We start from the raw sequence: 57,671 nt of genomic DNA, 5'->3' as shown, positions 1-57,671 counted from the left end.
AACCGCCAAATTATATGTACTCGTAGTTTTTCCAACTCCTCCTTTATAATTTCCAAAAAAAATTTTTTTAGCCATAACATTATTCTTCAACTTTTTAAGCATTATATTTCCTCCTTTATTACAATAACAACATTAAAATACTTTATATTTTTTATATGTAAATATATTTATCTCACAAATTACTTTCTAAATTAGCTACAACTCAAACAAATTTAAAATATTTTTAATATAATAATTAACTGCATCGTAATTATCTATGTCCTTGTTTAAATAATTTCCAAATGATTGAAGCATTTGATTTATAGCTATTTGATAATTATAATATTTTTTAGCTGTTTTTTCGTGTATATCCGAATCTTCTCCTGAATCAATTTTAAATCCGACTACTTTCATATATCTCTCAAGGCTTGGTTCAAAAATCGGGAATTGTTTATTATTTATTGTATTTAAAAGAATTGACATACTTATATATTTAAATCCATGAAAAGTTAATAATTCTTTATAAATTCCAGTTAATTCAAAGTCTTGTTTTTCTTCTTTAATATTTTGAAATTCTTTAACTTTTCGCAATAATTCTCTTAATTTTATATACTCTTGAAGCGTTTTATTTCCTATGTAATTATTCGTAGTGTTGTCCTCATTTTGAGAATCTTTGATTTTAAATTTAGGTATTACAGATTTAATAGCTGAATCAAATCCATTCATATTTTCTTCATCTAACGTATCCATATCTAAATATTTATAAAGTTTTTCCTTATTCTCATCCTTTTTCCTTATCCAATTATTATATTTTTCAATATGGTTATATTCCCCATTATTATCTTCCTCTGATATACCTCCAATATATACTTTTAACAACCTTTTCTTTAGATTATCTAACTTTTCCAATATCTTTTTACTTTTAAAAAATTGGTCAGATACAGATGTTGTAACATTATAATTTATATGAAACCTGGCGTACCATTTTTTTTCTATATCTAAGCCTAGTTCATTCAAGAATCTAATATTATTTTTATTATCTATCAAATAAGCATCTTCCATTTTTATGTTTGAAACCTCAATATTATAGTAGTAATTAGGTAGTAATTGTATCAAAATATTTTCTTCTAACGACAAAGAAAAAGTTTTTGTTTCTGCTTCAAGAAACTTGTCCACCGAGAAAGCATCTAAATCAATTTCTGATTTTTCATTTTTATAATATTCAAAATAACATGTTTCATTGACTGAATGTTCAAAAAAAGCAAGTAATTTTATAAATATATTTCTATTTATCTGCACATATTCAACACTTCCATTTTCAAATTTAAACTTCATCTTAATATCGCGTCTCGTTAGAGTTTCACCAGTAAAATATATATTTTCACCTAACTTGGATAGCTTTTCATTAATCTGCTTAACTTTACTTACACTTGGTGGTTTACTCTCATTACCTGGATAATCCCAAGATTCCTTACATGAGCATACTGCTTTTTTAAATTTATCCCCTAAGATTGTATTCATAAAGTTCTCACTAGATGCTGTATCACTTGCATGATGCCCAATTTTCCAAAAAATCGTCCTTGTTAAGTCTATTTTTTCTTCTTTACACTTCTCTAATATTATATTCTCGTTTTCCACTGTAGCATCACCCATAAATAACAAATGATATTCATCAATAATTACATCAATTACTATTGAATTAGCATTTAAATCAATTGTATTATACCTATGAAAACTAGAAGAATCAGGATACAATATTTTTATATACTTATCAAAAATTTCTTCTATTCTTAAAAGAACCTCTTTATCTATTTGTTCACAATGAATCATATTATCTTTATCCACTGATATATTAGTTAATTGTTGAATCTTTTTTAAATTGGTTTTACTTATGTTATTATCGTCTGGTGTCCAATAGAATACTCCTTTTATACCTAGTTCTGTAGTACCTATCAACTGTAATATTCCACCTATATGATCCCCGTGTGCATGAGTTAGAAATACATAATCTATATTTCTTCCCTCCGATAGTAATTTCTTCTTGACATCTAATAATTTATTACAATGACCAGTATCTATAATTATTTGAATATCATTAGGAAGCTTAATATAAATACAGTCTCCAAATCCTACTCCAAAGCATATTATTTCTACTTCTTTACTCATTTTTTCCTCCATATATAATTATTATACTGCAATCTTTTCCAATTTATCCTCATACATCCTAAAACTTTTAGATATTTTACTATGTATTAAATCAAGTTAATCTTTTAACTTATCGCTACTTATTTAAATATAAATCTGCTATTTTTATAACTTTTAAAAATTTCATTATTAATTACCAATACAATAGGGGTCTTTTCCAACTTAAAATCATACGGATTCATATTCATTTGATATAAAGAAATTCTCTTTTCTTCACATATATTTATTAAATCTATTCTATCTCTATCAATTATTTTACATCCCATGTATATGGCTGCTGGCTTGGGAACTTTCTTTAATACAAAAGATTCTTTATCATCAAAGGCATTAGTAATCATTCTCCATTCACATTCATACTTCCAATCAATATATTTAGTTGTGAAAGCCTTCATCACTGATTCTTTAGTAATTTTCTCTTTAATTATAGGAAACTTCTCACTATAAACGATTGGATATAACTCATTAAATATCGATATATCAACTATCTCTTTGAGCATTGTATTTTTATATTGTTCATTTAGTTTATCAAAATCATATTCTATGCAGATACCTTTATGATAATTAGCATAATGGCTCCACATTAATATTGAATCATTTCTTTCTGAAAAACAACATATTCGAACGCTCCCTGATAACTTTTGAAAATTCTTCAAAAGTTTTTCTTTAAAATTTTCAGCTATATTATCAACATAATTAGGATCAACATATTTAAATCCCACCGTTTCGCTAAGTTCTTTAAATATTAAATTTTCATTATGAATTGAATCTTTAACTATATCTATTGGGGATTTATCAAATTCCATATTTGCCAAACTATCATACGGATCATTGAAATTTAATGGACTTTGGAATGTTAATACACTTTCTTTTAAATTTTTAATAGCATAATCTAAAGATAAATATTTATATAGATTCTTGGGTTTATATTTTAATAACAAAGCGTTGGCTTCTTTACGTTTTTTTTCTTGGCTTAATAAACAATCATTATAATCCTGTTTCCATTTAAAATTGTCATCCAAAGTATTAACTTCAATATTATTTTCCTTGCAAAAATGTAACTCTTTTTTGTGTTTATTTATTTTCCATTTCTCTTTTTTAAATTGTTGTGCTTTGTTTCTTCCATTACTGTACTTTCCCATTATACATAATCTCCTTATGATAACTTCTATAAATATTACGTATATAAGAAATGATGCCTTAATTAAAAGTGTAATTTGCTATAATAATCTCTCTATTATTTTCCCATAAATTGTAGCAAAAGTCTTCCTAAAAATGTATAAAATATTCACATTAATGAATTTACTATATGAAACTTCCTATATTTTCCCAAAATTAAAGATAGTAAACATGAACTTACTCGCATTTACTACCTTACTAATTTGCTTATATTGATGATCTTATGCAGTTGCTATTTCATTCTCAACAATACTAGTATAATTAAAAATAAAATATTCTACTACTTAATCCGAAATCCACTCTTATCAACTCCAAATCCATCAGGTGTAACACAATCAAAATACATTTTCCCATCCTCATCAAAAGCATAACACCCACAATCAATCCACTTCCATAAAGGTTTATCCATACTTCCCCTTATCATCTTGCACTTTTCATCTAAGTAATACCAGACATTATTATTTACATCTTTATACCAGCAATTCTGCAAAGCATATCCCTTATCATCAAAAATATACCACTCTCCATTAATCTCCTGCCAGCCATCTTTTGATGTAAAATAACATTTATTATTGACACTCATACAATAAAACCATCCAATATGATTTTGATTCCAACCCACTTTCCATTCCTCAGAACTAGAACTATTAACTCCAATTAATCCACAAACAATAGCCCTTGCAATAACTTCTGGATCATAGACATCTGCATCATCACTATCAGCAAACAAACACTCAACCAATATTGCTGGCATAACAGTTTTATTTAAAACAATAAGGCTTCTTGTTTTTACACCTCTATTAGTTAGATTTAAGCTACCTGCCAAAGCATTACTAACTTTTACAGCATACTGGTTAGCCACTTCTGATTGACCAGTAACCAATACTTCTGGACCAGTTCCTCCCCCTGCATTAATATGAATCTCCAAATACAATTCTACCTCTAATGATTTTGCGATTTCATTAGCTTCATTTGTTCTTTCATAACAATCTTCACAATTATAGCTATTGCCCTTATCTATTCTAAGTAAATTAACTCCATGCCCTTTATACTGCAAATACTGTGATACTAAAACTCCTATAGTTCTTGTACAATTGCTCTCATTTAACCTATCAATAACTCCACATCCAGTGTTACCACTTGCAGTATGACCTACTGCTATTATAAAATTACTCATTTTTACATATCATCTCCTTAATCTTTTATTTTTTTATATTTACATCTAAGTTATATGTATTTCAGCCATATATACTATATATAGAGACAAATTCAACAACAAACACAATATATGTAATTTTATCACTTTAATTCATGACTCTTGATTCAAAAAGGAGGTTTATATGGATTTTAATTATATTGAAGCTTTAGTTACCAGATGTAAAAATAATGATGAAGCAGCAAAAGAAAAATTATCTGAAGAATTTAGGCCATTAATTTATAATATTTCTAAAAGAACTTTCATTGATGGGTTTAACTCACATGATATTATTCAGGAATGTTATCAATCTCTTTTTAAGTCTGTATCCATGTACAATTTAGAAAAGCATAGATTCGTTGCCTATGCTACTAATGCTATTAAAAATAATATGAGTTATTTAATCAAAAGAATTAAAACTAGAAGATCTACTGAAGGTAATGATGCATTAAGCTTACATGATAATGTTGAAAATAATTTTCCTGACTTTGAAATCTCAACTGAAACTTCATTATGTGAAATGTGTGACTATGAAGATTTAAAATTAGCTCTTAAGAATTTAACTGAAGAGGAAAAAGAACTTATAGATTTTGTATTCTATAGAAATTACACTATAAAGGAATATGCTTATATAAAAAATATGTGCTACTCTACTGCTATTCTAAAAAAGAAAACTATTTTAATAAAAATCCTAAATAATATTTCATTGTATCATTAAACATAAAAAATCAACAGCTCCAAGGTTCAATGTATCCTTGGAGCCGTTATATTTATTATAATGATATCAATATTTCATTTTCCTACTCAAAATTAAAATTATTCACAACCTCTGTAGTTTTATCCACATAATTGTCAACAACTTGATCAATTCCATCACAGATGTACTTCAAACTGCACCCTTCACATTTATTAAGTATTCCTTCCTCTAACAAAGAACATTTTGAATCATAATCAAAAGTAGAATTTCTAATAGCAAGGGCTATTTGTTTCTTATCAAATACTTCTCCTTCTTCTGATTTAATTTTAATTTCATCCTTAACCATATCACAACACACTCCACAATTTATTTTCAGCTTCAAAAAATTTATCCGCTACTATTATGGATATATGGTTTGTTATCTACAATAACATTAAAATAAATACTATTTTTTATACAAACATCCTTTTAGCCCTCACTTTTTAAGCATATTCTGAAGAATATATATTCTTCTATGGTAATATTCTAAAGAATAAATATGGTGAAGAATATTACCATATTAGAATATTCTCCATTTTTACATATATCCTAAGTAAGAATACACGTAAAGGAGATTTCTTATGTCTAAAAGAAAACAAAATGAACCACCTAAAAGCGATTTTGCTCCTGATGAAAATGAAGAAATACTAGGCTTTACATCTGAACCAATTACATCTGGTCCATGTATTTCATCTTTTTCCTTTGATGATGATGTAGTGGCAGAAAATATTAATGTTACTAATGCTAATAATGATTCCTCTCTTAAACTTAATAATACTACTCACAATGTTTCATCTAATAATACAGCTACATCTGAAAATGGCACTATTGCATTTAATAATAAGATCCTTGCAGATAACAGAAAAGCTTCTGTAGCAAATGGTATGGCTCCACCTATTAATGGTGAATTCCTAGATACTAAAAGAACATATATGCTTAGAGCCTCTACTGTTAGGAAAATCAACGAACTTAAAAGCATACATCCTGATTTAAATACTTATGTAAGTACAATAGTAGATTTAGCTATAGCTCACTATTATAATTACATAGTCAATGAAGGCGGAAATCAATAATATATTTTATAGCTATTATTTATAATAAATTTTATTAGCTACAATCGAATTGTTTATGTACATTCATATATCCATTAAGAGGAGGTGGATATATATGCAAGTAACTGATTTAATTACATTGGTAACTAACAATGGCTTTGCTATAGCTGTAGCCGCATATTTGCTAATACGCTTAGAAAAACAAATTGCTAACTTATCATCATCAATTAATAAGTTAAATACTATAATATCAGCTAAACTTGGAGTAGCTATTGATACCGATGGTTCTAATGATGATTCTCATAAGGTAGCTTGAGAAAAAGGCAATAAACATGCACAATGTTTATTGCCTTTAAACTTATTTATATTTTGAATTTGCTATTTAAATTTTTAATATGAAACCACTCAATTAATCAGACAAATTAAAATTTGTTAATGGTATGTAGTTTTTTACAAATACCACCCATGTTCACGATGAAAAGCAGGTCCTTGTGGCTTTTTCCCTGCCCAATCTCTTTCGCTTTTAACCTTATCAAATAAATCTAAAATATTCTGAAACTTAATTTTCAAAGAATCATCATATTTAGGAGAGCAAAACTTCTGTCGTACTATTTCTCTTTCAGTTTCCCACTGACTATCCGTTAATTTTTTTATCCATGCAAGACTATATTCATGAGGTTCTTTATTGATAAATCCTTTATACATCCCATATCCGCCTACTACTAAACCGCTTAAACAAAACATCAATTTTTTCTTTGCTTTTTTATCCATATAAATTTCCTCCATAAATTCCAATTTATAATACTTAACATTAAATTGGAATACACCTACTTTATTTCTAATTCAAATTTCGCATCATTTTCATTTATCCATGGAACAATTGTTTCTAGAATGGCATAGATAATTTCTGAAGGTTTTTCATCTAATTTCATAATAATACGTATATTATCTTTTTGAGCCATAGGAAAATCTTTTTTAAATTCATCACTTTTTATAAATACTAGATAGTTTTCTATCTTATCTAAAAGTAAAGTCTGAGTCTCTACTGAATCATCTAGTGAACCAGAAGATATAATACATAAATCAACTCCTCCATCATTTCTTTCTCCTAAAATATCCAGTTTATTTGCATCAAAAATCATTTTATCCCCCTTAAAATTGGAATTTACAAAGACGATCTAATTCAATAATTATGAGAATAAAAATCTAGAATCGGTACTCCTTTAGATATCAAATAATTTCCTATACCACTTTCTATATCTGATCTATATAATCCATCTTTAATATTCTTCAATGGAAAAATTAATACCTCACTATCATCCCATTCTAGACCTAAAGATTGATTGATCAAACCTGCCGTAGTATTGTTTTTAGCATAATCAGAAAAATATATATCACAACCTGTTCCGATAACACTTATATAGTTTTCAGTTGTAAATTTTATCCAAACAATATCTTCTTTACTTTCTTTATTTATTTTGGAATAGTCTATTCTTCGCTTTTCTCTTTTCTTGGGTTTAATAGCTGGGTCAAAAGCTATTTCCATATCCATAGAATATAGGAAATCCTTAACATACTTTATAATGTCGTCTCTCTTAACTACAGGCAACTGATATTGTTCTTTAGCCTTTTCAATTCTAAAGTTTAATTTTCCATTTAAATTATCATTAGATACAGTTCTATTTTTTATTGAAGGCATAATCCACTTCAAGTATTCTTTATTATCCATAATATATTAATACTCCTACACAAATTATAATTTTTCTGCTAATTATATAAATCCCCTTTGTTTTACAGACAAATACTATTCTGCAACATATTATACATATATTATAACTGTAATTACAATTTTTTCATATATATCAATTACTATCAACTACAAAACCATATAAAAAAATTTAATGTTTTCTGCTACCACTTAGCTCTAAATTTACTTCTAAGCTTAATGGCCAGAAAGAAACAATCCGCAACACATTAAAGCTCCGCTTCAAGCTATTGCATTGTTACTTTCTTCTGATGTTATTTTAAAGTGTGGCTAGTGATTTCAAGGCTTCACCTTCAAGTCAAAGGAAGTAATAAACAAGCTTATAAACTCATTCATAATATTTATAGATAAGTATGTTGATATAGCATAGATTAAACTAAATGTGTACACTTTAAAGCTTGCCTATTACCCTAAATTATAACTCGCTTACGCTCAAACAAATGAAGAGAAGTACAAGCTGCATATAGCTTTTATTGATTATTTATTTGTATATTCATTAAGTATCTATAAACGATAGTGATAGGTATACAGCTTGCACTTCTCCTTAATCCGATGGCCTGCGGCAGCAAGGAATAAATATATAGGAGCACTGCGTGCTCCTTGTGGCTGCGCCACTCCATTAGTTTTTGGTATCTTACTACATATAGTATTTAAGCTAGATATTTATATATTAGAATGATTATATTTTTATATTAGAGTATGTATAGTTGTTATAGTTATATATATTCCTATATACGCATTTTTTAAAGGACAAATTCTTTTATTAGATAATCATTTGGGCGCCTTAATCCACCACCCAAAAAAGGACAGGTCATCAGCTAGAGCTTCTAGGCGCCTAAAAGTCTCCTCCACAGTCGGAGCCTTTTATTCACCAAGAATCTCTACGCATTAGACTAGTCCTTTGTTTGGGTTCCCGGTGGGGCGCATTGGGAAATCTAAAACTAAAGTATATTGGCCAGACGAGCTGGCAAAAGATTGGGGGGCTTGGACATGCCATCACCAATACTAAGGTATGTTTAAGAAAGGTGATGGCAATTCCATTTTGTACAGGCTTGGTACTTCATGTAACAAAGGTATATTGTGTAACGAACGCTTTAATGTCCAATAACTAAAAATAATAAAAGATGTTTTATGGAAATTATTTTTAGTTATTCGGCATTAAAGCTGTTGTATTATTTAAATATAGAGAAAATATAAAATAAAGCCTGCACAAAAACGTCCCCCTGGTGAAACTTTAGAGAATACTTTTAACTAGGTTTTTTCATAGCTTATGGTATATTTATTTAAAAATCTAGTAAAGATACGCTTCGCTTTTGATCTTGACTATATTTTTAAATAAATATGTGTAGTCACTATGAAAAAATCTATGTCTTAGTATGCTGCTCAGTGGGACAAGCTTTTCTAAAGTTTGGCAATATATCCTGGTCAGAAGCTTGTCCCGTTTAGATTTGAGATAGCTGCTGACACCTCATTGCTTGTCCATATTATAGCGTTTATTCCTGGGGGATTTTCTCCCCTTATGTAATTAGAATGGTAATTCATCAGAGCCAACGCATTTAAGTACATTTTCATGCTCTGTAGCTATTTGTTTATAATATTCTTCTTGAGATCTTTTAAACTGCTCCTCCATTTCAGCCTCCCAATCCATAAAATAGCTATCATCTCTTTTACTTCTAACTGATTTCCAAAACTCATAATCTTTATCATCAACACTATAAATTCCTTTTCTTGCTATACTCTTTTGAAAACTTAATTTCAACCCATAAAGACTTAATCTAGCGCCATCATACTCAATAATTATTGAGCCATCTTTTAACCTATAAGCTGTTTCAGAAAATCTGAATTCCTCAAGTTCACTCAAATATTTGTACTCTGCTATTAATGTTTTTGCCTCATATTTTCTCTTATCCAATTTCAATACCACCTTTTCTTTTTTTGCTCTCCCTCCCCTATTTATATTCTGCCCACTTATAGAAATTTAATACATTTTTATGTACAAAAAAGTACCCTTTTAGGTACCTTAAATTTATCATTTTATTCTCCTATACACATTTTCATAAATGACCTTATAGTTTTACTTACATCTTTTCCGTTTCTATAACAATACTCCTCAAACTTATTATATAATGCCATATCGCATTCTAAATGAACTTGCTTTGTTGGTGGTTTTTTAATCTTTTCTTTTTTCCTTTCTTCCATGGATTTCCCACTCCTTCCTAGTAAATTATTCTGTCCAACACATAACTTTCCTATACATTTTTTGTACAAAATTTATTTCATTTTTGTACAAGCAATACAGAATATTTGTTCGCATAATTGGGAATAATTATAATATAAAGTTAAGAAAGGATTTTACATATATGAGATACTTTTCATTCATTAGATGGCTTACAGTCAAAGAAGGATTTAATTCATTTGCACACTATAAAGGATGGCTAGATATTATATCTCAAAAATCTAAAGAAGATGCCGAAAAAACTGATTTGTTTTATCACGAAAAATATGAATATTGGCAAAAACACCTGAAAACTGAATGGGATTAGAGGCATCTTGTCACGAGTCCCAAGTAAAAATACATATGAAAGGATTTGTTATAATGACCTTTGCAACCTGGTTAAAAAAAGAAGAAGGATTTACCTCAAAATCACAATATGATTGCCTTTTAAATACCCTACCTTATGAAGCAAGAAGAAAAGTAAGCCTATATTATAAAGAGAAATATAAATACTTTATTACCACTAACCCAAAACAACTTGAACTTGAGCTAAAATAATCCTGAAGAGGTCCACCTCTTCAGGATCACTTTACATACTTAATTCTAGTAATAAATCAAAAATCAATTATACTAAAATATAATAATAGTCTAAACTAAAAACAAAACTTAAAGCATTGAAAACCTACAGAATCAACTACCAAAATTATAGGACAAGCCTCTGTTGTTTTTTGGGCAAATACTTAAACTCCATAGAAAATAAATATTGTACAGGGGTGAGCGCAGCGAATTCCCCTTTACAATATTTATTTTCTATTAGTATAATTGCTCTCCCAAAAAACATTATTTTAAACATGCTCTATTATTAAAACCATAAAATTAACCTTATCTTTATTTTTCTATAAACTTAAATTTTATAATTTCTTTAGTAATAGAGCTTGTTTAAAATTTCATTATTGGTATTAACTATACCTTAAATCTAGCATACCATAAATAAAAAAGAATGATCTACTAGGGTGTATAGACCATTCTAAATACTGGTTATCATTTATTTAATAAGGGGTAAATAATGTTTTACTATCTTATACATTTATAATATAGTATTAATATGTCAATGATGTGACAAGCTATAATTTCCTTTATCTGCACCTAATTTAATACTTTATGTACCAACATATTTCATTTAAAATAAATCTATGAGTTTAATGAATCTTAGAATATAGTTACTTTTTAGGTGCAAACGAATTAATTATACTCCATATTTTTTGTGGATTTTTCGTCACATTTTTACTTCCACATTCACCACAGGCATTTCTAAAATCATAATAGTTTCTCTGATAACACTCTTCACAAATTGGATGCTTTAAAAATGACATATTTAATACATTTACAGCAACGTCCCATGTAGAGCCATCAAAATGAATAAAATCCTCTTCTTTCAGAAGAGATTGTCCACTATGTCTATCTCTTTTGTTATCAATACCATACGGTTCCAAAAATTCACCAATAGCTTTTTGAGCTTTTTTTATGCACTCTTTATCATCTAAAAGTTTTAATTCTTCTTCTCTTTTGTTTTTTTCAATTTCATTTACTTCAAATTTATATTTTTTATATTTTTCATGAATTGATTTATTTTCTTCATCTATTCTCTTGGTTTCTAATTCTTTTTCTCTTATAATTTCATCTAATTTAGCTATAGTCTCATATTTTTCTTTAAGAATCTGAGTAGAATTAACCAAAAAACCAGCTTCATTTAATTTTTTTTCGAGTTCTATATATTGCTCATTTAAAGAATTGATTTTTTCTTGGATAACTCTTTGTTCTTCTTTTAGCCTATCATTAGCTTCAATACATTTTTCTTCAGCGTATTTTCGTACTGCAATCTTATCTTCGATAAATTTAATTTGATTTAATACACTCTCTAAGTTTGTATTTTCTTTTTGTATTTTTTCATTAATTTCGTTTAAAACTTTCCTTTTCTTATTAATCTCACTTTCAACTTCAATCATTTCAGGAGAGTTTTTTAAAGACAATTTTTCTTTTATTATTCTACCTTGCTCTTTAATATCTTCACTCAAATTAAGTTTTCCATATTTTAATTTATCAACTGTTAATAAGCCACTTCTTTGTAAATTCCCTTGTATTAATCTCGAACTATATCTATCTGCTAACCATAAATATTTCTCTACATAGTCTTTGTAAATGTCATTACTTATGATCCTTCTATCATAAAATTCAGCATCATGAAGAACTACTCCATCTGCACGGCTTGAACCTGTGACAATATAAAAATTATCAGGAAAATCATTTACTAAATCAGATAAAATGTTATTTTCGTCATTTTTACCACTTTGTTTTAAATCATAATAAATAGAAGCATCAAACACACAATAAAATTCATCATCATTATCAATTATTGCTTCAATAATTGATAATAGCGGTTTTATTGATATTTCCTTTGGAACCATTTGTGAATACCACCAACATACATTAGTTCCATCAATAGTAATTTTCTCCATACTCAACATCCCCTTTGTTTTTATTTATTACTCAGTTATAAAGTACACAAGACTAATATTTCTCCAATACAATTTATATTTGTGTAATGATGCTATTTATTAATAAACCTTATGAGTTAATCCTTGTAATATTACTAATGAAATATCTATCCCCAAATTTTTTAAAATTCCGCAAACTTCTTCTAATGTATTTACTTCTGCTATTTTTCTTCCCATCGTTTCCGAACCTTGACTTACTGAATAGTGTTTACTCAACGAATCACTGTAACCATATCTATTCTTAACATCCTCTTCAGTTTTTTTAGCTACATCTAATATATCATCACGTATTTCTTCTAAATTCTTCTGTTGCGTTCTAATACTCTCATTATATATATAATCTTCTTCCTTTTCTTTTTGCAGTTCATCTCGTATCTCTTTTAAGTTCTTATTTACTTTATCTGTTATCTCATTAAGACCTCTTAATTCCTTTTCAAGACTCTCTCTAAAAAGATAATATGAATCTCTTCCAATTATTTGTATATCATCATTATTTGTGATATCTGGATTTACTTTTACTTTAAACGAATTAACTATTACATGATATTTTTCTGATACTGTACGTTTTAGATAATCTGCTATTATGACTCTATATCCAATACAATAATTTACGTTTCCATCTCTCGTTACTGAATTTATTTTTACTAATTCACTCGAATATGGCAATAGTACAATATAATCATTACTTTGATATTTTTCTTCTAACATGTCATTTTCTCTCACATAATTTTCTTCCATTTATACCACTCCTTGTTTATAATTTCTATTCTAAATATAGAATATACCCATTTTGCTTTTAATTCAATATAGTTTATGTTATTTTTTTTTAAATTTATTTATTTCTCTTTATATTTATCTATTTTCATTATTGTTTCTTTTTCTTGTCTAAATACACATCTAAACTCACAACTCGAAAAAAAGATAACATATATAAGCCTTGTTTCTTCATAAAACTATTGGATAAAACAAAAATGCGGGTGACTGGGGGCGTTCTTGTGCAAGTTTGCCTGTCCCATCAAAGTGTGAGCTGGATTGGAGCGACGGTGTGTCTTTTAGCTAAAAATACCATCATCTTTTAATAATTCAAAGGTATTTTTAGCTATAGGACACATCGAGCGGAAAGCCAAGCGAGCCTTTGATTGGACTAGCAAACTTGTACAAGATGGATCTGCCATCTTGATGGCAAGTCCAAGCCTCCACGCCCGCAAACCGTCCGCTGAAAGCCCCCAAATCAACCACAAAACTATGACGAGTGAAACGAACGAACCACTACGACACGAAGTCTGCGCCCCACCGGGAACCCAAACAATGGACTAATTCGTACAGATTCTTATATTGTAAAAGGCTTGAGCTTGCCAAAAGACTTTTTCAATATTAGAAGCTGTAGCTGTATGACCCGTCCATTTTTTGGTGGTATATAAGGCACCCAAACATTTATCAATGAAAGAATCCTATCCTATTAAGAATACATATATACCATTACTGTATATAGTCATATATAAGACATTAATATAATAAAGAAATATGCATATGCACCTAAAGATAATAAGATTGGAGCACCAGCTAAAGCTTTGTTCGAGCGCAGCGAGTTATAATTTTGTAATAGGCATAGCCTATTACTTCCTTGCTGCCGGCAGGCTACAACAATCTTGATGTACTAGCGGTTTCTATATACTAAATACTTTAGAATAAATCTTTATGCCCACTAGAAACTAGCATTCCTTATTAAACATAGAAACAATAATCTTAGGCTTTAAGGCGCAGCCTTGAAGTCACTAGCTGCACTTAAATAAATTGCATAAGAAAGTAACAATGTAATAGCTTGTTGAAGCGGAGCTTCATGGTATTACGAATTGTTTCTTTCTGAAGTTAGAATTATGAAGTAAACTTAAAGCATCCACCTTGAAGAGAGAAACATTAACTTTTCCGTACAATTCTCTAATTTCACTAAAGACTCTTATCTGAAAATGCAGCATTATCTCCATTAACACAATACACCAGAAACCATCGTAACACCTTCCTCTTCATCTTCATCAAGAAACCTTAATACAGCAAAGAAGGCATGTACATTTAGCTAAATAACGTTTCCCGAAGTGTACCAACTGAAATTAAGGAATAAACCTTCATTTCTCAAAATCTTTATAACCACAAAAAGACCATAAAAATTCATGGCCTTCAATATTTTAGCTTGGACATTCTCGGGACAACGGGTTATTCTAGCGAAGTGTACTTGCCTTCTTGCGCTCCATCGGGTACCCAAACAAAGGACTAGTCTAATGCGTAGAGATTCTTAGTGAATAAAAGGCTTGAGCTTGCCGAAAGACTTTTAGGCACTTAGAAGCTCTAGCTGTATGACCTGTCTCTTTTTTGGGTGATGGATAAAGCGCCCAGATAATTATTCAATAAAGTAATATGTCCTTTAGAAAATACGTATATAGTAATAACCAATGTATATATAGCAATAGGTATTTATAGTCAATTGGATGTATATTAATATAGAACTACTTACTTACGTAGAAAAATAACAAAAAACTATGTATTGGTGGAGCCACAAAGGAGCACGCAGTGCTCCTTAATAAATTTATTCCTTGCTGCCGGCAGGCCACAAAAACAATAAGAAGTGCAAGCTATAAGACGATACTTTCAGTTAATTTATACTAGATGAATAGATCTTATAAAAAATGCTTAAATATCTTTTTATAGCTTGTACTTCTTTTCATTTGTTTGAGCGTAAGCGAGTTAAAATCAAGGTAATAGGCTAGCTTTAATGATATAACTTGCAGCTGCATCTATACAATCTCAACATACTTTTATATAAATATTGCAGGAACAATAATAAGCTTGTCTATTACTTCCTTTGACTTGAAGGCAAAGCCTTGAAGTCACTTAGCTGAATTTAAAATAAGCAGAGAAGAAAGTAACAATGCAATAGATTTAAGCGGAGCTTTAATGTGTTGCATATTGTTTCTTTCTGGCCCTTGAGTTTTGAAGTAAATTTAAAGTAAAGTTGTAGCAGAAAACATTAACTTCCTTTTATATTTTCTAATTCTAAAATTCGCTCTTATGCATTCAATAATTATCTTCCAAGATTCAACAATATATTCCAATGATGTTATAGTATATACGTATTTAGGCCTGGACATATTGCTTTCCAATTCCAATCTAGTAACTTCTAGGTATATGAATAACTAGAAGTTAGATTTTATTCAAATTTACTCGATTTACTATATAATATTCAGTATCATTAATAAATATAAAATATTTAACTATGAAATTACCTACTACTTTTATGTGCTTCAATATTCTCAGTTTCTTTTTTTTCTACATAATTATTAAATTCATTAGTACTTGTACAACTACTTAAATATTCATCTTTGACCATGATATTTAATAATTCCATTACTACGACCTTTAATATGATTATATCTTTAGCATCACAAATAGCATACTCTGTATAATAATCAATTTTGCCATGCATTAAGTCATTTCTTATTCTTGAATAAATATCAATCATTATATCGCTAATCTTCTTAGTTTTTTTAACTTCAGATGTTATACGTTTAGGTAACTGCTCTAAAATTTCTTTTTTTTCTATTACATTAAATATTATTCTTAATTTTCTTCCTATGTCAGTACTTTCTATTTTTTGACTATTATCTCCTCTAAATATATAGTTTAATATTATTGCCCATTTAAGTACTCTTTCTCTTGAATAACATTCATTAAAATTGCTGTATATAACCTCCAACACTTTACAAATTTTCTTTTCATATTCATTTTTTTCTTTGAGTGGTTTGTTTAATATCTTAATAACATTAGGTATATTGGTAATATCAAAATTACTTGTTGTCGCAATTAACATTTCATCAACAGTGTTAGGATATATCTCAGACTTGTTATCGTGAATTGCCATATATGGATTTAATCCTTCATCAACTTCATGTATTCCTTTGTTACTAATAACAATTCTTTTTTCACAATCAACATTTGTTGTTTTATTAAATATACTGAGGTATATACCACCAATAGTCTGCTTCAACAATTGCAATGCTAATGAATTATTACCATCTCTACAAAGACCTTTATAATTACCATATCTCTTTAAGTCTACAACGGCAAATGTACTTACTAATTTAAAATTTTTATTAAATTCGTGATTAATTGCTAAGCTACTATCAATAACATTTTTAACTAAATACTCTTTATCAACAAAATCAATAAGTCCTATTGTTACAATACTATTTATAGCAATTTTCAATCCTGTAATAGGAAATATAAATTTATTTTTGTCTATTGCTCTATGTGCATATTGTAAAATAGGTCCCCTTGGTACACCAAAAAACATATTTTCATCTCCTTAATCAATTGCTTATTTTATGTATCGAGATACATATATAAAACATCTATCTAACTCTCCATTATTAGCCTAATGGGCATATATAATAGTAAGTTTTTCAATAAATAAATTAAAAGTGTTATCTAAGATTAGGTTTTAACTTTTCTATTCCTATTTTGCTCTCAAGTAGGAACTCTCTTGTTCACACATTTCTGCTTTATGCGTATACATATCGTAACATTTAAATTATTTCTAACTTTTAAGAAATAAACTTTTTATTTATAATATTACAAATGAATTACAAACTTATCCTTATCTCCGTTACAGATACATTTATTTCTTTCCTCAAACTTATCAGCTCTAATAATCTCAAATCCATCATATTCTAACTTTTCTAGATGATTTAAGTAAGGATGTTTAAATTTATTAACTTCACTTACAGGAATCATTGCAACTGATTCATTTTTTACTTTAGGCTTAAATATTGGTGTCCCTACATCTGCACCATGATGTGGTACTTGCAAATAATCAAAATTTCTCGTTGTAAGCTTACAAGGCATTTTAAAATAATCTACATCTCCAGTTAATAATAAATTTTTATCTCTAATAGTCAATTCCACTACTAAACCTATGTTATTTTGTTTAGTACTATGCCCGTTTGTAGCAGTTCCTTTTCCTTTATATATATTAATATATTTATTACAATAAACAATATTATCATTATATTTATCACTAATTAAATATAATGTTTTATTATATTTTACTACCCCTATATTCTTCATCTCTTCTCTTAAACTTAAATATTTACTAAGACGCAGCGCTGAATCTGAATTACTATTAAGATTATTAATATCTGGGGCAATCCAGATTCTATCATATATTTCTGGGTTACAATAAACTATTCCCAGTATATGGTCAGTATCCCAATGTGATAAAATAATTGCTTTTGGTTTATTATTGTAGTACCTTTTATATGAACCATCTACCTCAAAGTTAATACTTTTATCTTTTTCTCCACTTACTGAGAATCCTATATCATAAAATACTCCAAAATTTCGATTAAAATTAATATACGAGCATAATCCTTGACCGACATAATACATTGTATATTTAATTTTATTTATTTTTTTAGGACAATATCTATTCATCATATTCTCTAATACTTTTTTATCTTTTACATCATCAGTAATTACATTATTTTTAGTATTAAAAATATGTCTATTCTTTTTATCAATCACATCTGATTTATATTTTGCATCTATATCATTATCAACTATATTTATAATAGCATTCTTTACCTTAATTGGACTTGCACTAAATAAAACATTTCCCGCAATAATATCATTTCTTTGTTTATTTATATCTTTATTACATATAAGCTTAAGTGGCCAATATCCACTATACAAGTCATCCCACCACTCGTTTATATCATCTAAATTTTTATATGTATCTTCTAAGTTTATATAAATATCCTCTAAGTTTTCATGTAAGTCATATATTAATTGCATATAATTTATGCCTATAAGCTTAAATAGAAATGTTCTTGTACAGTACTTTAAAATGCACAGGTATTTCCAAAAAATATCATTATCAGTAATGGTCACAGTTAATTCATAAAAATATGGTTTGAATTTATCAAATGTTTGCTTTAGCAAACTCATGTGTTTACTAATATTATATGTCTCAATATTAAAAACCCAATTTGTACTATTTTCTAAATTATATTTTTTTGATATTCTTTTTATATTCTCACTAGATTCATCTTGCATGTTATTAAAGTAATTTATAATATTATTCAACAATCCTTCTTTTCCATAAATATCTTCATCAAATTCTAACATTTCATCATTTGTCAAAGTAATATTAACAATTACATTCTTTTCTTCTTTATTTACATTTATATTCGTTATCTTTCCATATACTAATTTATCGTCTTTAGGAAATGGATTAAATAATTTATAAAGATCCAAATTAAATTCCTCCTTTAATGAAATTAGGTGATATTATTAACTAAAACTTAGATACAAAATCACATATAAATACATCCTATATCATCCTTAATTTTAATTTAAACTACATTTTAGTTATTAACTATATTCTACTAGTAGACTTGATAAGTTCACATTATAGACATTATAGGAATGAACACGTATCACTATCTATTAGACTATATAATCCATTATAATCCAATTTTTTCACACATGGAATAATTATCTACTTCTATAAAAAAATAAATGTAACAACACTAATTATGCTGCTACATTCTAAATACCTAATTATTTTCTTTCTTGACCATATTATTAATCTTTATCTTCTCTAATTCTTCACTAAGAATTATGTATTTTTTACAATACTTTATAACTCCTAATACGTAAATAATTGTTGCTGCTAATAGAATTACACATCCTGCTAATAATCCTAGTGCTAAATTGTACAAATTATTTATTATATCAACCATAAAATCCTCCTAAATTCTTTCTATCTTAATAATTGCATAATTTATACAAGCTTAATCATTTAAAGTAATTTTACCTTTCTTACATTCTTATAATAAAAGGCCGTTTCTTTACCATCCCACTTAACATTTAATGTTTCTCCATTATTATAAATCCTAACAACATTACCTATTGCTTTTATCCCCTGGTATTCAATAGCAACTTCATCATCAACTTTAAATTCTATGCTTGCTATATCACTTGGTTCTTTTATATTATTGTTATCATTTATATAACCTTTCTGCAAATTAACTTCCATATTAAAAATCTCATTTTCATGATACCTTGGCTTTTGCTCATACTCTAATACCCATCCCTTAGGATTTATTACTATAGTTTTTTCTCCAGGTATTATTAAATTAGCATCACATTTTCTTTTTATATATTGCTTAGGCTTAAGATCTTCAAGCTTTAGTTTTTGTATTTCATTTATTTCCTTGTCAACATTCACAATAAGTATTTCTTCTCCAGGCATGATTTCAACATTACTAGAAAGATTAAATTCATTTATTCCCTTAGAATTAAAGTATAAAGTTTTATCATCCAATTCAACTAATAATGCCCCACTAAGTGTTTTTACTATTCTTCTGCAGCTATGTGAATATAATTTTATGATATTATCAAACTTATCTATTTCTTTATTTTCCTTTTCAATAATAATTTCCTTTGGTTTTATAATCTCTATAGTAGGCAAATCAAATATACTAATTTGTCCTTCAATAAAACATTCACTTTTCATATTCATCCTTTCAATATCGTCAATCTGTTTTAGTTCTTTTGTTCATAAAAAAACAAATAATTTTCATCTATTTATGTAATATTAATCATTTATCCATATATCCTTTATGAAAACAAAATGAAGGAGGTAAAACACATGGCTGTAACTAAATCAATTGAAACCGCATCCCTAAGCATCGAGGTTCAAAGTGGGACTGATAAGGCCGGGGACGCAATCTACAGTAAGAAGACTTTTTCTGGTGTAAAAACAGATGCTGCTCCTCAAAATGTCTATGATGTTGCTGAAGCAATAAAAGACGTTATGGAAGCTAAGACTAGAGATTACTTTATTAATGAATCTTCTACTTTAGCAAATGCTTAGGATCATGATCTTATGTAAATTTTTAAGATTGGGGGAAAAGTAAATGGAATATACTTTAGCTATGACTTTTTTAACTGAAGCTGGCTTAAAAACTACTTTAAGCGTTAGCGGTGTTAAATCTACTCTTACTAAAGATGAAGTCAACGCACTTATGGAAACTATAATTTCCAAGAATATTTTCAAAACTAATTCTGGCGATTTAGTTAAAAAATCTGGTGCTCAGTTGACTCAAAGACAAGTTACTAAGTTTGAGGTGGCTTAGTCTTTTAATAAAAATGGAGGTTTGTCCTGATTGAAAGGGTAAATCTCCATTTTTTTATATACCATCCTCATAAGATATATAATTCATTGTTCTCTAATTTTTCTCATTATAAAATCTATCCCTTTTTGAAATACCATTGTTTTTATATTAATTTTAGTCTCACCACTAGGTACTGAGTATTTCTGCTCCAATACTCTAAAGTATCCTAAATCTACATACTGCTGATAAGGAATATTATTTTTGTCTAAAACCTTCTTTTCTCGAAGCAAAGAGAATAAACTATTTCTTCCCATTCCCTTAATTCCAAGAACCTTTGCAACATGTCCCATTTCAATACTATCCTTGGATCCTGCAACATCATCGTAAAATTGTCCTTTAGGTTCTAGTAACTTTACTTTCTTTTCAGCTTCAAGCCTTGCTTTTCTTTCTTCTTTTAACTTAGTAGCTGCAGCAATAAGTAAATCTGGATTATCTAATAATTCATCTGTTGCATACATTCCTGTTTTCCTTATACAAGGTAATACCTCATCAAAAATCCATGCTTCAAATTTCTCTGCACCTGGTAATTCAGATTTCGCAGCTAGACGAAAAATATCACCTTCAGGTATTAAACTCATTTCTACAATTTGGATAGCATCAGTTCCATCTCTCCTCTTTCCAGTTACTACCCCTACTCCGTGTTTCACGGCTCCCCTGCAATGCCTTGAAATTGCATCATTAGGCTTTTTATATCCTAATGCTCTTGCTATATCAATTCCAACTGCATAATCCTTGTTATTAACCTTCACCCATCTTATTTCTCCAAATCTTGCATCTTTAAAAATTCTTAAACCACCCATTTCTCTTATCTCCTTTCCTAAGAATTTTATTTTTTTAATACTTAATCAATAATACAAATATTCAATTTTTCATATAACTTATTTAATAACCCTTAGATTTGGCTTATTAGTTTCTTTTTTATAATCCTCACTAAACTCATTAATAAAATAATCAAAGTTACATTTAACATAAAGCAAACCTTTTCTTTCATTCCAGCTTAAGGCATATATTTTATTTATTCTGATTTCAGTATCTTGATTATATATAGTCCATCCATCTCTCCACATACCAACTGGTGGAATATCACTATATAGATTAAAAGGTATACTTTGATCTATATTTCTTATACAGCCTTTTTCATCTATGATAAAGTAGAGACAGCCATCTTCATTCCTATTAACGCTTTTACCCTGGCATTCCCCACCATGATTATGACACCTGCTACAATATGCACATTCCAGGCGGTTAGGTAAATTTTTCGGCCTGTCCATTTTAATCCTGCCTTAAAGCCTTTCTACAGCCACTACAAACAGGCAAATTATTAAATTCACTTACATCTTTATCGCTTCCACAAAATATGCAACCCTTACTATATTTCTTCAACACTATACCATTATTAACCTTAACTATTTCAATTGGATCTCCTTCATTAATATCAAGTACTTTTCTCATTTCCTTTGGTATTACAACTCTTCCTAATGGATCAACATTTCTTATAATTCCTTCTGTTTTCATTTAAATAACTTCCTTTCTGATATAGATTAATTTATTAATAACTTATAGCTTACTTAAGTCTATAGTTATTCCTAATATCCTTCTCAATTTCAACAACATAATCTTTTGACATTTCATATATTCTTGAGGCAACCCCTTCATCAAAAGCAAGTAATCTATCAATAGAAAATTCACTGCTTACTATAATAGGCAGAAAATTAAGATACCTGTAATTAATGATTTCAAACATAATATTCACATCTGTTTCATTAATTTTTCCCTTGAAGAGGTCATCAATAAGCAGGACCTCACATAACTGATACTTTGAAATGGTCCTGGTATAATATTCTTCATCAATCATATTTTGTTTTATCTTTGTGATTACATCTCTATAAGGCATGTACACTACTTTAATGTGTTGTTTTAAAAAATTTAATGCAACAGCAATGCTACAATGCGTTTTACCGCTCCCAACCTGGCCACACAATAAAATACTATTACGTCTATTATTTCTTATTTCATCAAAATCAGTGCAATAAGCTGCCGCAGTATCCTTCATCCTTTGAGAAGCTTTATTCCAAACTTCAAAACTAGAAAACGTAAGTTTACTTTGTTCAACATTTATTCCTGAATACTTCCACTCATTCTTTAGTTTTTCTATTTTCCTGCATTCACAGGCTATAGCAAGAGGCTGCATATGCTCCTGCGGTACTAATATCCATCCAGTATCGCAACATTTATCGCATTTATATGAGGTTTGCTTCAATCCTCTTTCTTTCAGCTTCTGTAAGTTTTCGTGGTTCCTTTGGCTTGAATCCTGCAAATTCATTTTTATCTGCTGTGATACTCTTTCCATTGCTTCTAAAGCCATCTCTATTCACCTCTACATTATCTTCCGGATATCCATCTCTTCTCCAATTTTTCAATACTCCTATTGCATATTTTATGTCAGGACAATTTCTTTGAAACCCAATATCCATAGCCATCTTAACCCATTTTTCTCCGTAAATATCAATAGCTGATGCAAGTACAACATAATCACACCCTCCTGGTTTTCCTGTTATTTTTTCATGATAATGCATAAGCTCCATTGCTTTAAGATTTATATTTATATCCTTCCCTTCTTCTGATTCACTTTTAGTATTATTATGTTGCTCAAAACGACTAAACTGACTTACTTCTTCATCACAAGCTAAATTTTTATTATTTACACCATTAGTTAAGCTTTTATTATTTAAATCAAAAATACTCTTTGTACGTTCTGTATTTTTATCTTTATCTATTTCTTTTTTCTCTTTCTTAATCTTTTTCTTATTCTCTATCTCTTTCTTATTCTGTTCCGTTACTGTAACGTTATTTTTATTTTGCATAACGTTACTAATATTTTTATTGACAATACAATTATTATCAGCAGTTTTTATAATGCTATTACTGATATCTTTATTAATATTAGTAATTTCTGTACTAATATTATTGCCTTCTTCACTAGTTTCTATATTTTCTAATGGTTTATTTTTATCTAGATCTTTATTTTCCCCTGAAACATCATTACCTTTTGAATCTTTCTTTTCTTCTAAATCCTTAGTTTCTTCTAGTTCCTCATTTTCATCCAAAGTTATGCTTTCTTCTAAAACTTCGCTTTCATAACTTTCTTGAGCATCACTTTTACTACCCTTCTTCTCCTGCTTTTTCTTTTCTCTATGATTCTCAGCCCTTTTTCTATTTTGCTCACGGACTCTTTCCATTCCCTCAATATTTTGATACTTGTCCCAGTTTATAATTCTGATTACTTTATCAGGCGCTATTTCAATCATGCCAAATCTAGATAAAACTTTTAATGCAAGTTTAATGGCATCTATTGGTCTGGAAAATAATATAGCTAACATCTTTGCAGTAAGAGGCTTTCCCTCTGATAAAAAAATCTCTCCATTAGCATTGATCTTTCCACCTAGTAAGAGTATTCTTATCCATACATAATGAATTGTATCCCTATCAGGCATTGCATCTATTAACTTCATTTTTTCATCATCAGGCATGCACGTAGCTAATTTAATCCATTTAATATCTGCCATTGTTCTCACATTCCTTTACATAAAATTTTCTAAACCTTTCAAGTCCATCCCAGCATGGACTTATTCCAATTGAGGTACATACATAGATATAACATTTGAAGATTTTGAAATTCACGTTTCTCCCTCATTTATAATTCCTATGATTTTATTAAAATTCCCTTATGCTCTTGATCCCTTTTACCATTTTCAAAATCGTAATAAATACACTCTTCAACTTGTTTAACAGGAAAATTTTCTCCTAGCATTGGGGTACATACTTTCGTATCCCTTGGATAGTTTTTTAATATTTCAATTAAATCATTAGCTGTTAAACCTTCTAATTTTCTAATCACTCTAAATCCCTTCTTTCTAAATTTGTTAACAATGCACATGGACATCATTTTGTTTTAATATGCGTAAATATAAACACTTCAAATTCTTTTATATTCACACTGCTTATCAATCCAGCTTTGTAACTTTTCTTTATTTATAAAAATTCTTTTTCCAACCTTAAAACAAGGAAAGTCCTTTCTCCTTAATAAATTGTCATACATCATACTCCTGCTGCATCCAAGAACTTTTATACATTCCACTGGTGTTATTACCATTTTAGTTACGTTTTCCTCCATACCCTGTCATCCCCCACATTTATTTAATTAATGTTAAATACATACTCAACCTTTTCATCTAAAGCATTAGCAATACCCTTCATTATCTCCAAACTTGGGTTACTTCTTTTTCCTTTAGCTAAAAGATATACATATTGAGCTGATACTTTTGCATCTTTTGCTATGTCATTGTAGCTTAGAGCTTTTCTTTTTCTTAGCTTGTCAATTTTATTCATGGATTATCTCCTTCCAAATATTAACTTGTTGTTTATATCATAATTGAACTCTAAGTTAATTATAAAGTTTCATATGAACTTAAAGTTAACCTAATTTCACCTTAATTTACATTCAATCCTTATTTTTCTAATTATCTCTCATTTTTTGGAAGTTTATTATTGCTAAATATTAACTGTAAGTTTATAATGAGTATAAACAATTAGTTCAAGAGGTGTTTAAAGTGTTATCTAATAATATTAAGAAATTAATGAGTATTAATAAAATTACAGCTAAAAAACTGGCAGAAATAGTGGGTGTAAGTCCAACGCATATTAGCTATATATTAAATAATAAAAGGGAACCAAGTATTGAATTATTAGGAAAAATAGCTAATGCTCTAGGTGTATCCATTGATGAAATCTTTCAAGATAAAGCTTCAACGGAGCCAAGCTCTTTATCAGAAATTTCCTTGAATAATGAAAAGCAAAAACAAATTAATACTGTTGCTGCTCATTTAGAAGAAAAGAGCCTAACTCCTCAAAAATTAAAATTGCTAAATGACTACATTGATATATTGTTTAATGAGGAATTTTAAAATTTAAAATCTTAATTTTTAATGAAATACTGCAAAGCTACTTTATTTAATTGAATTAAATTTAATAATAAGGGATGATAGAATGACTTATGAGGATTTATTAATTGAAGCTGAAGAAAGAGGCATTAAGGTTAAAGAAAAGCATATGTATGCAAATTTAAAAGGGGTATACAAAAATAATAAAATTCTAATTAATCTTAAAGCAACTACTGATGTAGAGAAAAGATGTATTCTAAGTGAAGAAATTGGACATCATGAAACTTCCTCTGGGAATCTTTTAAATACCAATGAAATAACAAATAGAAAACAAGAAATTAGAGCTCGTAGATGGGGATATGAGCATACTGTTAAAATAGAAGATTTAATTAAAGCTTATGAATATGGTGCAGTCACTTCATTTGAAATTGCCGAATATATAAATGTTACTGAACAACATTTAATAAACGCTATTAGCAATTATAGGAAGCGCTATGGAATTTTCACCGAATCAGAAAACCATTTCATTTATTTTGAACCATATCTTAAAATCGAAAGAAAAGATAGCTTGTTTGATTACTTAATCATTTGTTAATATAACCTATTGAAAATTTCCATAAATTTATAATAAATTATAACTAGTTGTGTAAACTATATTTAACTCAATACTAATGTTTTTAAAAGGAGTTAATATTATGGCAAAAACAATATACAAAAAGAAAATTAAAAATGGAAAAGAATATTATTTTTATAGAATGAGGCATAAAAATTTAGTTACACCAAAGGACTTATATGCCTTAACTGTTAAAGATCTTGATGAAAAAATTAAAAATCTTCTGACTGATCTTGATTACAACATAATAGATACCAAAGAATCTTTTGAAACTTTCTTTATTAATTGGCTTTTTGAAGTGAGATTTTTAACTTTAAAACCATCTACAAAGGAAAGGTATGAAAGTGTTTATAGGAACTATATAAAAAATAGTCCTCTTTCAAATATCAAAATTAAAGATATAGCTTTAGCAGATGTTCAAGGTTATTATAATAAATTAGTTAAAGACGGCCACTCTGTAAATTGTTTAAAAATGATTAACAAGTTAATATCTCCATGTATCAGATATGCTTTTAATAATAGTATACTAATTAGAGATTTCACTGGTGCGATTGTTCTTCCTAAAGAAAGTGAAGAAACCAAGCTAAATAAGGCTAATAAAGTTCAACCATTTACATTAGATGAACAAAAAAGATTTGTAAAAGCAATTAAAAATCATGAATTAGAGATATTATTTATTACTGCTCTCAATAGTGGTCTAAGGCAAGGTGAATTACTTGCACTTACCTGGAATGATATTAATTTTGATAGGCATTATATTGATGTTAACAAGAACGCTAAATATGTGGCTAACGTCTCTTCTGAGGGCCGTGAACATTCTAAGATGATAATATACAAACGCCAAAGACAATTAAGAGTACTAGAAAGGTCTCTATACCTCCTAGCTTAACAGAACAACTAAAAATATATAGATTTAAACAATTAGAACAAAAATCCCTACTTGCAAATTTATATCAAGATAATAATCTCGTATTTTGCACAAAGTTTGGAAAATATTTAGATAGTGGTAATATCAGAAAAAGATTCAATAAAGTAATTAATTCTATTAATGATAATGAAACAGATCAATATAGAAAAATTGCTCCTAGAAAATTTCATGATCTTCGCCATACATACGCCACGAGGCTTTTTGAGCTTGGTGAAAAACCTAAGACAGTACAAGAATTACTTGGCCATAGTGATACATCCGTTACTCTTGGAACCTATACTCATGTATTAGAAAGTATGAAAGTAATAGCAGCATCAAAATTAGATGATTTATTTATGTCAATGCAGACTGATTAAAGGCTGTATTTTTTATAACGATTTTATAAGGGGCAAAAAAGGGGGCAAAATCAAAATACCAACAATTTAGTTTTACACTAAACTGTTGGTATCACTCATTTCATGGTGCACTTGGTGAGATTCGAACTCACGACTTCTGGATTCGAAGTCCAACGCTCTATCCAACTGAACTACAAGTGCATATTAATTTTTATATAAATAAAAACAACTGAAATCAGTTGTTTTTTGGAGCGGGTAGTGGGAATCGAACCCACCTTTCCAGCTTGGAAGGCTGGAGTATTACCGATATACGATACCCGCATATTTATTTATTTTTATATAAATGGAGCGGAAAACGGGATTCGAACCCGCAGCCTCCACCTTGGCAAGGTGGCACTCTACCGTTGAGTCATTTCCGCTCATTTGGTGCAGATGAAGAGAGTCGAACTCTTACACCGTTAGGCGCTAGATCCTAAGTCTAGTGCGTCTGCCAATTCCGCCACACCTGCATAAGTTTTTTTATAAATTTGGTGGCTCACCCGGGAATCGAACCCGGGACACCATGATTAAAAGTCATGTGCTCTACCGACTGAGCTAGTGAACCAAAATAATGGCAGGGATAGCAGGATTTGAACCTACGAATAATGGAGTCAAAGTCCATTGCCTTACCGCTTGGCGATATCCCTGTAATGGAATGAACTACATGTTATCCCAAATTTTTAAGTAAATAATAAGTTTACTATTGGTGCGTCATCAGGGATTCGAACCCTGGACACCCTGATTAAGAGTCAGGTGCTCTACCAACTGAGCTAATCACGCATAATTGGAGCGGGTAGTGGGAATCGAACCCACCTTTCCAGCTTGGAAGGCTGGAGTATTACCGATATACGATACCCGCATATTCATTTATTCTTATATAAATGGAGCGGAAAACGGGATTCGAACCCGCAGCCTCCACCTTGGCAAGGTGGCACTCTACCGTTGAGTCATTTCCGCTCATTTGGTGCAGATGAAGAGAGTCGAACTCTTACACCGTTAGGCGCTAGATCCTAAGTCTAGTGCGTCTGCCAATTCCGCCACACCTGCATAAATTTTTATGAATTTGGTGGCTCACCCGGGAATCGAACCCGGGACACCATGATTAAAAGTCATGTGCTCTACCGACTGAGCTAGTGAACCAAAATAATGGCAGGGATAGCAGGATTTGAACCTACGAATAATGGAGTCAAAGTCCATTGCCTTACCGCTTGGCGATATCCCTGTATGGGGTGAACGATGGGACTCGAACCCACGACAACCAGTGCCACAAACTGGCGCTCTACCAACTGAACTACGTTCACCATAATGGTGCGTTTTAAGGGATTCGAACCCCTGGCCCACGCCTTAGAAGGGCGTTGCTCTATCCAGCTGAGCTAAAAACGCATATCTTTTATTATGTTACAAATATTAAATTTGTATGGAGCGGGTAGTGGGAATCGAACCCACCTTTCCAGCTTGGAAGGCTGGAGTATTACCGATATACGATACCCGCATATTTATTTTTTAAATGGTCGGGGTGACAGGGATTGAACCTGCGACCTCATGGTCCCAAACCACGCGCGCTCCCATCTGCGCCACACCCCGATTTAATGGTGCGTTTTAAGGGATTCGAACCCCTGGCCCACGCCTTAGAAGGGCGTTGCTCTATCCAGCTGAGCTAAAAACGCATATTTAATTGCTTTTCAGACTTTTTCATTTTACTCTATTCAAGCAATCTTGTCAAGAACTTTTTCTTCGGAACGTTTTTTATTTTACATGTTCCTTCAAACTTTGTCAAGGCTTTTTTTAACCACTTTGATTAATATCATAATTTTTAATGGAGCGGGTAGTGGGAATCGAACCCACCTTTCCAGCTTGGAAGGCTGGAGTATTACCGATATACGATACCCGCAAATATTAATCTTTAAATGGTCGGGGTGACAGGGATTGAACCTGCGACCTCATGGTCCCAAACCACGCGCGCTCCCATCTGCGCCACACCCCGAGAATCTTAACTAGTTTTTCAACTTGTCACTCATCTCTCAGCGACAATGATTATTCTACAATATCAAATCTGTTTCGTCAATACCTTTTTTATAATTTTTCATAATAAATTTAAATATTTAATCATTATTCCCTAATTTCTTTTAAATATGCATCTACTTCCCCATTATTATCGATGTTTATAAAACCTATACATCTCCCTTTAAATTTAGGTAATGATATACTTCCTGGATTCATTAATATCATATCATCTTCTTTCTCTACTAATTGCTGATGTGTATGACCGAATAACACAATGTCAGCATTTAATTCTCTTCCCCTATAATAGATATTATTCATAGAACTCTTTACCCCATATAGGTCACCATGTGTAAAAAATATCTTTTTTCCATTCACTTCTATAACAGATTCCTTTGGATACTTAGTTGAATAATCGCAATTACCTGCAACAACATATACTTTTCCTTTAAAAGTATTTTCCAATAATTCTGCATCATCAATGTTATCTCCTAAATGTATCAAAATATCGGCATCCTTTATTAGCCTCTTAGCCAAATTAATATATTTAGTCATCCTATGTGTATCACTTACAACTGCAATTAACATAATTTAATTTCTCCTCCTGCATTATTATTTATTTAACTCTTATATAGTAAAGAGCCTATTTACCTGGAATAACTTTCTAATAAATTAATTTATTAATTACCTTTTTTAATTCCTTTAATGCCTTTCCTCTGTGACTTATTTCATTTTTCTCCTCTGAAGTTAACTCTGCAAAAGTTTTATCTAATGGCTCGTAGAAAAATAATGGATCATATCCAAATCCCCCATCTCCATGTAGTTCTTCTATAATATATCCTTCTACTTCACCTGTAACTTTAAAATACTCCCCCTTATCTGTAAACATAGCTAATTGACAAATAAACTTAGCTCCTCTATTGCTTTTTAAAACTCCTTTTAACTTGTTTAAAAGCTTTTCATTATTTTTTGAATCATTTCCATGTTCCCCTGCATATCTAGCAGAATAAATTCCAGGCTCCCCATTTAAGTAATTTACTTCTAATCCCGAATCATCTGCTAATACAATAAAATTACTATCTTTTCTTTCCAACAGATATTCATATATTTCCTTTGCTTTCTTTTTTGCATTCTCTTCAAATGTTTTTCCATCTTCAACTACATCTATGTTTATACGCTCATCTTCCAATGATCTAACTTCTATATCTATCTCTTTTAATATTTCTTTCATTTCTTTAATCTTTTTCTTATTATTACTAGCTAATATTAATTTTTTCATTCTATATCTCCTTTTGCTCATTTACAATAAAAATTTCAAATTTCATAATTACTCTATAAAGTGCTTTAAACCCACTGGTTCTTTTGCTTTTCTATCACTAATAATATTATCACTTTTTCATTTTTAAGTAACCTAATTAACACTATATATTCCTAAATAACCTTTATATGATTCCAACTAATTTACTTGAAACACATTAATCTTTTAGCATTCTTACTATATATTAAATAATTCATCTCTTTTAGGTGCTTCAACCTCTATTTCAATATCATCATCTATTAATAATGCTCCACTCTCACATATCTTTCCTATTATACTAGCCTCAATTCCACTTTCATTTAGAAGTTTTATAAGCCCTCCACCATTTTTAGTAGTAATAAGCATACTCCCAGATGATATGAGCCTAAGTGGATCTATTTTGAATTCTTCGCAAACCTTTTTAGTTATATCCAACATTGGTATTTTCTCTTTAAATATTTTAAAGCCTTTATTTGATGCCATAGCAACCTCAAAAAGTCCTCCAAGTAGTCCTCCTTCTGTTATATCATGCATTGAATTAACGCCAAATTCTCCGCCTATTTTTCCTTCTCTAAGAACACTTAGCTTATTGATTAAATTACTTCCAAATTCTATCTCTTCTTTTGATAAAATTTTCTCGATTCTTGCTTTATGGTCATTTATTAAGATATATGTGCCCTCTAACCCTAATGTTTTAGTTACTATTATGTCATCTCCTAATTGCGCTCCTGCAGTTTTTACAGATTTACCTTTTAAATTCTTTCCTATCACTGTTACGGATATAACCATCTTATTTACTGCACTTGTTACTTCTGTATGTCCTCCTATAATCTCTACATTAATCTTAGCTGCTTCTTCATTAATTTCCTTCATGATTTCGTTTATCTCTTGTAATGTTGATGATGTTGGCGCCAATATTGTAACTAAAATACCTATAGGCTCTCCACCTGCTGATGCTATATCATTACAATTAATATGTACTGCTAGTTTCCCAACATTCTCACTTGCTCCTGTTATCGGATCTGTAGAAAATATTCCTTCATATTCTCCAAAATCAATAATAGAGCAATCTTCTCCAACATCATTTCTAATTTTTACCTCCTTTCTCTTAATTGTTTTATTATTTAATATGATATTTCTCAAATCCTCGAAATCTAATTTTCCTTCCTTCATTATAAAAAATCTCCTTTTATTTTTATTTTATGTACTTTTTGTTTACAAATTTCATATTAATGAATAAGATGAGAATTTTATGAGAGGTGTTATACATTGAGATATATAGGACCATTTTTTAGGATGAACAGTCTTTCCCAAAAAGAAATTAGTGGTCAACTTTTTTACTTATCCAAAGAATCAATAAAGACTTTGGTTCTAAACTCTAAATGCGGAATTTTAGCTCAAACTAGAGCTTCAAAAAAATCTCCTATAGAAGATATTAGCATATTAAATAATTTTTCTCCACTATTATGCTTATATAGAAAAGCTTCACCGTTATTTATTCATAGTAAAAGCAGCCCTAGTTTTGATGAGGCAAGTTTTAAAAAGGAAATAAGCCCTTCTACTAGTGCTCTTATGACTTTATGTTTACTTGAATTAAGCGAATATTATTCACATTATAGTGATGGAAAAAGAAATATAGTATCTCTTGAGAAACCATTTAAATTCCTTGCTAGAGAGCAGTTACAATTCTATTCTGAAAACTTACGAAATAATGAAGGCTTATTTGTAGATAAAAAAAATATATCTGATGGAAATTCTAAGGGATTTTCTTTAATAGATAAAGATGATAAATTTAAATTTTCAGATCAAGCTTTTATGATGGCTGCTTACTTACTATACTCACATTATAATGATAGTGATGAACTTAGCAAAGATTATGCTGCATTTTCAAACGAAATTCTAGATATGTTTAAAACTTATAATTCTGTATTATATGATTTATCGTTTAGTGAATGTATACAAATTTTTCTCGCTCTAAATATTCATTATAAATATTCGTGCTCACAAAATGCGAAAGAATTAATTTTAGACTTGGGTGACTTTTTGATTTCTAAATTTCAAGAAAAAGATTACTATATTGATTCTATAGATGATTGTGCATTATTTTCTATCTGTCTAATGGAAGCTTATAAACATACAGAAATAATTTCTTTTAAAGAATTCTCTAAAGAGATTACTGAAAAACTGATTAGTTTATATGATACAGATAAAAATATATTTATAAAATTGTCTGATAAGAAAGATAGTAAATACTCTTGCATTGAAATTAATCTATATCTTTTATGTTTACTTATGTATTCATTTCAAGAAGACAGGATTTCAGAACTACGACCTATTATTTCTGGTCTTTATAGAAAATTCTTCGTAAACGGCGGACTTTTAACGAGTTGGCCTGAAGCTCCAACCTTAGATGAGGTAGAACGATATAAGAAATTAAGCCTACGTTCTAATGATATGTTAGATGAAATATATTTTAGAATGCCAGTATTACCTACTCCTAAAAGCACAGGTTTAGCTCCTGTATTTGTTAAGAGCTTAAGTTATTCAAAGAAAAAAGATTCATTAAATACTAAGAGGACTTCTTTTGATAGTAGCAAAAATATGTTTAACTTTTTTATGATTATCTACCTTCTTAAAGATATGGTTGAAGACTTTATGGAATTTATCCCACCATTAGGATTAGAAAGACTCTCTGATTTAGATAACTCTGTTGACGCAAATACTGATTCTTCAACAACTGACACAAAAGAAGATAACTCTAAAAATCCATTACTACATCTAGTCCAGAGAGTAATGTAAGTAACTTAAAGACACAATTAAACTTATCAAAATCAGAAGACCCTGTTAACTTTAAACAACCTGTACTTAATAGTTTTAATACTTTCAAAAAAAATACTAATATAGCTTCATTAAACAATGATAGTACGACTAAAATTAATCATTCTTCTAAAAATAAAAAACTAAAGAAAAATAAAGCACAACATCCACACAGTAAGAAAAAGTTTTAAGATTCATAGATATGGATATTACAAAAAACTATCCTTATATGTAAATCAAAATATAAGATTTACATATAAGGATAGTTATAATACGTTGTATTGAAAACATATGCTCTAGACAATTATTAATCTTAGCCATAAGACTATTCCTATTGGATTGTAGCAAAATTTATATTACCATTTCCATCTAATTTTAGATCTGATATCTTATCAGAAATTGCTATATTTTCATTATAAAACACCAACGGAAGAATATCGTAGTTATCAAATAGATTTTCTTCTAAGTTTGAATAATCTCCACTATTCTTAGTGCTTAATAACTTTTCCAACAATTTATTCTGGTCTTCAGTTAGATATTTTTTAAAGTTATTATAAAAATCTGTTTTGTCAGATGAATTGGCATTATTATTAACCAAAATCATATCGTATCTTTTTTTCAATTCTTCATCTTCGAATTCTTCTTTTACTAAACTATATTTTATTGTTATATTTGTATTATTTTTAAACCAGTCTTCGATTGTTCTACATAAGATTCTATTCTCATCAGTATCTTCACATAGTAATGTTAATATCTTAGGTTTGTTCCATTCACCTTCTTTATTGCTAATAACTTTCCTTGCTTGCAATTTTGTTAGGTCCTGTTTATCCTCCCTAAAAAAACTTCCCTCTGCAAGTTCAAATTCTTTATTATTTGAATTTTGATACGATTCTGTAGCTTTACATACATCATTATAAATATCTCTTCTTCCTTGAAGAGGAATAGAGTTACTTTTACTGTTAATGACTAAATATGTTCCTTTTGTTTCTGGAAGTGTTATTAATTTTTTCTGCTCTGATAATTTATTAAGTTCACTTTCTGGTGGATTTATTACAATATCCCTTTCTTTGACTTCATATGATGCCATAGATGTTTCTACACTATCATCATTTAATATTTTAATAGTATCTATACCACTTTTATTATTATTCTCATTTCTTTTTAAGACAACCTGATCTTTGTTAAATGAATCAATCTTATAATCACCAGAGTAAATTAGTGTACTATAACTATTTTTCATATTACGCCACATTATTAAATATTTTCTTAGTGTATACTGTGGTTTGGTCAATTCACTTAAGAAATTATCATCCGCTTTATTCAATCTAATGATAACAGAATTCTCATTTCCTTTTATTGCAACTCCAGTTTCATATACAACTTTCCCATCTCTGAATTCTTTTGCTCCATAAACATTAAGCAATGCCTGTATATTTTCTTCATCTTCTTCTTTAAGTAGCTCTTTAAAAAAAGTTGCTATATCATTTGGAGTTATTTTACTTCCGTCACTCCAAAAAATATCATCTCTAATTTTAAACTCATATTGAATGCCATCCTTGCTTTTTGTAATTTCACTTGCCAAAGATGGTACTATTTTATTATCCATATCTTTAGAAACCAGCCCTTTGCTTACTGCACATATAATATCCTCATGGCGTTTAGATAAATTAGTAACCTTTTCTAAGTCTTCTGGAATCTCATTTATACCATAACTTATTGTTTCTTGCGAATCATCAGTAGATAAATTGTTACTTTCTTTGTTCACAAACCCTAAACAAAATAATATTATAAAACTTAACATAATTGCATAGAAAAAAATTCTTTTCATAATTACACCCTTTGCCTTAATTTATATTAAGAATTATTCCCACAATTTACTTTGCCTAATCAAAAAACTGACTCAAATATTTTTAAATAACTTCGAGTCAGTTTCTTAATTAAAAACTTCTGCCGCAAATCAACAGCTGCTAAGTTCGTTTTAATCAATATTTTATTACTTAATTAAATTTATCATAAAGAAAATTAAAGATATTGATATTAAAAAACTTAAGATACAATATACTATTCTCTTTTTTCCTGTCTCGTTAATAAGAAACCTAATTGCTAAGATTGCCATAGTGATACAGACTCCAAGTTGTATCGGTAAGTATGAATTAAAAATCTGGCCAACATAATAAAATTGATATGTTGTCAAAAAAGTACAAATTATTAAGATGCTTGTTATAAAAGCTGATATAAATTCAAGCAAATTTATTAATTTTTTCATACTCTACCTCCTTAGCATTTCTTCAAACTCATCTTCTGAAAGGATCTTTACTCCTAATTCCTCTGCTTTAGTTAATTTGGATCCTGCAGCTTCCCCTGCTATTACATAATCCGTTTTTTTACTAACACTTCCTGCAACCTTTGCTCCTAAGCTTTCAAGTTTATCTTTTATCTCAGTTCTAGAATAATTCTTAAGTGAACCAGTTGCAACAACAGTCTTTCCTTCAAAAGCACTTGCTATTACTTCTTTTTCTTCATATTTAGGACTAACACCTAAAGCTAATAATTCTTCAATTGTTTGTAAGACCTTTTCCTCTTTAAAGAAAGACATAACCCCTTGAGCAACTATATCTCCGACATCCTGAACTCCAACAAGTTCTTCAAAGGTTGCATTTTTCAAGCCTTCTATAGATTTAAATCTGCTAACTAAATCTTTTGCAGTCTTTACTCCTACATTTGGAATTCCTAAAGCATATATAAATGCGTATAACTCACAATCTTTACTTTTTTCGATAGCTTCCAGAAGATTTTGTGCTTTCTTAGCTGCAAACTTTTCTAATCCTATTAAATCCTCTTCTTTCAGTTTATACAAATCAGAAATAGATTTAATATTAAGTTTTTCAAATAATTGTTCCGCTGTTCTTTCTGAAAAACCAGCTATATTCATTGCTTCTCTTGAAGCATAATGAACTATAGTTTTAACTAATTGAGGCTTACAAGATAGCGTGTTTTCACAAAAATAATGAGCCCCATTTAACACTAAATGACTGCCACAAGCAGGACAAACTTCTGGAACTGTTATTTCCTCTGAACCTTCTAAAGATTCTGGTACTATCCCCATTATCTCTGGTATAACATCGTTACTTCTTCGCACAAATACTTCTGCACCAATTCTAACACCTTTTCTCGCAATATCATCCATATTATTTAAAGTCGCTCTTTTAACAGTAACGCCTGCAAGTTCCACTTGCTCTAATATTGCTGTTGGCCCAACTCTACCACTTCTTCCAACATTCCATTCAACATCTAAAAGTTTAGTTGTTGCTTCTTGGGCTTCAAATTTAAATGCAATCGCCCATTTAGGGAACTTTACTGTATATCCTATCAATTCTCTTGTTCTAATATCATCTATTGCAATTACTAATCCATCTATATCATAATTTAAATCAAATCTAATATCTCTTACATAATTTATCTCTTTCTCAATTTCTTCTATAGACGTACATACCCTTATATAATCATCAACAGGGAGCCCTTGCTGTTTTATAAACTCCATCATTTCCATATAAGTTTTAAATGGAGTTCCTTCTTTATAGCCTACATCATAAAAGAAAGCCGAAAGATTCCTTCGTGCAGTTTCCTTTACATTTAAGTTTCTTAAAGCACCTGCAGCCCCATTTCTTAAGTTCTTTAGTGGTGTATCAGAAGTCTCATTATATTTATTAAACGCTTCTTGCGTCATAATAGCTTCTCCATGAACTTCTAAAATATCATTGCTATTAATTTTAAGTGGAATTGATTTTATTGTTTTGACCTGTGCTGTAACTTCTTCACCGACACTTCCTGTTCCTCTTGTTGCAGCTATTTCAAGTATACCTTCAGTATTATATGTTAAGTTAATTGTTAACCCATCGAATTTCTTTGTAACAACATACTTTAGATCAGGCAGATTTTCTCCTCTACCCCGAGCCTCTTCTACAAACTTAACATTTCTATTATGCCAATCTATAATTTCTTGCAAACTTTGCGCTTTATCTAAGCTCCAAAGCCTTGCTTTATGTGTATACTTCCTAAATCCTTCTAGCACTACATCCCCAACTCTTAATGTAGGCGAATAAGGAAGTACATATCCCGTTTCTCTTTCTAGTTCTTGAAGTTCGTAGTATTTTTCATCATAGTCCTTGTCGCTTACAGATGGACTATCTAAAGAATAATATTCATATGAATATCTATTTAACTTTTCAACAAGTTCTTTTATTCTTTCAATCTTATCCATATTGGCCTCCAAATCTCCACTAAATCATTTTAAGTTTTGCAAAAGATAATAATAATGACTTAACCCCTTGTTTATCGAACGCAACCGTTAATTTCTTATCGTTACCTGAATCCTGGATAGCCACAATTGTTCCTTTTCCAAACTTTTCATGAATTACTTTTCTTCCAAGGGTTGCTTCACTAACAGATATATATTCTTTAGCCATTTCATTCATAGTACTTCTATCAATTACATTATTAATACCGCCATTATTAAGAGTATATGCTCTATTGCCTGTAACACTATTTCTTAAACTGTGTGGATTAGTGTAGGAATTACTTTGCATAAGCTTTTCCCTGCTTTTAGCACTTTCCTTTTTAACTCCAACATATTCTTTTAAGTCTGGCTTTATTTCATTAATAAAGTCAGATTGAGGATATGCTACTGTTTTACCAAATACTCTCCTAACCTCTGCCGAAGTCATAAACAATGTCTGTTTTGCTCTAGTTATACCAACATAACATAATCTTCTTGACTCTTCCATCTCTGATTCTTTTTCAAATGACGCATTCCCTGGAAAAATACCATTTTCCATACCAACCATAAATACAACGGGGAACTCCAACCCCTTTGCACTATGGATTGTCATTAATACTACTGCATCATCTTCCTCTTCAATCTTATCCGTATCCTGAACTAGAGAAACTCTCTCTAAATAAGCAGATAACGATTTGTCTTCATTGTTCTTTTCAAAATCAGCTGCATCTGAAACAAGCTCTTTTAAATTTTCAATTCTACTCTTGTCTTCAATTTCATTTGATTCCTGTAATTGTTTTAGATATCCAGTATCTTTTAATATTGATTCAATAAGTACTGAAACAGGGACTGTCTCACTGAGTTCCATGAAATTTTCCATGAGCGCAACAAAAGGTTCAATTGTTGAAACATTTCTTGACGTTAATGTTGGAATGCTCCTTACTTCAGCTAATGCGTCCCATAAATCAAACTCAAAGCTGCTTGCAAATTCTTGAACCTTTGCAACAGTTGCATCACCAATGCTCCTCTTAGGTACATTTATTATTCTTCTAATGCTAATATCATCTTGAGGATTAACAATAACTTTTAAATATGCTAATACATCTTTTATCTCTTTTCTGTCATAGAATCTTGTGCCTCCTACTATTTTATAAGGGACTCCCTTCCTTCTAAAACTTTCTTCAAAAATTCTCGACTGAGCATTTGTTCTGTATAGTATAGCAAAGTCATTGTAATTTTTATCTTCTTTATTCTTTATATCTAAGATTTGTTTACTAACAAAATCTCCTTCATCACTATCAGCATAGGCCCTATATATTTTGATTTTATTTCCTGGTTCTTGTTCAGTCCTTAATACTTTGCTTTTTCTATTTGCATTATTAACAATTACCACATTAGCTGCGCTTAGTATATTTCCTTTTGATCTATAATTTTGTTCTAGCTTAATTACTTTAGCTCCCGGATAATCTTTTTCAAAATCCAGTATATTTTGAATATCCGCGCCTCTCCACTGGTAAATACACTGATCGTCATCTCCAACAACACATATGTTCTTATATTTTGAAGCAAGTAATTTAACCAACTCATATTGAGCGCCATTAGTATCCTGATACTCATCAACCATTATATATTTAAATTTATTTTGGTAAAACTCCAATACTTCAGGGTTATTTTTGAAAAGCTCAACTGTTTTGAAAATTAAATCATCAAAATCCAACGCGTTGTTTTCTTTTAATCTCTTTTGGTACATTTCATAAACATCTGCAATTTTCTTTTCCCTAAAGTTAGCTTCATTTTCTAACATAAAGCTTCTAACACTTTGCATTCTATCTTTAGCTTTTCCTATCTTCCCCATTATCTCTTGTTCTGTTATATCTTTATCATTAATATTAAGTGTTTTCATGCACTCTTTAACTAATGTCTTTTGATCTGAGCTATCGTATATAGTAAAGCTACTCTTGTAGCCTATCTTATCTATCTCTCTTCTTAGTATCCTAACACAAGTTGAATGGAAAGTGGATATCCACATATTTTCTGCTCTTTCACCAATAAGTGCCTTAACTCTATCCTTCATTTCCTTTGCTGCCTTATTTGTAAAAGTAATAGCTAATATACTATAAGGTGCAATATCTAAATCTTCAATCATGTGTGCCATTCTATGTGTCAAAACTCTTGTTTTACCTGAACCAGCTCCAGCTAAAATAAGTACCTGCCCATCAATTGTAGTTGCCCCTTCATATTGTTCTTTATTAAGTAATGATTTTAAATCCATTTACTTATTCCTCCTTTCCCAATCCTTAAATATTATACCATATGTGCTTATGTTTAAATCATTAACCTAACTAAAATATTATTTTAATTGCCTATATTTAAACTTATATTCTCGGTTAGTCTATATCTACTTAGCCAAATTATAAATTTTTAGGAACAAAAGGGAGTGTCGCAAAATGATTAAATTTTAATCAGGAGCGATGCTCCTTTTCGGTTTAAGCCAGCAAATCTCCAAATATTTGAAATACAATATTAATTATTTAAAGAATTCTGATTTTTAAGCACACTAAAATAAGCCTAGTTAATTTATTCCATAATTAGGCAGTAGGTTTCAATTCATGAAGATGATTCTGAGTTTTTTCATTTTGTATTTTTGAATGTAATTTGTTAATATTATAACCAAAACAAAGCAAAATAAATTCAGTTTGAACGCTATTTTTTCCACGTGTTAAAAATCTATTGAATTCATAATCACTTTTTAGAACTCCAAATGCTCCTTCGACCTGAATAGATCTATTCATTCTTAATTTAGTTCCAAATTCAGTTGTAATATTTTTATAGGATATTTCACGCTTTTCCACAAAAGTTTTTGAAACCTGCATTTTTCTATTTCCTTTTGCTTTTGTGCATTTTACTTTGTAATCGCAATTATCACAGTTTTCGCATTCATACACAGTTACTTCTGATTTGTATCCACTTGCGGATTTTCTATAAATAATAGAGGTAGGTATTAATTTTCTATTGTTATGACAAATATAAAAATCCGATTCAGCATCATATTTCATATTTTCGCGCTTACTTATATCATTTTTAAAACTTCTTTTTTTCCACTTCTCATAAGTTTGTGGTTTTATATAAGGAGTTTGCTTATTTGATTCTAAGAATAAATAGTTTTCTTCGCTTTCATAACCTGAGTCTGCAATTATATTAAGATATTTACGACCGATTTTTTCTTTCATATTATTAAGCATAGGTATTAATGTTGCTATATCATTTCTATCATCAAATATTCCGACGCCGGTTACGTATTCACTTTCAACTGCGATTTGCACATTATATGCAGGTTTTAATTGACTATTTCTCATATGATCATCTTTCATATGCATGAAAGTTGCGTCTGGATCAGTTTTAGAATAACTATTTCTTTTTGAAAATATTTTTTTACTCAAATTATATTTTTCTTCTCTCTCTTTATATTCAGATAGTTGCTCTGTCCACTTTTGAATTTTGGTTTTTCTTTTACCAATTCCATGAACAAACTCTATGTTTCTTTTCTTTTTTTCATATTCAAGCCATTGAAGAATTTTATCAATATCATCTATTAATGTTTCTTTCTGAACAGTAAATTTTTTTAATTCTCCAAGGTTAATATTTTCTAAAAGAACAAGAATTTTATCAAACATTTTTTCTTCATTTTTTAAAATAGTTTTTTTCCAAACAAATGTATAACGATTAGCATTCGCTTCGATTTTAGTACCATCAATAAATGCATTTTCAAATAGTATTTCATTTTGATTTGCTAAATAATTAACTTGTTGATAAAATAAATCTTCAATTACCTCATTTGAAATATAGTCTTTACGAAATCTACTGATTGTAGCATGATCCGGTGCCTTATAACATTGAAGTAACCACTTAAAATTTATATCTCTTTTGCATGCTTTTTCGATTTTCCTGCTTGAATAAATATTTTGAGAATAAGCATATGATATTATTTTGAACATAATTTTAGGTTCCACTGCCGGTTTTCTTCCAACGGAAGAGTACGCCTTATACAACTTCGTGTAATCTAATCCCTCCAATACATGGCTTAGCAAGCGGACTGAATCATCTGATGGTATTAAATTTTCTAGATTTAATGGTAATATAAGTTGAAAATTATCATTAATCTCAGTATAATCTTTATTGTGTAATTTGGTTTTTAGCATAAGTAAATTATACAATGAATGTGAGTTCTTCGGAATTCACATTTTTTATATCTAAAAAAATGAGCCGCTACAAAACTAACTATGTTAGTTTTGCAACAGCCCCACTCACGCATTACTTAGTAATTTAATACTTTTACTCATCACATATTAATCACTCTAACTTTTATAATTCAACAATATAAGAAACTATATTCTAAAGTTTAAGATGTCTTTTTCTAATACCGATGAAATATTAACTAGTTTTTTTGCTGTGATAGAAAATTCATTTGTTATAGCTGCTTGCTCTTCTGTAGCGGCTGTAACCTCTTCTGAAAGGGCTGATATTTCTTGCGATTTTGAAGCTATATTTTCAACTGTATTTAAGATCTTATTTCTTCCTTTCATAGTTTCTTGAAGTACCACATGAACCATATTAATATCACTAGGAATATTATTAACCTTGCTAATAACTCCTTTAAATGAGGTTGTTACAGTATTAATATCACTTTTACTTTCTTCTACTATTTTAGTTACGACTTCTGTAGTATTAGAAACATCGTGAGTCTCTTTCATAACTGTATTTATTAATTGAGTTATGCTTTTTGATGAATTTAATACTTCTTCTGCAAGCTTTCGTATTTCTTCTGCCACTACTGAAAATCCTTTTCCAGCCTCCCCTGCTCTTGCTGCCTCAATGGATGCATTTAATGCTAAAAGATTAGTTTGTTTTGCAACTCCATTTATAACATCAACTATGGAATTAATCTGAGATATAGTGCTATCTAAATTTTCAACCTTTGCTCTTGATACTGAAAATGAATTTAACATATCATCGATAGTGTTCGCTAGCTTATTTATAGTTTCTACTCCCTTATTTGTATCCTCTTTTATTACCTTTCCACCATCAGCTAATAATGTCAATTTATTATCCACATTATCTAAATCTACTGAAAAACTTTCTAATAAGCTAACAGCATCTTCTAACGCTTCTGCTTGCTTTATACCTTCTTGAGATACGCTAGTTACTGAAGTTGCGATTTCTTCACTAGAGGATGCTACAGTGCTGCCGCCAATTTCAATATCCTTTGATAGTTTAGCCAAACTTTCTGATATTACTTTTGTTTTTCTAACAAGCTCCCTCATGCTCTTTCTAGTTTTACTACTTGCAGCTGCTAATTTTCCTATTTCGTCTTTACCTGTAATTTTATATTCTGCTGTAAAATCTCCATTTCCTGCTTTTTCAATAACATCCTTAATAATTTCTATAGGTTTCGCAATCCGCTTTCCTATATATACTCCTGCAACAGCTGCTAATATCAATACTACTATTGCATAAATTATACTTTTTATAATAGTGCTTCTAATAGACTTTTGCATGTTATCAACAGAAATTCCAATTGAAAGAGCGTATCCTATATCATCTCCGTCTTTGACAGGAACTGTTACATTATATGCAGGAGTCCCCTTCCATTCGTACATATATGCTCCTGTATCACCTTTAAATACTGCATCTAATCCTGTTGAATCAATCTTCTCTCCAATTGATTCCTTCGATGTTCCTGCAACAAGAGTTTTATCACTTGATATTACACCTATGTAGCATAATTCTCCATCTGAATATTTATATGTTTGATCTATTATTCCCTGTATTTTATCTGTATTTGTAACTCCTACACTTTCTATATTTGCTTTTATATTATTAACTAAAATTATTCCATCTGCTTTCATTTGGTTTTGTATTCCATTTACCATTTGGTATGAAAAGAAAGTTATACAAATTAAAGTTATTATTGCTGCTATTAAAACAAAATTAAAGATTAATCTTTTTCTTATTGAATTAAACATATTACCCCTCCCTAATATTTTAGTATCTACCTTAATATCTTAATTATAATTTCTATATGTTTTTTATATTTCATTTAGTACCCGAAACGAATCTTTTCAGCACATACTTCGTTCGCGTACGAAGTATGTGCCAACTTTAAAAACATTTTATTTACATTAACTTATAAAACTCTTTAGTTTTACACTCCTATGACTTCTGTAACTCCAGGAACCTCTTCCTTTAATTTTTGCTCAATAATCATTTTTATTGTCATCATTGCTCCTGGACAATTTCCACAAGCCCCTTGCATTTTTACACTTACAACTCCATCGTTGCTCACATCAACTAATTCAACGTCTCCTCCGTCTCTTTGTAGCATTGGTCTAATTTTATCTAGTGATTTCATTATTAATTCTTTCATATTCTACACTCCTTCTCTTATATCCTTCGTACGCGTACGAATTATCTATTTTAAAAAAATGCCTTTAGAGCATTTTTATTATATTTTTAAGAGCTTTATCTATATTATCTTCAAAGACCTTTTTTTCATCTTCACCAAAATCTTTTAATATTATATCTAGAAATTCTCTTTCCATAACTTGAAGTTTTTGCTTTATAACTACAGCTTCAGGAGTCAAACTTATATATACACTTCTCTTATCTTCGCTACACATGCACTTGTTTATTAACCCCTGACTCTCATACTTATTTATAATGTCAGATAAAGATGATTTTGATATTTTCCATGTGCTTGCTATTTCATTAAAAAGCAACTTCGAACCATCTTCAGGTAATATATCAAATAGTGCTGCGTGATTTTGCAATATAGGTAGTCGCTCATCCTTTATTTTTTTTGTCAAAAATTTGTTGGATGCTTCAACAATTATACTCATTCTTCCAACGATACATTTGTTTTTCATTTTTACCACCTCGTTCGTTCGGGTACGAATTAATTATAGAATCCTTATATTTTTTTGTCAATGCTTTTTTTATTTTATTATAGATTTAAATTTTTATTCTCATTAAAACGCTAATTAAATATCTAATTTCTTTTTTCAAGACCTTAATTCCGATTGATAATTCAGCCCCCAATCATACATAGATTTAATTATCGGTGACATAGACTGGCCAAGAACCGTCAACTCATATTCGACTCTTGGAGGAACTTCCGCATAAACTGTACGTTTTAATATTTTATCTCTTTCAAGTTCACGCAATTGAAGTGTTAATGTTCTGTGTGTAACATTTGGAATCAATTTCTTTAATTCATTAAATCGTTTCTTGCCACCTAATAAACGATATAAAATAATCCCCTTCCACTTACCACTAATTATATTTAGTGTTGTCTCTACTGGGCATGGATGGTTAGGACAATCTGGATATATAACTTGTTCATGCATACTTTTCGCTCCTTTAGTATAAAATAGATACTTAGGTAAGTTCATTTATATTATATATCAAATTTGTGCGTACTTCAATGAAGTATCCAAGTGTGTTAGACTTAACTTATACTTAGATAAGAGGTGATTTTTAAATGAATAACAAAAATAAAGAAATTATAGATGCATTTCAATTTCGTCATGCTTGTAAGCAATTCGACCCCACAAAAACAGTATCTGAAGAAGATTTTAATACTATATTAGAAGCTGGGCGCCTTTCTCCAAGTTCATTCGGTTTTGAACCTTGGAAGTTCCTTGTCATTCAAAATAAATCTCTTAAAGAAAATTTATTTTCTGTATCTTGGGGAGCTCAGAATAGCTTTAATGGAGCTAGTCACTTTGTAATTCTTCTTGCTCGTAAAAAAGTTGATACAATTTATAATTCTGAATATATAACTAAAATTATGTCTGAAGTTCAAAATCTTCCTGAAGATGTAGCCAATCAAAGAAAATCGGCTTTTGAAAGCTTTGAGAAGAATGATTTCAATTTACTTGAAAGTGACCGTACAATTTTTGACTGGGCAAGTAAACAAACTTACATTGCTCTAGCAAACATGCTAACTGTTGCAGCTTTCTTACAAATTGATTCATGCCCAATTGAAGGATTTAATATTGAAAAAGTTGAAGAAATTCTTAAGAATGAAGGTATTTTAGATACTGAACACTTTGGTGTTTCAGTTATGGCTAGCTTTGGATACCGCGCTAAAGAACCACATAAAAAAACAAGACAGCCATTAAATTCTATTGTACAGTGGATATAAATCCATTGAAAGAAAACCATGCATATGAAATAATTTCATTTATGCATGGTTTTCTTTTATAAATATTATAATTTGTATAAATCCTACTAATTTTATTAAAAATAAAAATGAAGTAGATAAATTACAAGTTATATATCCATGTGTTAAGATATTTATTATTATGGTACAATAAATCAATGTATAAATTAAAGCAAACAAACGATTGGAGTGAATAATTTGGAAAGATTAGATAAAATAATTTCTAATTTAGGATACGGAAGCAGAAAAGATGTTAAATCTTTTGCCAAAAAAGGAATTATAGAAGTTGATGGTCTAATAGTAAAAGATAGCGCCATGCTTGTTGATCCTGAAAAATCTGTTATAAAAATTAATGGTGAAGAGGTACTATATCGTAAATACATATATCTAATGATGAATAAACCAGATGGAGTTATATCAGCTACCCATGATAATAGAGATGAAACCGTTATTGATTTATTAAACCTAGAACATCAGGTTTTTGACCCATTTCCTATTGGTAGATTAGATAAAGATACTGTTGGATTATTGTTATTAACCAATGATGGTGAATTAAACCATAGATTGATTTCACCTAAATGGCATGTCGATAAAGTATATTATGCTGAAATAGATAAAAGCGTTGATGAAAAAGATATAAAAGCTTTTAAGGATGGAATTACCTTAGATGATGGGTACAAATGTTTAGAAGCTAAGCTTGAGATATTATCAAGCAATAACGATGGATCTGAAATAAGACTTACAATTCAAGAAGGTAAATTCCACCAAGTAAAAAGAATGTTTGAAGCGGTTGGGAAAAAGGTAACTTATCTTAAACGAGAAGAGTTCGGTGGGTTATTATTAGATCCAGATTTAGAAGAAGGCGAATATAGAGAATTAACAGATGAAGAATTAAGCCTTTTAAAGAGCTATTAACGAATATTAAATAATTTTGCAATAAAATAATTCATTTCTTTCAAAAATATTCACATTTTTTATTAAATCACTTGCATTATTAATAATAATACCCTATAATATTCTTGCAAGGATAAATAAAAGGAATATATAGCCCCCTTTTTATTTATTGCTTATTGCTTATTGCTAAAGCGCAACCTAGCCCCAAGGGTTGCGTTTTTTATTATGGTCTTTTGAAAACATTTACCTAACATTTGAATACGATAACAAAATAAATTTAACTTAAAAATGTACATATTGTTAACAATATTAACAAACAGCAAAGAAACTGCATGAAAAAAGTCATCTAAATGTTACTGATGGTTTTTTTGATGCAGTTTTTATATGATTATAATTATTTTATCCCTTAAAAAATCTAGAATGTAAAACATCCTAGATTCCATTTCTATAGTACCCCATTACCTTCGGAACATAGTTCTGAGTTTCCTGTGGCATTTTATATAAGTCAGAAGCTGATGATACGCCTCTTCTTTGCATAGTTCCAGGTCCTCCATTGTATGCCATAAGAGCCAACTCTGAACTTCCATTGTATTTATCTAAATATTCTTTAAGCAACTTAGTTCCACCGTTAACATTTTGCTCAACATCATATCCATCAGTTATCCCTAAATGTGAAAAATTCTCTGGCATTATCTGCATTAATCCAGCAGCTCCGACACCAGATGTTGAATTAGGATCAAAATCAGACTCCTGCTTAATTACAGCTAATATTAGATTGGGATCTACTCCATATTTTTTAGCTGCATCATCTACAGCCGAATATATTTTCTTAATATCAGCTCCACTTTTATTAGATAATGCAGATTCAGAATTTCTTGTAAAACCTATATAATTATTAGTTAAAACCATTGGTATTTCCTCTAAGTTTTGTCCTGTTACATATGTTTGTCCTACTCTAGCTGCATTATTTAAATTTATATTCTCTTTTGAATTTACTTTCTCACTGTTGGTTGTTTCACTTTTTACTTCCTTTGTATTCCCATTTGATTCAGCATTACCATTTTCTTTAGATTTTTTTGATGATTCCAAAAGATTTTTCATAACTAGCTGAAATGCTAAATCTTTTTCACCACTCGTACTATTGCTAGAATCAGAATCTGAATCATTTGTTACTTGTCCATTGCTTAGCATATTCATTGCTAATAATTGCTCATTTGACATTTTATCTAAACCGTCTATCGCCATACTTAAACAACCTTTCTCTAAAATTTATCCTATGTTTATTTTCGAGTTATCCTTTTAAACCTTTAACATAAAATGTTACTTCAGCATAATCCTCGTAACTAACTTTTTTATAATAACTTTTGGCTAAAGCTAAAATCTTATATTTTCCTTGAGTAAATGGCATAAAGCTATAATAATGCTTTCTACTATATGCTTGTACCTTTCTCCACTCATTATTCTCCATTAAATAAAATTCATAACAAACATTTTTCCCGCCTCTACTTATAGCTTCAAATGTAAGTTCCTCATTTACATGCCCCTCTAGCGTATTTGCTATTATATTAGTTTCTATTACAGGAGACGCCTCACTTACATACAAGTTTATCTGCTTCTTAGAATCATACTCACTAGTACATCTAACATTCTTAGCATAAACTTCTATAGTGTATTTACCAGCAGTTTTAGGTATAAATCTCAACCTTTTATTTTTTGAGAACTCTGTTTTCTCAATAGAATGTCCATTAATTTTAGTTTCATATTTCAATAAAGTATTCTGTGTATTTTGAACAATGCATTCAAACTCCACAGCTTCCCCAATCAAATGTGTTTCCTTATAAGGTAATATTATATAATCTATTTCACCCGGTAGATATTCTAGTGCCTTCAAATATATAACTGTTTGGGCATCATAAGATTTATCTGAGTACTTATCCTTAAGTCTTATTTCTACTTCATACTCTCCTGCCTGGTTAGGAATAAAATTTATCCAGTTAGATTTATTATAATCTACTCCCTCTAACCTTCTTCCATCTTTTCTAATTGTGAATGCATATTGGAGCTTTACTCCACCTTCAGCATTTACCGTTATACCAACTGGCTCCCCAACAATAATCTTCTTTTCTTTATCAACTACAATATCTAAAATCTTTACTGGCTTTTCACTCTTTTTCTCTATATTAAATGTAATTCTTTTTAAATCCTCATATTCACCTTTATAAGTAATATCCTTAACATAAAGTATAATGTCATATTCTCCAGCTTCAGATGGTTTCCATACAAATTCACTCTTTTCTATAAAGCCTGTGTCCTCTTTAATGGGTCCATTAACCTGATATCTATATATAACTTTGTTTCCACCTTCTATTTCTGAAGCAAACTTTATACTACTTCCACTTATATTAGGAGAATTCGAATCGGCTACAAAATTATTAATCTTAATCGTTTTATATGGTTTAACACCGTATACCAAAATAGCTCTATCATCATATTCTTTATTTGAAAATATACTTTTTACAAGACATAAAATTCTGTAGCTACCCGCTTCTGTTTCCTTATAATACACATTATTTTTGGTTGAATAGTCTTGTATACAAATTGATTTTCCATCTTTATATATTTTATAAAATTTATATAGTAATACGATATCTTCATTACTAACAGATTCTTCAATATTTGTTTCTACTATAAAACCAAGCTTTTCTCCAGCTATTAATGAGTTATTTAAACATTTAAAATTGGTTATTTCTACTTTATCAATTTCTCTTACTTTTAGTGTGATAATTCTATGGTCTTCAAAGGTTTCAGTGGAATCCATTCTTTTACACTGAATTAAAAATTCTTTATTTCCAGACTCGTTTGCTGTATATTTTAAAATATTACTTTTATCATAATCCTTAATTATATCCCATTCATTATTCTTTTTTATATAATATCTATATAAATATACATTCTCATCATCTGTCTTTACCTCAACACAACATTTTTCTCCAACTTTTATTTCCTCTTTATCTATACGGATATCTTTTATAAAACTCGGTTCTATTTGAGCATTGTTTTCAATTAATATTTTATTTAAAACTTCTTCATTATATTGAGTATTATCTACTATATCTTCAACTTCTTTGGTATCATTAGAAGATGATATTTCTTCACCAGCATAGCTATTTGATATTACAACTTCTTTTTCTGCTCTAGAAATTTCTTTAACTTCAAGAAACACCACATTGTCTTCTATACTATTCATTGCCTCTTTAAATTCAATATTGCATAAAATAGGATCTTCTTTTTCAGACGCTAGCAAATTACTTTCTTTATCATTGCAAGCGCTTTTAATTTCTTCATCATTAGTAACATATTGAATACTAGTCTCTTTATCCACAGTATTACTCACTTCCTCTGTCACTATAGAATAGTCCTCTTTGGCTAAATAGTCTAAAGGTTTTTTTCCATCCCTCTCTCTGGCTTGTACCATAACCATATACTCCCCTTCTCTTTTAGGCTTCCATATGCAATAATTTTTTTCTGAAAATTCTTGTATAGTATTCCAAACCCCACCTTTGCCAACAATAAATTTATATTCTAAGTTTTCTATTTCCCCATCTATTTTACCAGATATATTTATCTCCGTGCCAATTTTTTGCGGTGTTTGCTTATCAAAAGCTATCTCAACATACTTTAACTGAAGTTCCTCCATAAATTCATACTCCTCTCATACCAATTCTCAAAATGACCCTTATTATTATATTATACATTTATACCATTTTTTGTAAATAACTTCAGTTTATTTTTTATTTGATTATATCATAAATGCTTATATAAACTCATATATTAGTAAGATTGTTTTTAACAAAACCCTCCAGTCACACTTAAAATAATATCCAAAATATAAATTTATAATTTTTTACCGCATAAAAATAGAAGCTCTTATCTAAGCTTCTAAAATTATCAACTAGTTATAAGTTTTAATAAGTTTTTTTCCAGTCTAATATTATCTTCGTCAGTTCTTTTTTTGGGGTTAGAGGTCTTTCCTCCACTCCTTCTTATTTTCTGCGATATATGTCTTTCTTCCAATAATCTATCTATGTTTTTCTCATCATATATATATCCCTTAGGGTTTATTACTTTCGCTTTCTTAGATAGACATATCGCAGCCACACCATAGTCCTGAGACACAATTATGTCACCTTCTTTAGTTTCATTCATTACATACATATCTACACTTTGAAATCCACTATCAACAACTTTAACTACAGAATAATTGCTCTGTATAAAATGATGAATATCACAATAAATTATCACTGGAATATTGTGTTCTTTTGCCGCTTTTTCAATAATGGAGATGCCTGGACAGGCATCTCCATCAATAATAATCTTCATAATTAAACTAAAGTCTCTTTTCTAGTTCAGCCTTCATATCTTCATATCCTGGCTTTCCTAGTAAAGCAAACATATTCTTTTTATAAGCTTCAACACCTGGTTGATTAAATGGATTTATTGCTAAAAGATATCCACTTATTCCACAAGCCTTTTCAAAGAAATAAACCATGTATCCAAAATAATATGCTGAAATTTCTGGTACACTTAATACCATATTAGGAACTCCACCGTCATTGTGAGCTAATAGTGTTCCTTCAAATGCTTTCTTATTAACGAAATCCATAGTCTTTCCAGCTAAGAAATTTAATCCATCTAAGTCATTATCAGCTTCTTCTATATTTATTTCATATTTTGGTTTTTCAATATTTACAACTGTTTCAAACATTATTCTTCTTCCATCTTGGATATATTGACCCATTGAGTGAAGATCTGTTGAAAAATCTACTGCTGCTGGGAATAATCCTTTATGATCTTTACCTTCTGATTCTCCGTATAATTGTTTCCACCATTCGTTGAAATAATGAAGTGATGGTTCGTAATTTACTAATACTTCAATTGATGCTCCTTTATTATATAAAGCATTTCTAGCTGCTGCATATTTATAAGCGTCATTTTCTTTAATTGATGGTACTGAATAAGCTGTTCTTGCATCTGCAGCACCTTTCATCATTTCATCAATATCGATTCCAGCCGCAGCTATAGGCAATAATCCAACCGCTGTTAATACTGTAAATCTTCCTCCAACATCATCTGGAACTACAAAAGTTTCATATCCTTCTGAATCAGCTAATGTCTTTAAAGCACCTCTAGCTTTATCAGTTGTTGCATATATTCTCTTTCTTGCTTCTTCTACACCATATTTCTTTTCTAAATATGATTTTAAAATTCTAAATGCAATTGCTGGTTCTGTAGTTGTACCTGATTTTGAAATTACATTTAAACTTACATCTTTTCCTTCAATTACTTGTAGAAGTTCTGCCATATATGTTGAACTTATATTATTTCCAGCAAAAAATATTTGTGGAACTTTTCTCTTATCACTTCCTAATACATTATGGAAATTATTTGTCAACATTTCAATAGCTGCTCTAGCTCCAAGATATGATCCACCTATTCCAATAACTATTAAAACATCAGAGTCTGATTTAATCTTTTCTGCTGCCTTTTTAATTCTTGCAAATTCTTCTTTATCATAATTTACAGGAAGGTCTACCCAACCTAAAAAATCATTACCTGCGCCTGTTTTATTGTGTAAATCTTCATGAACAGCTTTAACCATGCTTTCCATATTTTCAAGTTCTGCTTCTTCTAAATAAGGAGAAACTTTTGATAAGTCTAGTGATATACCTTTATTCATTCTTCTATCCTACCTCCATATATAACTAAAAATAATTTTATTATTCAATTATATCATAAATTCTCAATATCTCATCTTTGCTTTTAACTTTTTTACAAATAATATATCAAATAATAACCTGAAATTAATCTTATTTAATCTTTACTCGGTTCTATTTTTTCTAATTGTATGAATTAATATTCATCTTATCCTTATTGATATCAACTTATTTTTAATGCTTGCCATAACATATTGTTTATTAAATATCAATCATTTTTAAAATTTTAAAAGAGAAAACTAAGTTTTCTCTTCATAAAATGTAAATTATATATTTTTCAATTATTAAAATCTAGATAACTTTGTTAATTTTTTAACTTTGTTCTATGCTAATTGGCCAGATAATTAAACTTATTCTGTACTAATATCGTTTTTATTTAACCTCTTGTTTTTCCCCCAGCAATATTGTAAGTAACTCCATGAATATAACTTGCTCTATCACTAGCTAAATAGCAAACTAAATCTGCAACTTCTGAAAGCTTTCCTGATCTTCCTAATGGAGTTGTTGAAGTTTTACTATATCCTGCTCTTAATTCTTCTACAGTAATTCCTCTAGTATAAGCTAACGCTGTCTCATATTCTAAAGTTCTGAGTCCTGTAGCTTCTAAAATCCCTGGCGCAACTCCGATAACTCTTATACCTAATTTCCCCAGCTCCTTTGCCCATGAGCGAGTCAAAGAATTTACTGCATTCTTACTTGCTGCATAAACACTTTGCCCCTCAGATCCTTCCAATCCGCTTTCAGAAGACATATTTATAATAACCCCTTTTCCTTGACTTGCCATCTCTCTTGCAGCTACTTGAGCACATAGAAATACACCTTTTACATTTACATTCATAACTTTATCCCAAACATTTTCATCTAACTCAAATTTTCCTTTTGGTTCTTTTTTATCAACTAGTAATCTAGGAATATTAATACCTGCATTATTTACAATTATATCAATAGTTCCAGTAATCTCTTTAGCCTTCTCAATCATTTTTTCTACGCTATCTCTATCTGCAACATTAGTAACTATATATTCCATATGTCCATTATGATCATCAAATTCAGGTTTGTTTGGATTCATATCACAAACAACTACATTTGCACCATTATTTAAAAACTCTTGTGCAACTGCCTTACCAATACCAGATGCTCCCCCTGTTACAATTGCTGTTTTTCCTTCTAAATTAAGCCATGTATTTTTCATAAAAATTCCTCCTGATTATTTAACTTCATTATTTAATGCCATTTTATTATCATTTCGATTTCATATAAATTTTAGATATAATTATGCTAATATAAATATTTCACTTCCTATTTTGAGTTTAGGAATTTCTTTTTTCTCCACACAAATTGTCCCTGATAAAGTAGGTACTTTAGAACCATTAAACGCAACAGTTATATGTCCTAAACTCACTAGATTCTTCTCAGCCACATCTCCAACAGCTGTTATTTCAAAAGCCATTCCATCAATCATAAATACTTGTCCAGGTTTAATTGTTTCTTTAACTTCCTTTATATTAATAGAGTAACAGTAATCTGCTAGTGTATCTGGTGCATTATCTCCAAAAAATATTATCATTCCTTCTTCTAAGAATGTTTCTGCTAAATCTCCTAAGGCTTTTACTTTATTTTCATAGATTATCTTACTACTCATAGATGCTTTCATCCCTTCAAATATATTTCTTTGTAAAATTATTATTTATTCTAAGCTACTTATATTATCGGCAATTTAACATGGTATTACCTTGACCACATAATATTTCAAAATCTTTTTTAAAGTTCTCTACAGCTACATCCACGCAATCGTTTTTAATTAAACCTTCGATTACATCAGGTGAAATTGTAGCCGCTCCAATTCCATTCTTGCATAATTCTAATACTTGTTGTGAATTCTTAAAACTAGCTGCTAATACTTCTGTTTTTAAATTGTTTTTCTCAAAAATATCGTGAATGTCTTTTGCCACTTGAACACCATTTGCTCCCAAATTATCAATTCGGTTTACATATGGAGCAGCATATTGAGCACCTGCTTTTCCAGCTAGATATGCTTGCATTTGAGTATATATAGCGGTAGCAGTAACATTAATTTCTTCTTTTCTAAGAATTTTTATAACCTTTAACCCCTCTCTAGTTACAGGTATCTTTACATAAGTATTTTTACCTAGCTCTTTAATAATTTTATGTGCTTCTTTAAGCATACCTTCTGAACTTTCAGAAATCACCTGTACATGTAATTCCGAGTTTTCTCCAATAAATTCACGTATTTCTCTTAATATTTCATACGGCTGTTTTCCATACTTATACAAAATACTCGGATTACTAGTTACACCATCAATTGGGAATATGCTGAAAACATCTTTTATTTTTTCAATATTTACATCATCAATAATTAATTTCACTATGGATAACCCTCCTTTTATTCCACTCCTTGCATCTAAATCAGCAATGTATTTTCCTTGGTGCAATTGAGCAATTCATAAGAACCACTCAATCGCAATTAAATAAATTTTATAGTTTATTGATACAATCCTATACTTGCAACCCATGCAACTGCTACTCTAGGTACACCAATCATGAAACGTGAATACAATACAGATGGAACACCAACCTCTACTGTTTCTGGTTCTGCTTCAGCTAGACCTAAACCTACTGGAATAAAGTCACATGCACATTGTGTATTAATAGCGAATAATGCTGGTAATGCTAAGCTTGGAGGAATAGTCCCTTTACCTATTTCAACACCAATTAAAGTACCTACGATTTGTGCTATAACTGCACCTGGTCCAAGTAATGCTGATAATAGAGGAATAGAGCATATGAATCCAAGAATCATAAGTCCAATTCCGTTTCCTGCTAATGGTACTAATATTTTAGCGAACCAATTACCAAATCCCGAACCTTGTATAATTCCTATTAGCATCGCAACAAATGCCATGAATGGTAATATTGTTGTAATCATTGATTGAACTGCATCACGGCCTGCTTGGTATAGTGTATTTACAACTTTACCTGCTCCCATACCAATTTTTTGGACAATGCTAGATTTACTGTTTTCAGCCAAACTTTGTGATACTTTCTTATCCGCACTATATTTAAATTCTCTTTTTCCTTCCTCAGGCGCTTTTGTGCTCTTTATAGGTTCTGCACCTGAATCTGCTAAAGAGATTTGATTTAAACCAACTGCAGATACATAGATGTCTTCTGTAATGAATTTTGCTAAAGGCCCACTTTTACCTACTGGCATAACATTTATTGTCGGAATTCTCTTTTGTGGGTATATTCCACAGCGAAGTGTTCCACCACAATCAATAATAACTAAGAAAATTTGTTCCTCTGGTACAGATGTTTTAAATCCATTTACCGCTTTACATCCTGTTAAGCTAACAATCTTTTCTACAATTTCAGGTTCAGCTCCACCACCTGTAATATATAATAATGTATCTTTTCCTTCTTCAGGTTTTACTGTAAGTGGACCGCCAAAACCTCCACTGCCTTTTACAATTTTAATTGCATTATATTTTTCCATATGAATACCCTCCTAAACTAATTTGCCTTAAGTTGATTACTTAATTCAATACCTTGTTGTCTCATAACAATCTTTGTAGTAAAATCAGTTACCCATCCTGCAAAGAAATTCATTACTAAACCTACTAATAAATAACGAAGTCCTAAAGCTGTTGGATCAAGGCCAAGAGTTGTAATACCATTTGCAATACCTAGGTAAATGAATATTTCACCTACATTAATATGAGGAAAAATACCGCTGTTTGTGTGACAATGATACGATGCTGATGCATAGTAGCTTGGTTTCATTCTTTCAGGAAGAAATTTCCCCATTGATAATGCCATTGGATTACCTAACATAAAGGCTGATAAGAATGGCAAAACTCCATAAGCTAATATAACATTTTTAGATGCAAACTTTGCAAACCTGTCAACTTTATCTTGTCCAATAAGAGCAATTATTGAATTCATAAAAACTAAAAGTAATAATACCTTTGGGATAATTCCTGTTACCCAACTAACAAATGTATTTCCACCAACTTCAAATAAATACATAAATCCTTTTGCAAAATAAACAATTGCGTCCATATTAATATCTCCTTTCTAATTGTGAGCTTTTAATTTTTTAGCTGTAAAAATATTACCTAATCTTTGTAATGGACTTTGAGGCTCTACAACTTCGCCACCGCCCATAATAACGTTATAATTGGAAGAGGCTTCTAGTACTGCTTTGGTTAATGGTTTAGCTAAGTTCTTACAATCTGCTTGAGTTAATATACCAACATCTTTTCCTTCAAATCCGTTTAGTTTCTTGACCCTTGCAAGTACTGTTATTCCTTGCATATAACCCCCTTCAAGTATAATTCCATTTTGATCGATAGCAAACATTGCAATACATCCAGCACGGAAACCACCTTTTACTTTACCAATGGCAA

59 protein-coding genes, 19 tRNA genes and 1 pseudogene (2 of these 79 running past the window's edge) are annotated in these 57,671 nt (G+C 29.8%); 14 read left to right on the top strand and 65 right to left on the bottom strand.

The window, feature by feature from the left end:
• From AXY43_RS16855 to AXY43_RS16840, 4 genes are all read right to left on the bottom strand, one after another.
• Nucleotides 1-102 carry the 5' portion of a ParA family protein gene (locus AXY43_RS16855; RefSeq protein WP_105411860.1) on the bottom strand. The gene continues 789 nt to the left of window position 1, outside the view, so 102 of the gene's 891 nt are visible here — the first part of the coding sequence; its start codon is at nt 100-102; its stop codon lies off the left edge, out of view.
• Nucleotides 103-195: 93 nt separating this feature from the next.
• Nucleotides 196-2,145 carry a ComEC/Rec2 family competence protein gene (locus AXY43_RS16850; protein ID WP_105411859.1) on the bottom strand — a complete coding sequence of 650 codons (1,950 nt, stop codon included), beginning with the start codon at nt 2,143-2,145 and terminating at the stop codon, nt 196-198.
• Nucleotides 2,146-2,264: 119 nt separating this feature from the next.
• The gene (locus AXY43_RS16845; RefSeq protein WP_105411858.1) at nt 2,265-3,323 is read right to left on the bottom strand and encodes a DUF2971 domain-containing protein; all 1,059 of its coding nucleotides are present in this window, start codon (nt 3,321-3,323) and stop codon (nt 2,265-2,267) included.
• A gap of 317 nt (nt 3,324-3,640) precedes the next feature.
• Complete coding sequence (locus tag AXY43_RS16840; RefSeq protein ID WP_105411857.1) at nt 3,641-4,537, bottom strand: N-acetylmuramoyl-L-alanine amidase; 897 nt, start codon at nt 4,535-4,537, stop codon at nt 3,641-3,643.
• A 163-nt stretch (nt 4,538-4,700) separates the two neighbouring features.
• Here AXY43_RS16840 and AXY43_RS16835 point away from each other — a divergent pair, with 163 nt between their 5' ends.
• Nucleotides 4,701-5,273 carry an RNA polymerase sigma factor gene (locus AXY43_RS16835; protein WP_105411856.1) on the top strand — a complete coding sequence of 191 codons (573 nt, stop codon included), beginning with the start codon at nt 4,701-4,703 and terminating at the stop codon, nt 5,271-5,273.
• Between the two features lie 82 nt (nt 5,274-5,355).
• Here AXY43_RS16835 and AXY43_RS16830 read toward each other — a convergent pair whose 3' ends face one another.
• On the bottom strand, nt 5,356-5,598 hold the full coding sequence (locus tag AXY43_RS16830) for a hypothetical protein (protein WP_105411855.1): 243 nt from the start codon (nt 5,596-5,598) through the stop codon (nt 5,356-5,358).
• Between the two features lie 274 nt (nt 5,599-5,872).
• On the opposite strand from AXY43_RS16830, the gene AXY43_RS16825 reads away from it, so the two are divergent.
• Together AXY43_RS16825 and AXY43_RS16820 are read left to right on the top strand one after the other, a co-directional pair.
• Nucleotides 5,873-6,364: a hypothetical protein gene (locus AXY43_RS16825; protein ID WP_105411854.1), complete on the top strand. Its 492-nt coding sequence runs from the start codon at nt 5,873-5,875 to the stop codon at nt 6,362-6,364.
• Nucleotides 6,365-6,458: 94 nt separating this feature from the next.
• On the top strand, nt 6,459-6,659 hold the full coding sequence (locus tag AXY43_RS16820; protein WP_105411853.1) for a YvrJ family protein: 201 nt from the start codon (nt 6,459-6,461) through the stop codon (nt 6,657-6,659).
• 134 nt (nt 6,660-6,793) lie between these two features.
• Here the strand turns inward: AXY43_RS16820 and AXY43_RS16815 are convergent, their stop codons facing one another.
• From AXY43_RS16815 to AXY43_RS28030, 5 genes are all read right to left on the bottom strand, one after another.
• The gene (locus tag AXY43_RS16815; protein ID WP_105411852.1) at nt 6,794-7,114 is read right to left on the bottom strand and encodes a hypothetical protein; all 321 of its coding nucleotides are present in this window, start codon (nt 7,112-7,114) and stop codon (nt 6,794-6,796) included.
• 56 nt (nt 7,115-7,170) lie between these two features.
• The gene (locus AXY43_RS16810) at nt 7,171-7,485 is read right to left on the bottom strand and encodes a DUF6572 domain-containing protein (protein ID WP_105411851.1); all 315 of its coding nucleotides are present in this window, start codon (nt 7,483-7,485) and stop codon (nt 7,171-7,173) included.
• A 41-nt stretch (nt 7,486-7,526) separates the two neighbouring features.
• On the bottom strand, nt 7,527-8,072 hold the full coding sequence (locus AXY43_RS16805) for a hypothetical protein (RefSeq protein WP_105411850.1): 546 nt from the start codon (nt 8,070-8,072) through the stop codon (nt 7,527-7,529).
• 1,561 nt (nt 8,073-9,633) lie between these two features.
• On the bottom strand, nt 9,634-10,020 hold the full coding sequence (locus AXY43_RS16800) for a hypothetical protein (protein WP_105411849.1): 387 nt from the start codon (nt 10,018-10,020) through the stop codon (nt 9,634-9,636).
• 122 nt (nt 10,021-10,142) lie between these two features.
• On the bottom strand, nt 10,143-10,307 hold the full coding sequence (locus AXY43_RS28030) for a hypothetical protein (protein ID WP_171779866.1): 165 nt from the start codon (nt 10,305-10,307) through the stop codon (nt 10,143-10,145).
• Between the two features lie 161 nt (nt 10,308-10,468).
• On the opposite strand from AXY43_RS28030, the gene AXY43_RS28025 reads away from it, so the two are divergent.
• Nucleotides 10,469-10,651 carry a hypothetical protein gene (locus AXY43_RS28025; protein ID WP_181246130.1) on the top strand — a complete coding sequence of 61 codons (183 nt, stop codon included), beginning with the start codon at nt 10,469-10,471 and terminating at the stop codon, nt 10,649-10,651.
• A gap of 35 nt (nt 10,652-10,686) precedes the next feature.
• The gene (locus AXY43_RS16795) at nt 10,687-10,881 is read left to right on the top strand and encodes a hypothetical protein (RefSeq protein ID WP_181246133.1); all 195 of its coding nucleotides are present in this window, start codon (nt 10,687-10,689) and stop codon (nt 10,879-10,881) included.
• Between the two features lie 662 nt (nt 10,882-11,543).
• Here AXY43_RS16795 and AXY43_RS16790 read toward each other — a convergent pair.
• From AXY43_RS16790 to AXY43_RS16765, 6 genes are all read right to left on the bottom strand, one after another.
• Complete coding sequence (locus AXY43_RS16790) at nt 11,544-12,839, bottom strand: NYN domain-containing protein (RefSeq protein ID WP_181246131.1); 1,296 nt, start codon at nt 12,837-12,839, stop codon at nt 11,544-11,546.
• Nucleotides 12,840-12,938: 99 nt separating this feature from the next.
• Nucleotides 12,939-13,616: a hypothetical protein gene (locus tag AXY43_RS16785; RefSeq protein WP_105411846.1), complete on the bottom strand. Its 678-nt coding sequence runs from the start codon at nt 13,614-13,616 to the stop codon at nt 12,939-12,941.
• 2,536 nt (nt 13,617-16,152) lie between these two features.
• Nucleotides 16,153-17,223, bottom strand: a complete 1,071-nt coding sequence (locus tag AXY43_RS16780) for a hypothetical protein (protein ID WP_105411845.1) — start codon at nt 17,221-17,223, stop codon at nt 16,153-16,155.
• Between the two features lie 278 nt (nt 17,224-17,501).
• Nucleotides 17,502-19,184: a hypothetical protein gene (locus AXY43_RS16775; RefSeq protein WP_105411844.1), complete on the bottom strand. Its 1,683-nt coding sequence runs from the start codon at nt 19,182-19,184 to the stop codon at nt 17,502-17,504.
• Between the two features lie 302 nt (nt 19,185-19,486).
• Complete coding sequence (locus AXY43_RS16770; RefSeq protein ID WP_105411843.1) at nt 19,487-19,672, bottom strand: hypothetical protein; 186 nt, start codon at nt 19,670-19,672, stop codon at nt 19,487-19,489.
• 59 nt (nt 19,673-19,731) lie between these two features.
• Nucleotides 19,732-20,448, bottom strand: a complete 717-nt coding sequence (locus tag AXY43_RS16765) for a hypothetical protein (RefSeq protein ID WP_105411842.1) — start codon at nt 20,446-20,448, stop codon at nt 19,732-19,734.
• 135 nt (nt 20,449-20,583) lie between these two features.
• Here AXY43_RS16765 and AXY43_RS16760 point away from each other — a divergent pair, with 135 nt between their 5' ends.
• Nucleotides 20,584-20,808, top strand: coding sequence for a DUF1659 domain-containing protein (locus AXY43_RS16760; protein WP_105411841.1), 225 nt, complete (start codon nt 20,584-20,586; stop codon nt 20,806-20,808).
• A 43-nt stretch (nt 20,809-20,851) separates the two neighbouring features.
• The gene (locus tag AXY43_RS16755; protein ID WP_105411840.1) at nt 20,852-21,070 is read left to right on the top strand and encodes a DUF2922 domain-containing protein; all 219 of its coding nucleotides are present in this window, start codon (nt 20,852-20,854) and stop codon (nt 21,068-21,070) included.
• 83 nt (nt 21,071-21,153) lie between these two features.
• Here the strand turns inward: AXY43_RS16755 and AXY43_RS16750 are convergent, their stop codons facing one another.
• The 8 genes from AXY43_RS16750 to AXY43_RS16715 all read right to left on the bottom strand — a co-directional run bounded on the left by AXY43_RS16750 (nt 21,154) and on the right by AXY43_RS16715 (nt 25,498).
• The gene (locus tag AXY43_RS16750; RefSeq protein WP_181246132.1) at nt 21,154-21,909 is read right to left on the bottom strand and encodes a phage antirepressor KilAC domain-containing protein; all 756 of its coding nucleotides are present in this window, start codon (nt 21,907-21,909) and stop codon (nt 21,154-21,156) included.
• Nucleotides 21,910-21,987: 78 nt separating this feature from the next.
• Nucleotides 21,988-22,380: a hypothetical protein gene (locus AXY43_RS16745; RefSeq protein ID WP_105411839.1), complete on the bottom strand. Its 393-nt coding sequence runs from the start codon at nt 22,378-22,380 to the stop codon at nt 21,988-21,990.
• Nucleotide 22,381: 1 nt separating this feature from the next.
• Entirely contained in the window at nt 22,382-22,624 is a 243-nt protein-coding gene (locus AXY43_RS16740; protein WP_105411838.1) for an AbrB/MazE/SpoVT family DNA-binding domain-containing protein, read from the bottom strand.
• 49 nt (nt 22,625-22,673) lie between these two features.
• Nucleotides 22,674-23,300 carry an ATP-binding protein gene (locus AXY43_RS16735; protein WP_105412516.1) on the bottom strand — a complete coding sequence of 209 codons (627 nt, stop codon included), beginning with the start codon at nt 23,298-23,300 and terminating at the stop codon, nt 22,674-22,676.
• A gap of 49 nt (nt 23,301-23,349) precedes the next feature.
• Entirely contained in the window at nt 23,350-24,675 is a 1,326-nt protein-coding gene (locus AXY43_RS16730; protein WP_105411837.1) for a phage replisome organizer N-terminal domain-containing protein, read from the bottom strand.
• Nucleotides 24,676-24,812: 137 nt separating this feature from the next.
• Complete coding sequence (locus tag AXY43_RS16725) at nt 24,813-25,007, bottom strand: hypothetical protein (protein ID WP_242986352.1); 195 nt, start codon at nt 25,005-25,007, stop codon at nt 24,813-24,815.
• 78 nt (nt 25,008-25,085) lie between these two features.
• Nucleotides 25,086-25,283, bottom strand: a complete 198-nt coding sequence (locus tag AXY43_RS16720) for a helix-turn-helix domain-containing protein (protein ID WP_105411835.1) — start codon at nt 25,281-25,283, stop codon at nt 25,086-25,088.
• A gap of 23 nt (nt 25,284-25,306) precedes the next feature.
• Nucleotides 25,307-25,498 (bottom strand): helix-turn-helix transcriptional regulator, encoded by a 192-nt coding sequence (locus AXY43_RS16715; RefSeq protein ID WP_105411834.1) that lies wholly within the window; start codon nt 25,496-25,498, stop codon nt 25,307-25,309.
• A 221-nt stretch (nt 25,499-25,719) separates the two neighbouring features.
• Here AXY43_RS16715 and AXY43_RS16710 point away from each other — a divergent pair, with 221 nt between their 5' ends.
• The 4 genes from AXY43_RS16710 (at nt 25,720) to AXY43_RS28505 (ending at nt 27,946) form a co-directional block, all read left to right on the top strand.
• Nucleotides 25,720-26,073, top strand: coding sequence for a helix-turn-helix domain-containing protein (locus AXY43_RS16710; protein WP_206608188.1), 354 nt, complete (start codon nt 25,720-25,722; stop codon nt 26,071-26,073).
• Nucleotides 26,074-26,155: 82 nt separating this feature from the next.
• Nucleotides 26,156-26,644 (top strand): ImmA/IrrE family metallo-endopeptidase, encoded by a 489-nt coding sequence (locus AXY43_RS16705; RefSeq protein WP_105411833.1) that lies wholly within the window; start codon nt 26,156-26,158, stop codon nt 26,642-26,644.
• Nucleotides 26,645-26,744: 100 nt separating this feature from the next.
• Nucleotides 26,745-27,551, top strand: coding sequence for a tyrosine-type recombinase/integrase (locus AXY43_RS28510; RefSeq protein ID WP_278337369.1), 807 nt, complete (start codon nt 26,745-26,747; stop codon nt 27,549-27,551).
• Nucleotides 27,494-27,946 (top strand): site-specific integrase, encoded by a 453-nt coding sequence (locus AXY43_RS28505; RefSeq protein WP_347501441.1) that lies wholly within the window; start codon nt 27,494-27,496, stop codon nt 27,944-27,946. Before AXY43_RS28510 ends, AXY43_RS28505 begins: the two co-directional genes overlap by 58 nt.
• A gap of 103 nt (nt 27,947-28,049) precedes the next feature.
• On the opposite strand, the gene AXY43_RS16695 is transcribed toward AXY43_RS28505, so the two are convergent.
• The 22 genes from AXY43_RS16695 to AXY43_RS16590 form a co-directional block, all read right to left on the bottom strand.
• Nucleotides 28,050-28,126 (bottom strand) — tRNA-Arg (locus tag AXY43_RS16695).
• A 46-nt stretch (nt 28,127-28,172) separates the two neighbouring features.
• Nucleotides 28,173-28,246 (bottom strand) — tRNA-Gly (locus AXY43_RS16690).
• A 23-nt stretch (nt 28,247-28,269) separates the two neighbouring features.
• Nucleotides 28,270-28,344, bottom strand: a tRNA-Gly gene (locus AXY43_RS16685).
• 5 nt (nt 28,345-28,349) lie between these two features.
• Nucleotides 28,350-28,434, bottom strand: a tRNA-Leu gene (locus tag AXY43_RS16680).
• Nucleotides 28,435-28,453: 19 nt separating this feature from the next.
• Nucleotides 28,454-28,529 (bottom strand) — tRNA-Lys (locus AXY43_RS16675).
• A 7-nt stretch (nt 28,530-28,536) separates the two neighbouring features.
• Nucleotides 28,537-28,611 (bottom strand) — tRNA-Gln (locus tag AXY43_RS16670).
• A 57-nt stretch (nt 28,612-28,668) separates the two neighbouring features.
• Nucleotides 28,669-28,744 (bottom strand) — tRNA-Lys (locus tag AXY43_RS16665).
• Between the two features lie 5 nt (nt 28,745-28,749).
• Nucleotides 28,750-28,823 (bottom strand) — tRNA-Gly (locus AXY43_RS16660).
• 23 nt (nt 28,824-28,846) lie between these two features.
• Nucleotides 28,847-28,921 (bottom strand) — tRNA-Gly (locus tag AXY43_RS16655).
• Between the two features lie 5 nt (nt 28,922-28,926).
• Nucleotides 28,927-29,011 (bottom strand) — tRNA-Leu (locus AXY43_RS16650).
• A 17-nt stretch (nt 29,012-29,028) separates the two neighbouring features.
• A tRNA-Lys gene (locus tag AXY43_RS16645) sits at nt 29,029-29,104 on the bottom strand.
• A 7-nt stretch (nt 29,105-29,111) separates the two neighbouring features.
• A tRNA-Gln gene (locus AXY43_RS16640) sits at nt 29,112-29,186 on the bottom strand.
• A 3-nt stretch (nt 29,187-29,189) separates the two neighbouring features.
• A tRNA-His gene (locus AXY43_RS16635) sits at nt 29,190-29,265 on the bottom strand.
• Between the two features lie 5 nt (nt 29,266-29,270).
• Nucleotides 29,271-29,347, bottom strand: a tRNA-Arg gene (locus AXY43_RS16630).
• Between the two features lie 35 nt (nt 29,348-29,382).
• A tRNA-Gly gene (locus AXY43_RS16625) sits at nt 29,383-29,456 on the bottom strand.
• A gap of 16 nt (nt 29,457-29,472) precedes the next feature.
• A tRNA-Pro gene (locus AXY43_RS16620) sits at nt 29,473-29,548 on the bottom strand.
• 6 nt (nt 29,549-29,554) lie between these two features.
• A tRNA-Arg gene (locus AXY43_RS16615) sits at nt 29,555-29,631 on the bottom strand.
• Between the two features lie 150 nt (nt 29,632-29,781).
• Nucleotides 29,782-29,855 (bottom strand) — tRNA-Gly (locus AXY43_RS16610).
• Between the two features lie 17 nt (nt 29,856-29,872).
• Nucleotides 29,873-29,948 (bottom strand) — tRNA-Pro (locus AXY43_RS16605).
• A 125-nt stretch (nt 29,949-30,073) separates the two neighbouring features.
• On the bottom strand, nt 30,074-30,553 hold the full coding sequence (locus AXY43_RS16600; protein ID WP_023976005.1) for a metallophosphoesterase: 480 nt from the start codon (nt 30,551-30,553) through the stop codon (nt 30,074-30,076).
• A gap of 76 nt (nt 30,554-30,629) precedes the next feature.
• Nucleotides 30,630-31,244, bottom strand: a complete 615-nt coding sequence (locus AXY43_RS16595; RefSeq protein ID WP_023976006.1) for an XTP/dITP diphosphatase — start codon at nt 31,242-31,244, stop codon at nt 30,630-30,632.
• A gap of 216 nt (nt 31,245-31,460) precedes the next feature.
• Complete coding sequence (locus AXY43_RS16590) at nt 31,461-32,435, bottom strand: AIR synthase family protein (protein WP_023976007.1); 975 nt, start codon at nt 32,433-32,435, stop codon at nt 31,461-31,463.
• A 96-nt stretch (nt 32,436-32,531) separates the two neighbouring features.
• Between AXY43_RS16590 and AXY43_RS16585 the strand changes: the two are divergent.
• Nucleotides 32,532-34,270 (top strand): annotated as a pseudogene (locus tag AXY43_RS16585) (hypothetical protein).
• A 140-nt stretch (nt 34,271-34,410) separates the two neighbouring features.
• On the opposite strand, the gene AXY43_RS16580 reads toward AXY43_RS16585, so the two are convergent.
• The 9 genes from AXY43_RS16580 to AXY43_RS16540 form a co-directional block, all read right to left on the bottom strand.
• Nucleotides 34,411-35,907, bottom strand: coding sequence for an ABC transporter substrate-binding protein (locus AXY43_RS16580; RefSeq protein ID WP_105411832.1), 1,497 nt, complete (start codon nt 35,905-35,907; stop codon nt 34,411-34,413).
• Nucleotides 35,908-36,072: 165 nt separating this feature from the next.
• The gene (locus AXY43_RS16575) at nt 36,073-36,345 is read right to left on the bottom strand and encodes a hypothetical protein (protein WP_017209848.1); all 273 of its coding nucleotides are present in this window, start codon (nt 36,343-36,345) and stop codon (nt 36,073-36,075) included.
• 3 nt (nt 36,346-36,348) lie between these two features.
• Nucleotides 36,349-38,340 carry an NAD-dependent DNA ligase LigA gene (gene ligA, locus AXY43_RS16570; RefSeq protein ID WP_105411831.1) on the bottom strand — a complete coding sequence of 664 codons (1,992 nt, stop codon included), beginning with the start codon at nt 38,338-38,340 and terminating at the stop codon, nt 36,349-36,351.
• Nucleotides 38,341-38,359: 19 nt separating this feature from the next.
• Entirely contained in the window at nt 38,360-40,627 is a 2,268-nt protein-coding gene (gene pcrA, locus AXY43_RS16565; RefSeq protein WP_023976010.1) for a DNA helicase PcrA, read from the bottom strand.
• Between the two features lie 316 nt (nt 40,628-40,943).
• Nucleotides 40,944-42,554 (bottom strand): IS1182 family transposase, encoded by a 1,611-nt coding sequence (locus tag AXY43_RS16560; RefSeq protein ID WP_031276413.1) that lies wholly within the window; start codon nt 42,552-42,554, stop codon nt 40,944-40,946.
• A gap of 186 nt (nt 42,555-42,740) precedes the next feature.
• Complete coding sequence (locus tag AXY43_RS16555; RefSeq protein WP_087703238.1) at nt 42,741-44,378, bottom strand: methyl-accepting chemotaxis protein; 1,638 nt, start codon at nt 44,376-44,378, stop codon at nt 42,741-42,743.
• A 179-nt stretch (nt 44,379-44,557) separates the two neighbouring features.
• On the bottom strand, nt 44,558-44,779 hold the full coding sequence (locus AXY43_RS16550) for a NifU family protein (RefSeq protein ID WP_011967698.1): 222 nt from the start codon (nt 44,777-44,779) through the stop codon (nt 44,558-44,560).
• A 64-nt stretch (nt 44,780-44,843) separates the two neighbouring features.
• Nucleotides 44,844-45,278 (bottom strand): MarR family transcriptional regulator, encoded by a 435-nt coding sequence (locus AXY43_RS16545; RefSeq protein ID WP_017209844.1) that lies wholly within the window; start codon nt 45,276-45,278, stop codon nt 44,844-44,846.
• Nucleotides 45,279-45,413: 135 nt separating this feature from the next.
• The gene (locus AXY43_RS16540; RefSeq protein WP_023976012.1) at nt 45,414-45,758 is read right to left on the bottom strand and encodes a winged helix-turn-helix transcriptional regulator; all 345 of its coding nucleotides are present in this window, start codon (nt 45,756-45,758) and stop codon (nt 45,414-45,416) included.
• 134 nt (nt 45,759-45,892) lie between these two features.
• Between AXY43_RS16540 and AXY43_RS16535 the strand changes: the two genes are divergently transcribed.
• The gene (locus AXY43_RS16535) at nt 45,893-46,558 is read left to right on the top strand and encodes an NAD(P)H-dependent oxidoreductase (protein WP_105411830.1); all 666 of its coding nucleotides are present in this window, start codon (nt 45,893-45,895) and stop codon (nt 46,556-46,558) included.
• Between the two features lie 216 nt (nt 46,559-46,774).
• The gene (locus AXY43_RS16530) at nt 46,775-47,491 is read left to right on the top strand and encodes a pseudouridine synthase (protein WP_017209841.1); all 717 of its coding nucleotides are present in this window, start codon (nt 46,775-46,777) and stop codon (nt 47,489-47,491) included.
• A 411-nt stretch (nt 47,492-47,902) separates the two neighbouring features.
• Here AXY43_RS16530 and AXY43_RS16525 read toward each other — a convergent pair whose 3' ends face one another.
• The 10 genes from AXY43_RS16525 to AXY43_RS16480 all read right to left on the bottom strand — a co-directional run.
• Nucleotides 47,903-48,715, bottom strand: coding sequence for a lytic transglycosylase domain-containing protein (locus tag AXY43_RS16525; protein WP_105411829.1), 813 nt, complete (start codon nt 48,713-48,715; stop codon nt 47,903-47,905).
• A 46-nt stretch (nt 48,716-48,761) separates the two neighbouring features.
• The gene (locus tag AXY43_RS16520; RefSeq protein ID WP_023976015.1) at nt 48,762-51,167 is read right to left on the bottom strand and encodes a triple tyrosine motif-containing protein; all 2,406 of its coding nucleotides are present in this window, start codon (nt 51,165-51,167) and stop codon (nt 48,762-48,764) included.
• A gap of 251 nt (nt 51,168-51,418) precedes the next feature.
• The gene (locus AXY43_RS16515) at nt 51,419-51,850 is read right to left on the bottom strand and encodes a YaiI/YqxD family protein (RefSeq protein ID WP_017209838.1); all 432 of its coding nucleotides are present in this window, start codon (nt 51,848-51,850) and stop codon (nt 51,419-51,421) included.
• A 7-nt stretch (nt 51,851-51,857) separates the two neighbouring features.
• Nucleotides 51,858-53,207, bottom strand: coding sequence for a glucose-6-phosphate isomerase (locus tag AXY43_RS16510; protein WP_017209837.1), 1,350 nt, complete (start codon nt 53,205-53,207; stop codon nt 51,858-51,860).
• 413 nt (nt 53,208-53,620) lie between these two features.
• Entirely contained in the window at nt 53,621-54,436 is an 816-nt protein-coding gene (locus tag AXY43_RS16505) for an SDR family oxidoreductase (RefSeq protein ID WP_011967689.1), read from the bottom strand.
• Nucleotides 54,437-54,517: 81 nt separating this feature from the next.
• On the bottom strand, nt 54,518-54,886 hold the full coding sequence (locus AXY43_RS16500; RefSeq protein ID WP_031276098.1) for a glucitol/sorbitol-specific PTS transporter subunit IIA: 369 nt from the start codon (nt 54,884-54,886) through the stop codon (nt 54,518-54,520).
• 64 nt (nt 54,887-54,950) lie between these two features.
• The gene (locus AXY43_RS16495) at nt 54,951-55,631 is read right to left on the bottom strand and encodes a fructose-6-phosphate aldolase (RefSeq protein WP_023976017.1); all 681 of its coding nucleotides are present in this window, start codon (nt 55,629-55,631) and stop codon (nt 54,951-54,953) included.
• A 116-nt stretch (nt 55,632-55,747) separates the two neighbouring features.
• Complete coding sequence (gene srlE / locus AXY43_RS16490; RefSeq protein ID WP_039771153.1) at nt 55,748-56,758, bottom strand: PTS glucitol/sorbitol transporter subunit IIB; 1,011 nt, start codon at nt 56,756-56,758, stop codon at nt 55,748-55,750.
• Nucleotides 56,759-56,775: 17 nt separating this feature from the next.
• Nucleotides 56,776-57,324: a PTS glucitol/sorbitol transporter subunit IIC gene (gene srlA, locus AXY43_RS16485; RefSeq protein ID WP_017209833.1), complete on the bottom strand. Its 549-nt coding sequence runs from the start codon at nt 57,322-57,324 to the stop codon at nt 56,776-56,778.
• A gap of 15 nt (nt 57,325-57,339) precedes the next feature.
• Nucleotides 57,340-57,671: the 3' portion of a transcriptional regulator GutM gene (locus tag AXY43_RS16480; RefSeq protein WP_023976019.1), read on the bottom strand. The gene runs 121 nt beyond the window's last position; 332 of the gene's 453 nt are visible here — the last part of the coding sequence; the start codon falls outside the window, past its right edge; the stop codon is at nt 57,340-57,342.

The organism is Clostridium sp. MF28, assembly GCF_002969175.1.
Lineage (GTDB): Bacteria > Bacillota > Clostridia > Clostridiales > Clostridiaceae > Clostridium > Clostridium beijerinckii.
This window is presented reverse-complemented; position numbering and strand designations above follow the sequence as displayed.

Excerpts from the sequence above, each read along its gene's own strand:
- AXY43_RS16815 (WP_105411852.1), bottom strand. The coding sequence starts at position 7,114 with ATGGATAAAAAAGCAAAGAAAAAATTGATGTTTTGTTTAAGCGGTTTA.
- AXY43_RS16720 (WP_105411835.1), bottom strand. The coding sequence starts at position 25,283 with ATGGAGGAAAACGTAACTAAAATGGTAATAACACCAGTGGAATGTATA.
- AXY43_RS16810 (WP_105411851.1), bottom strand. The coding sequence starts at position 7,485 with ATGATTTTTGATGCAAATAAACTGGATATTTTAGGAGAAAGAAATGAT.
- AXY43_RS16580 (WP_105411832.1), bottom strand. The coding sequence starts at position 35,907 with ATGAAAAGAATTTTTTTCTATGCAATTATGTTAAGTTTTATAATATTA.
- AXY43_RS16835 (WP_105411856.1), top strand. The coding sequence starts at position 4,701 with ATGGATTTTAATTATATTGAAGCTTTAGTTACCAGATGTAAAAATAAT.
- AXY43_RS16825 (WP_105411854.1), top strand. The coding sequence starts at position 5,873 with ATGTCTAAAAGAAAACAAAATGAACCACCTAAAAGCGATTTTGCTCCT.
- AXY43_RS16755 (WP_105411840.1), top strand. The coding sequence starts at position 20,852 with ATGGAATATACTTTAGCTATGACTTTTTTAACTGAAGCTGGCTTAAAA.
- AXY43_RS16780 (WP_105411845.1), bottom strand. The coding sequence starts at position 17,223 with ATGTTTTTTGGTGTACCAAGGGGACCTATTTTACAATATGCACATAGA.
- AXY43_RS28030 (WP_171779866.1), bottom strand. The coding sequence starts at position 10,307 with ATGGAAGAAAGGAAAAAAGAAAAGATTAAAAAACCACCAACAAAGCAA.
- AXY43_RS16785 (WP_105411846.1), bottom strand. The coding sequence starts at position 13,616 with ATGGAAGAAAATTATGTGAGAGAAAATGACATGTTAGAAGAAAAATAT.
- AXY43_RS16550 (WP_011967698.1), bottom strand. The coding sequence starts at position 44,779 with ATGAAAGAATTAATAATGAAATCACTAGATAAAATTAGACCAATGCTA.
- AXY43_RS16820 (WP_105411853.1), top strand. The coding sequence starts at position 6,459 with ATGCAAGTAACTGATTTAATTACATTGGTAACTAACAATGGCTTTGCT.
- AXY43_RS28510 (WP_278337369.1), top strand. The coding sequence starts at position 26,745 with ATGGCAAAAACAATATACAAAAAGAAAATTAAAAATGGAAAAGAATAT.
- AXY43_RS16765 (WP_105411842.1), bottom strand. The coding sequence starts at position 20,448 with ATGAAAAGTGAATGTTTTATTGAAGGACAAATTAGTATATTTGATTTG.
- AXY43_RS16510 (WP_017209837.1), bottom strand. The coding sequence starts at position 53,207 with ATGAATAAAGGTATATCACTAGACTTATCAAAAGTTTCTCCTTATTTA.
- AXY43_RS16795 (WP_181246133.1), top strand. The coding sequence starts at position 10,687 with ATGAAAGGATTTGTTATAATGACCTTTGCAACCTGGTTAAAAAAAGAA.
- AXY43_RS16595 (WP_023976006.1), bottom strand. The coding sequence starts at position 31,244 with ATGAAAAAATTAATATTAGCTAGTAATAATAAGAAAAAGATTAAAGAA.
- AXY43_RS16830 (WP_105411855.1), bottom strand. The coding sequence starts at position 5,598 with ATGGTTAAGGATGAAATTAAAATTAAATCAGAAGAAGGAGAAGTATTT.
- ligA (WP_105411831.1), bottom strand. The coding sequence starts at position 38,340 with ATGGATAAGATTGAAAGAATAAAAGAACTTGTTGAAAAGTTAAATAGA.
- AXY43_RS16500 (WP_031276098.1), bottom strand. The coding sequence starts at position 54,886 with ATGAGTAGTAAGATAATCTATGAAAATAAAGTAAAAGCCTTAGGAGAT.
- srlA (WP_017209833.1), bottom strand. The coding sequence starts at position 57,324 with ATGGACGCAATTGTTTATTTTGCAAAAGGATTTATGTATTTATTTGAA.
- AXY43_RS16575 (WP_017209848.1), bottom strand. The coding sequence starts at position 36,345 with ATGAAAAAATTAATAAATTTGCTTGAATTTATATCAGCTTTTATAACA.
- AXY43_RS16845 (WP_105411858.1), bottom strand. The coding sequence starts at position 3,323 with ATGGGAAAGTACAGTAATGGAAGAAACAAAGCACAACAATTTAAAAAA.
- AXY43_RS16525 (WP_105411829.1), bottom strand. The coding sequence starts at position 48,715 with ATGGCGATAGACGGTTTAGATAAAATGTCAAATGAGCAATTATTAGCA.
- AXY43_RS16735 (WP_105412516.1), bottom strand. The coding sequence starts at position 23,300 with ATGCAGCCTCTTGCTATAGCCTGTGAATGCAGGAAAATAGAAAAACTA.
- AXY43_RS16560 (WP_031276413.1), bottom strand. The coding sequence starts at position 42,554 with ATGCTAAAAACCAAATTACACAATAAAGATTATACTGAGATTAATGAT.
- AXY43_RS16805 (WP_105411850.1), bottom strand. The coding sequence starts at position 8,072 with ATGGATAATAAAGAATACTTGAAGTGGATTATGCCTTCAATAAAAAAT.
- AXY43_RS16545 (WP_017209844.1), bottom strand. The coding sequence starts at position 45,278 with ATGAAAAACAAATGTATCGTTGGAAGAATGAGTATAATTGTTGAAGCA.
- AXY43_RS16730 (WP_105411837.1), bottom strand. The coding sequence starts at position 24,675 with ATGGCAGATATTAAATGGATTAAATTAGCTACGTGCATGCCTGATGAT.
- AXY43_RS16590 (WP_023976007.1), bottom strand. The coding sequence starts at position 32,435 with ATGAAGGAAGGAAAATTAGATTTCGAGGATTTGAGAAATATCATATTA.
- AXY43_RS16850 (WP_105411859.1), bottom strand. The coding sequence starts at position 2,145 with ATGAGTAAAGAAGTAGAAATAATATGCTTTGGAGTAGGATTTGGAGAC.
- AXY43_RS16535 (WP_105411830.1), top strand. The coding sequence starts at position 45,893 with ATGAATAACAAAAATAAAGAAATTATAGATGCATTTCAATTTCGTCAT.
- AXY43_RS16505 (WP_011967689.1), bottom strand. The coding sequence starts at position 54,436 with ATGAAAAATACATGGCTTAATTTAGAAGGAAAAACAGCAATTGTAACA.
- AXY43_RS16840 (WP_105411857.1), bottom strand. The coding sequence starts at position 4,537 with ATGAGTAATTTTATAATAGCAGTAGGTCATACTGCAAGTGGTAACACT.
- AXY43_RS16760 (WP_105411841.1), top strand. The coding sequence starts at position 20,584 with ATGGCTGTAACTAAATCAATTGAAACCGCATCCCTAAGCATCGAGGTT.
- srlE (WP_039771153.1), bottom strand. The coding sequence starts at position 56,758 with ATGGAAAAATATAATGCAATTAAAATTGTAAAAGGCAGTGGAGGTTTT.
- AXY43_RS28025 (WP_181246130.1), top strand. The coding sequence starts at position 10,469 with ATGAGATACTTTTCATTCATTAGATGGCTTACAGTCAAAGAAGGATTT.
- AXY43_RS16770 (WP_105411843.1), bottom strand. The coding sequence starts at position 19,672 with ATGGTTGATATAATAAATAATTTGTACAATTTAGCACTAGGATTATTA.
- AXY43_RS16790 (WP_181246131.1), bottom strand. The coding sequence starts at position 12,839 with ATGGAGAAAATTACTATTGATGGAACTAATGTATGTTGGTGGTATTCA.
- AXY43_RS16555 (WP_087703238.1), bottom strand. The coding sequence starts at position 44,378 with ATGTTTAATTCAATAAGAAAAAGATTAATCTTTAATTTTGTTTTAATA.
- AXY43_RS16740 (WP_105411838.1), bottom strand. The coding sequence starts at position 22,624 with ATGAAAACAGAAGGAATTATAAGAAATGTTGATCCATTAGGAAGAGTT.
- AXY43_RS16515 (WP_017209838.1), bottom strand. The coding sequence starts at position 51,850 with ATGAAGATTATTATTGATGGAGATGCCTGTCCAGGCATCTCCATTATT.
- AXY43_RS16540 (WP_023976012.1), bottom strand. The coding sequence starts at position 45,758 with ATGCATGAACAAGTTATATATCCAGATTGTCCTAACCATCCATGCCCA.
- AXY43_RS16745 (WP_105411839.1), bottom strand. The coding sequence starts at position 22,380 with ATGGACAGGCCGAAAAATTTACCTAACCGCCTGGAATGTGCATATTGT.
- AXY43_RS16520 (WP_023976015.1), bottom strand. The coding sequence starts at position 51,167 with ATGGAGGAACTTCAGTTAAAGTATGTTGAGATAGCTTTTGATAAGCAA.
- pcrA (WP_023976010.1), bottom strand. The coding sequence starts at position 40,627 with ATGGATTTAAAATCATTACTTAATAAAGAACAATATGAAGGGGCAACT.
- AXY43_RS16705 (WP_105411833.1), top strand. The coding sequence starts at position 26,156 with ATGACTTATGAGGATTTATTAATTGAAGCTGAAGAAAGAGGCATTAAG.
- AXY43_RS16750 (WP_181246132.1), bottom strand. The coding sequence starts at position 21,909 with ATGGGTGGTTTAAGAATTTTTAAAGATGCAAGATTTGGAGAAATAAGA.
- AXY43_RS16600 (WP_023976005.1), bottom strand. The coding sequence starts at position 30,553 with ATGTTAATTGCAGTTGTAAGTGATACACATAGGATGACTAAATATATT.
- AXY43_RS16715 (WP_105411834.1), bottom strand. The coding sequence starts at position 25,498 with ATGAATAAAATTGACAAGCTAAGAAAAAGAAAAGCTCTAAGCTACAAT.